Raw genomic sequence first — 56,064 nt, forward strand, 5'->3', positions numbered from 1 at the left:
CCGAGCAGAACGAAAATCTGGATGCCGTTTCCATCATGACGCTGCATTCCGCCAAGGGTCTGGAATTCGACACCGTCTTTCTGCCCGGCTGGGAAGAAGGCCTGTTCCCGCACCAGCGGGCGCTGGATGAAGGCGGCCGCTCCGGTCTGGAGGAGGAACGCCGTCTGGCCTATGTCGGCATCACCCGCGCCAAGAAGCTCTGCCATATCTGGTTCGTCTCGAACCGACGCATTCACGGGCTGTGGCAATCCACCCTGCCCTCGCGTTTCCTCGACGAACTGCCGCCCGCCCATGTAGATGTCGCGGCTTCTGACAGCAATTACGGTGGTTATGGCGGACGCGGCGGTTATGGCCAGTCCCGTTTCGACAAGGCCGACCCCTTTACCAACAATTACTCTACCCCCGGCTGGAAGCGCGCCCAGCAGAACCGCAGCGACGCGACCCGCGACAATTGGGGCACGCGCTCCGGCCATGCGGTGGAACGCATCGGTTACGGCGAAAGCGGACCACGCACCCGCACCATCGACGGCGAGCTGGTGGCGAAATCCGTGGCCGACAAGCCGTCGAAATTCTTCGTCGGTGACCGCGTTTTCCATCTCAAATTCGGCAATGGCAATATTTCCGCCATCGAAGGCAATAAATTGACCATCGACTTCGACCGCGCCGGCCAGAAGCGCGTGCTGGATGGATTTGTGGAAAAGGCTTGATTCGGCAACTGGGAGTGCCTGAAGACCGCTTTTCCCATAGCCCACGTCACGCCATTGCAATAAAGGAGTTGCAATGGCGGACTAAAAACCGGGACGGGGACTGCTTTGCACATATTGCCGAAAAGCCAGCGCAAGCTTGCCATTTTCCTGATCAACATGGACAGCGCCACAAAGCGCCTGACCGACATGAACGCCCGCCTCGATGCCATGGGGCTGAAGGCGGAGCGCGTTGCCGGCGTCAATGGCAGGGAGCTGAAATATCCGATCCCGGAATTCAGCGAAATTTCCAATATGCTCATGCATGGCCGCCGCACCTCGCCGCCGGAAATCGGCTGTTATCTCAGCCATGTCACCTGCGCCAATAAATTCACTGATAGCGATGCCGATATCGCGCTCATCCTTGAGGACGACGTGGTCTTCGAGGATGATTTTCTTGATGCCATTGATGAAGCGGTTTTGAACGGCGGTGATTGGGATATTCTGCGGCTGACGACGGTCAGCAACGGCCGCAAATTTGCATTCCGCCCATTGTCCAATGGCCGATCGCTGGCAGTCGCGCTTACCCGGGAAAAAGGATCGGGCGCCTATCTCGTTAACCGCCGCGCCGGAAAATGGATATCGAAACTCATCCCCATGCGGCTCGCCTACGACATCGCCTTCGATCTCGAATATCTTTCCGGCCTGAAGGCCGCCTTCATCTATCCGCTCTGCGCCACACAGGATGCGGATGGCGAAAGCCAGATCCAGAACAATCTGCGCATCTATCGCCTGCCGCGCTGGCGTTATTTCACCGTTCTGCCCTATCGCGCCTATCTGGAAACCAGCCGGTTTCTGCTGCGCGGCATCCGCTTCTTGATGGCAAAGGCGAAGGTGGCAATGGAAGGCGGCAAGACCAAAGCCGTTCCAGCCGGCAAATGAACGTCCGGCTCACACCTCACCGGGCGTGAAGCCAACGAGATAGACAGCCACAATCACGGCGGCGAGAATGAAAATCGAAATGACGAAAATCGTCATCCGGTTCAATGGTTTGCGGGTCGTTTTCTTCATGGGGGAATAATGCAGCGCACGCAAACTGGTTCCCTGCGAAACGACGCTACGGCTTCACGAAGCCGGTAACCTGTGGGCTAGATAGTCCCGCATCTGCTCCATCGCCTCTTCCCGTGTCAAACCGCCCGACTGCAATCCGGAGCGTAGCCAGAGCCCGTCGATAAGCGTCGTGATCCCGAGCGCAACTGTTTCGGCTTCCTCCTTCGGCACGAGATGCGTCAGCGCGGAGAGAAGATTGGACCGCATACGCGCATGGATCACCTTCTGGATACGGGCCAGTTGCGGCTCTCGCGGAACCTCGGCGCAAAGCGAGAGCCAGGCGTGACAGATCGAAGGCTGAAAGAAATCTTCGTCAAAATTCCCGTCAATGATGGCATCGAGCCGGCCCCTCGGCGTCTTGGCTCGATTGAGACGCGTTACCACGGCTTCTTTCAGCCTGGCATTGGCTTCCCGCATGGCATGTTCAAACAGTTCCTGCTTGCTGGCGAAGTAATGCAGCACGATCCCCTTGGAGGCTCCGGCTTGCGCAGCGACTTTTTCAAGCGTCGAACCCGCCATGCCTTCCCGCTGCAGCACGTCGAAAGCCGCCCGCCTGAGTTCCGCCCTGCGAATATCGCTTATTCTGGTCAGTCGCATCGTTGTCTCCGAAAATATGACACCACATTGACAATTTTTCCGGAAAGATCAATTATTGTCCCAATGGTCAACTTAATGACCGATTGGATAAAAGGTGGAACGATGAAACGATCAATGACAGCCGTTGCGGCTGCGGTCATTTTTTTTGCTGCCCCCATGCCCGGATTTGCAGGAGAAGCGGAAAGCTGCAGACAGGTGCGGCTGGCGGAACCGGGCTGGAACGATCTAGCCTTCACGACCGGCATTGCCATGTCGCTTCTGAAGGCGCTGCATTACGAACCGCAAAGCCAGCTTCTAGGCATCGACGTCATCTATATGAGCTTGAAGGGCAAGGACCTCGACGTCTTCATGGGCTATTGGGACCCGGCAATGGTCAACTATTACAAGCCTTACAAGGAGGATGGTTCGGTCGAAAACGTCAGGATCAATCTCGAGGGTGCCAAATACACCTTTGCCGTTCCCACCTATGTCTGGGACGCCGGGGTCAAGGACTTTTCGGATCTGCAGAAATTCGCTGATCGGTTCGACAAAAAACTCTACGGGATAGAGCCTGGCTCCAATCAACTGATGCTCGATGCCATCAAGGATCCCGCCCTCGGCATGACGGACTGGGAAGTGGTGGAATCGAGCGAGCAGGGCATGCTCTCGCAGGTCGCGTGTTCGGCTCGCAACAAGTCTTTCATCGTGTTCCAGGGGTGGGCTCCGCACCCGATGAACAGCAAGTTCGACATAAAATATCTGACCGGTGGCGACAAATTTTACGGGCCAGATTTTGGCGCAGCCACAGTGACCACGCAGGTACGCAAAGATTACCTGCAGGAATGCCCCAACGTGACGAAACTCCTGGAAAATCTGACTTTCGATATTGAATACGAGAACAAGGGAATGGACGACATCATGAACGGCGGCATGGCTCCGGAAGATGCGGCCATGCAAGCTCTGGCAAGAGAACCGCAACGTCTGGATGCCTGGCTGGATGGCGTCACGACATTCGACGGGCAGGATGGTCTAGCGGTGGTCAGGCGGAGGCTCGGCCTATGACATCTGTCTTCTCTGACGATTGGGAAAAGCGCAAGCAGTATATCGAACTGCCCCGCGGCCGTCGGATGGGGTTTATTGACAGCGGCGGTCCGGGGCCAAACCTTCTGATGCTGCACGGGTTTTCGGATACGAGCCGCAGTTTCTGCATGCTGGAGCCGTATTTCCGCGAATACAGACTTATCGTTCCTGATCTGCCTGGCCATGGCGTTTCGTCCGCGGGTCAAGGTATGCATGTCGCGGATTTCGCTGAAACGATCGACCACCTTCTGGCATTGCTCGGCGTTTCAAGGCTGTTTGTGCTCGGCCATTCGATGGGGGCTATGACCGCCATCGAATTGGGCGTCAGGCGAGGTGATTCCATTCGGGCGCTTGCGCTGATATCGGCAACGCTCGAGCCGAATTTCGGTGCGGAGAGCCAGTTGACCAAAGATATCCTCGCCCTTAGCGATCCGATCCGGCCCACCGGACGTTTTCTGCATGAGTGGTATACCTGCAGCCACCCTGTCGACGATGATTTTCTGTCGAAAATGAAACAGGATGCGGCCAAAATGCCCGCCGCAATCTGGCATGGCATTCTCAGAGGCTTTGCCGAAACGAACCTTCACCACAGCGCAGCAAGCGTGAAGAAGCCGGTTCTGTGCCTTGCTGGTTCCGACGATCCTCTTTTCGACGCCTCGCATCGCGATCGACTTTTCGAGGCTTTCCCGGAAGCTCGAACCGTCACCCTTGCCGGGCATGGCCATAATCCACATTGGGAAGATCCGCAGGGCGTATCCATGGTGATTGTGGATTTTTTTGCCGATGTGATGTCTGACATTCTCCATTGACGACGGAGCGTGGCGGAAAATAAAGGCGCGGCCGGCAAACGAATTTAGAAAGGCCTGATAAATCGATTTCGCTTTCAGGGCCGATATTGTAACGCTTCGCTGCGCAATGAGATTTCGGCCCGCCATGACAGATACGACGCATCCCCGCCTGAACCCGATACATCTCGCCGCCGCCTTCGCGAGCGGCTGCCTTTTGACGCTGATGGTGCATTTCAACGGTCAGCCCATTACGGCAATGCGCTGTTTTCCTCATGGACGGCGCATGGAACCGGCACGGTTGCGGCCCTGGTCTACCTCGCCATCATGCGCCCGAAGAAAGACATGGGCAAGGCAGAAAAACCGAAGGCGCCGCTTTGGGCCTATTGCGGCGGGGTCGTGGGTGCCGCCATCGTCATCCTCACCTCCACGGCCGTCAATTCGCCGCTGGCGCTCTCCGGCACCATTGCGCTTGGGCTTGGCGGACAGGTGATCTTCAGTCTTCTGGCCGATCTTTTCGGCCTCTTCGGCCTGCCAAAACGGCGACCGGATGTGCAGGACATGGCGGCGGTGGCCCTCATTCTCTGCGGCAGTGCGCTCATCATTCTTGTCGGGAGAGCGGCATGATCGTCTGGATCGCCATGGCCTTTGCAGGCGGCGTCTTCGTGTCGCTGAGCCGGCAGATCAATGGCCGCCTCAGCCTGTCCAACTCACCGCTGATCGCTTCCTTGTGGAACCACATTGTCGGTTTTGCGGTACTGACCGTCATCGGTCTCATTGTCGGCGGCCTCATTCCGCCCGGTGCTGCCGACGCGCCCTGGCTTGCCTTTATCGGCGGTCCCATCGGCGTCGTTTTCATCGCTTCGGGAAGCTGGCTCATTCCCCGCATCGGTGCGGTCAACACCGCCCTTCTCGTCATCAGCGGCCAGATGGTGTCGGGCGTCGTGCTCGATCTTTTCAGCGATCACCCCCCAAAGATCTGGGCAAGCGCGCTCGGCATCCTGCTCATCCTTGCGGGCATGGTGCTGACACAGCGCCGCCGCCGCTAGGGCATTCCGCTAGAATCAAAGACGGTCAGGAATCGCTGCCGCGCGAGAACATGCCGAGCAGCGTCTTGCCGCCGTTTTTGCCGCCACTGCTCGCAAGCGTCGGGCGGTTGCCATTCAGCTTCGGCACCACCACCATGCGCTTGATCTCGCCGCGCTTGAAGGCCGCGAGGAAGCGCGGATAGTCGCGGAACACGACGCAGCCATTCGATTCGCCGCGTTTCGCCAGCATGTAGGTGTGGGCGAGAAGGCCGTCACGGCCATGCGGGTTGACGCCGCTCTCCGGTGTCAGGCGAATGGCTTCGACGCCATGGAACCGGGCCTCGCGCATCGTCAGGCGGTAGCTGGAAGGCGGCGTCGAGCCGCGCATCCTCACATGCACATAGTCAGGATTGTCGCGCATCTTGCCGATGCCGGAATGCGCTTCCAGCTTCTCGCCATTCGGCATATGCACCACGCCGGAGGAAATATCGTAGATCGCCGTGCCATTGCCGCGATCCGGCCACGGAACCGCATCCATCTTGCTCGGCTCACGCATCGGATTGTCAGGCTTCGCAAAGGCGAGCATGGCACCGGTGCTCTGCTTCGGCGGCGCAGGTGCGCGCAGCGGAACCGGCGCATCAAAAGCGGGCGCGGAAGCAACCTCGGTCTTGGCAGGTGCGGCAGGACGCGGCGACGGCTCGACCGCCTCAGCGCTCGCGATTTCAGGCCGGAAGCTCGGCAGTGGCACGTCATCGGGAAGCAGGCTGCTTGCCTCTTCTTCGATCTGCGGCCGTGCCAGCGCCACTTCAAATGCCGGATGCTGCGGAACCGCGCTCTGATAGGCAACCTCGGAGGTGCGACCCAACGCCGAATCGACGATTGCCGAGGGCTTCAACGCGGCAAGTTCCTTCACCGTCGCCTGCCCTTTGGCATTGGCGGCCGCGCCGAAGCGCTCGCGGAATTCCTTCGCGCCGATTTCAGGCATGATGCCGGCAAGGCGAACGGCCTTCTGTTGGCCGTGGCTATGGTCGCCCAGGCGGGAAAACTTGCGAACGTGAATATCCCGCGCAGCCGCATGACCGATCGCCGTCCCGGCGGAATCCAGCCTTGCCACCAGTGTCTTCTCAAATTGCCCGACGCCATGCGATGCGGCCGCCATGCTGTGCAGCGAGGCAAAGGCGGCAAAGGCGAAAAGGCCGGCAAAGGCGCCGCCGCCGAGAAGCGCGGACATCCGGCCGAGCGAAGAGGATTTGCCTCTCTTGGCGGAAGACGAACCGGCAAAGCCGGCACCATTATAGGCCGCAGCAGAAAACGCCATGATACTCGTTACTCGAACCGTTCACGCATACCCGGCCAACGCCGGAGGGATTTTGGGACATCCGAAGAGCGGGCGGACACCACGCCGGTTTCGGAATTGACTGGTTCGAAGCATGACGAATTATGGTAACCAAAGTGTTTACGAGTCCCTGCAAAAATATTTCGTTAAGGTCTGCGCATCGTAAGGCGAAGGCAAAACAATGACTTGCGCGGGTACTGCGTGCGTCCGCACTGCATCATCCCGGGAAATGCCCCTTTAAAGGAGCGTCATCGGCCTAAAAAATTCCGTCGCCGCATTGTCAGGTAAATTCTGACTTGGCCGGAAATTTGCTGCAAATGCGGCAGGACTGCGACAAGGTCAGCCCCGCCGGAAACACCCGTGCCTGCCGGACAGGTCGAAAGGGGCTTGATCCATCAAAGCCGGCTTGGCATCCTGAGAGAAAAGGGAGGCACATCATGAAGGCGCTGCTGCTCATCGATATCCAGAACGGGTTTTGCCCGGGCGGCAATCTGGCCGTTGCCGATGGAGACGGGGTCGTGCCCATCGCCAATGCCCTGATCGACAATGGCGGCTACGATCTCATTGTCGCCTCGCAGGACTGGCACCCGGAAAATCACGGCAGCTTCGCCTCGCAGCATCCCGGCAAAAAGCCCTTCGATATGGGCGAACTTTCCGGCAAGCCGCAGATGATGTGGCCGGACCATTGCGTGCAGGGTACGCCAGATGCGGAGTTTCACCCAGACCTGAAGACGGAAGCCTTCGATTACATCCAGCAGAAGGGCGAAAACCCCGCCATCGACAGCTATTCCGCCTTTCGCGACAATGACCAGGTGGCCACGACAGGACTGGCCGACTATCTGGCCCGCCAGGGAGTGAGGCAACTCGACGTCTGCGGCCTTGCGACCGATTATTGCGTCAGTTTTTCGGTGCTTGACGCCCTCGACATGCTGCCCGGCGTCAAGGTTCGCTTCATCGAGGATGCCAGCCGCGGCATCGACCCACAGGGCATCAAAGCGGCGGTGGCGACCATGCGGGAAAAAGGCGCGGTTATTCTCAAGAGCCGCGATATATTGCGGGACTAGAGCCACGCCCTTAACGCGGTTTCGGCTTCTCCAGCACGTCGATATCAGCCGCCGCATCGTCAAGACGCCTCAGGATCGCCGCATGGGAATCCCTAAGCCCCTGATTGTAAAACACATATCCCATTTCCTCGGCCAGAAAATCCACGAAGATTTCCGCCTGCAGAAGGCCGATCTCGGTTTCGGTCTCGCGGGCGAGATAGTCCCGGATGCGTTTGGCCAGAGCCGCCTTTTCCTGCTTTTCCAGCATTGGTCCTCCACCATCTGACCATGAGGGCACGCGCGACGAAAGCCGCGGCGCGGGCCGCATGAGGCGTTACCGTAACGGAAGCTTCAAGGGAATCAATCGATCCATTCATGCAATTCGTTTGCCAGCCGGGCGGGACGGCGATAGAGCGGCGGCAAGGAGTTTCCAGACATGTTCAATGCAGATTTTCGCGAGGGATTGAAGAGCGGTTTCCCGATCGCCCTCTCCGCCGCCCCCTTCGGTGCGCTGTTCGGCGCGGTCGCCGTCGATAATGGCCTTAGTATCACCGAAGCCACGATCATGAGCGGCACCGTCTATGCCGGTGCCAGCCAGCTCGTCGGTATCGAGTTGTTTGGCCAGAAGGTGGCCCCCTGGCTGATCGTTCTTTCCGTTTTCGCGGTCAATTTCCGCCATATCCTCTATTCGGCCGCCATTGCCCGGATGATCTCTAACTGGTCGCTGCTGCAGAAGGCTGCGGGCTTCTTCGTGCTGGTCGATCCCCAATTTGCCGAATCGGTGAGGAAATATGAGAACACCGGTACGGTCGGGTTCTCTTGGTACATGGGCTTTGCCGCACCGGTTTATGTGCTGTGGCTTGCCATGACCATTCTCGGCGCCTCGCTCGGCAATCTCGTCGGCGATCCGAAAGCCATCGGGCTTGATGTGCTTTTGCCGATCTATTTCATGGGCATGGTCCTCAGCTTCCGTCAGCGGGAGAATTTCTACCCTGTCATGCTGGCAAGCGCTGCCGGCGCGACGGTCGCCTATCATTTCGTCGGTTCGCCCTGGCATGTCAGCCTCGGCGCGATAGCCGGAATTGTCGTCGCGGTCCTCTATCCGCCGAAACCGAATGGTGAAGCGGCCAATCCCGAAAGCAAGGCGGAAACACCATGAGCGACATGCTGCACGCCGATACGCTGATCCTGATCGCACTCGCCGCCATCGCCACCTATCTCACCCGCATCGGCGGTTATGTGCTGATGACGCGGATGAAATCCATTCCGCCGCGCATGGAGGCCGGGCTGAACGCCGTGCCCGTTGCGGTTCTGACCACGCTCGTCGCACCCGCTTTTTTTGAAGGCGGATACGAGGTGAAGATCGGCATGGTGGCAGCCCTTCTGGTCTGCCTGCGCTTTCCCGGCCTGACGATGCTCGCCATCGGCTGGGCCATCGTCATCGCCATCAGGCACTTCCCGCTGTTTTAGGCGGCCCGCTCCAACGGCTTCGTCGCGGCAACGAGCCACGCCTTCACCTCTTCATCAGTGATGAGGGGAGAGAGCTTCTCCAGAACGCCAGCGTGGTAGGCGTTCAGCCAGTTGAGTTCCTCGTCGGTCAGGAACTCAGTGACGACAAGCCTGTTATCGATGGGGCACCAGGTCAGCGTCTCGAAGGAGAACATCGGCTGGTCGCCGCCGGCGACCTCTTCCACGTCGCGCACAAAGATCAGGTTCTCGATACGGATGCCGAAGGCGCCGGGGCGGTAATACCCCGGCTCGTTCGACAGGATCATGCCCGGCAAAAGCTCCTGCGTCGAAAGCCTTGCAATACGTTGCGGCCCCTCATGCACGGAGAGATAGGAGCCAACACCGTGGCCGGTGCCATGGGCATAATCCGCCCCCGCCTTCCACAGTGCGATGCGCGCCAGCGGATCGAGGTCGCAGCCTCGCGTTCCCTTCGGAAACCGTGCAGCACTGATGGCAATCACGCCCTTCAGCACCAGCGTGAAGAAACGCCTCTGCTCTTCCGGCACCGTGCCGATCGCAACGGTACGGGTGATGTCGGTGGTGCCGTTGACATATTGTGCCCCGGAATCGACGAGAAACATCTCGCCATCGGCTAGTGTGCGGTCCGTGTCCGTCGTGACCCGGTAATGGATGATGGCGGCATGTTCGCCAGCGCCGGAAATCGTGTCGAACGACACATCCTTCAGCGGGTTCTGCATCGCCTGCCCCACTCTGGCGCGCGCGGCCTCCAGCGCCTTGACCGCAGCGATTTCGGTGACGCTGCCCGGCTGCTGGCGATCCAGCCAGCAGAGATATTCGACCATGGCCGCACCATCCTGCACATGCGCGGCAGCCGAGCCGGCAAGCTCCGCCTTGTTCTTTCGCGCCCGCGGCAAGCGGACAGGATCGGCCTCTTCAACCAGAGAGCCACCCGCCGCCGTGACCGCGCCCGTCAACGCCACCGGCGTCAGATCCGCATCGACCATCACCCGGCCCTTGGCGCTGGCAATGGCATGCAAACGGTCGGCAATCTTCGACGGCGGCATTTGAGTGGCCAGCTGCGCCAGATAGGCCTCGGTCTCGATGCCGGTCTTGCGCTTGTCGAGAAAAATATCCGCCTTGCCGTCAGCATAAATGATGCCGCGGGCGAGCGGGTGCGGCGTGTGGGGCACGTCATTGCCGCGAATATTGAAAATCCAGGCGATGGATGACGGGTCGGTGACCAGCAGGGCATCCGCACCCTTGGCAGAGACCGTTTCGGCGAGCGACGCGATCTTTTCCTTCGCCAGTGTCCCGGTAAACGCTTCCGGCTGGATGACAACGGGCTCCAGCGGTTCGGCGGGACGGTCCTGCCAGAGAGCATCAAGCGGGTTCTTTTCCAGAAGAACGACCGAGCCGCCCTTGCCATCAAGCGCCTTTTCCAGCCGCTTCAACTCGGCGCCGGTATGCAGCCAGGGATCGATACCGAGCCGGAAACCCTGTGGAGCATGTTCGGCAAGCCAGACGGAAGGCGGCGCGCTGACCAGATCACCGCCGGTAAACACCGACTGATCGACCTGCGACTTGAGCTGCGTCGTATATCGGCCATCGACGAACACCACCGCTTGCGCGCGCGTCACCAGCGCAATGCCGGCCGAGCCGGTAAAACCGGTCAGCCAGGACAGCCGCTCGGCGCACTCAGGCACATATTCCCCCTGATACTCATCGGCGCGTGGCACGAGAAATCCGTCGATACCGAGGGCATCGAAACCGGCGCGCAGCGCCTCGACACGGGCCTTGCCGAATTGCGGTGCGGATTTGTTGTCGAAGGTCTGGAACATGGATATCTTTCAGGAACTGTCATGAGAAAAGCTGTCGCCTGCGCGGTCAGACCGGTGGCCAAGGACGACAATGCCATGCCGGTGAAGCCGGTTTCAAGCCATATATGACAGAGCAGATTACGACGATAAATTGTGCAGTTTGCATGGAATAAGTAGTACTCAAAACAGATTGATATGCGATTTACGCATGTCTACCGTGAGCTTTCCCACCTAACCAAACAAAAACACATCGCTTATCTCTAAGTCAACACAGCGAGAGAGACACTCTCCTGGCAAACAAGGATTTGAAGCAATGGCAAAGTCTTTCCTCCGCACCGCCTTCGATCGCGTCGTTGAAGCACGCGAGCGTCAGGTTAGCCGTCATGTCAACGCCGCCCTTCTGAACCTCGACGACAAGTCGCTCGAAGCGCTGGGCATGAACCGCGCCGATCTCCGTCGCAAGGCGAAGTCCAGCTACGTATTCTGATCACGTCAGGCGCGGCGATCCTCCCTCCACCGCGTCTGAACAGGAATACGTCGACCCGCTTGAGCAAGCTCCTCCCATGCTCGCGGGTTTCCAGGCGGCGCGAAAGCGCCGCCTTTTCTTTTGTTCGAAATAGCTGTTGCGAGAACTTCAGTCCTTGCGCAGATGCAGCGTCACCCAGCCATTGCGCCAGATGGTGCGGACATGGGAAAGCCTTGCACCATTATAGGCGGAAAGCACCTTCCAGCGCTGCGATGCGAGAATGCCCGACAGGATAACGGTGCCGCCGGGCGCCAGATGCGTGACGAGCTGCGGCGCCATCTTGATGAGCGGCCGCGCCAGAATATTGGCGATGATGAGATCGAACGGACCATGCTTGCGGAAGGCATCCGAGTGGAAACCCGGTGCGGTCTCCAGCGCCATCCCGGAAACAATGCCGTTCAGCCGCACATTTTCCTTCGCCACCTTGACGGCAATGGGATCGATGTCAGTCGCAAGCACGGGAATAGGACGCATCTTGCGCACGGCAATAGCGAGAACACCGCTGCCGGTGCCGAGATCGAGCGCGTTGCGCACCGTCCGTGCACGTAGCACTTCCTCAATCATTTCGAGGCAACCGGCCGTGGTGCCGTGATGGCCGGTGCCGAAAGCCTGCCCCGCCTCGATCTCGATCGCCAGATCGTGGGGTTGCACCTTGTCGCGGTCATGCGCGCCATGGACGATGAAGCGCCCTGCCCGCACCGGCTTCAGCCCCTCGAGCGACTTGGCGATCCAATCGACATCGGGAACGATTTCCTTCTCAATGACGACACCGGGAAATGCGGGAGCAAGCAAAGCGCTGACGCGCTCGCGGAACTCCTCCTCCTGCTCGGCCATCAGATAGACGGAGGCTTCCCAGATGTCGCGCTTTTCGTCCACCTCGGTCGTGGCGATCGCGACATCCTCCTCACCGAAATAGTCCGACATGAGATCGAGGATTTCACCGGCCTTGATTTCGGTCGTGGTGACATAGAGGCGGATTTCGCTCACGGCGGCTGCTTTCTCTGGCTAGGGCTACTCAATCTGCCTTTGCCACAAAACCTTCATCAGTCCAATAAGCCCGGCGCAATTATGCCTTCGCGCCTTTAAGAAGATTCTGGAGCTTCTGCTCGGCGACGTCAGGGTTTTCGCCATAGGCGATCGTCCCTGCGAAGCGGCCGTTGGCATCGAGCAGGATCACGGATGCCGTGTGATCCATGGTGTAATCGCCATTCGGATTCTTCTCGTCCACCGGTACCTTCTTGGCATAGATACGGTAGCCCTTCAGCGTCTCGGCAATCTTGTCGGCCGGGCCGGTGATGCCGGTGATCCGCTTCGAGACGTTGGAGACATATTGCTGCATGATCTCAGGCGTATCGCGCTCGGGATCGACGGACACGAAATAGGCCTGCAGCTTGTCGCCGGCCGGATCGACCTTTTCCATCCAGCCATTCAGCTCGAACAGCGTGGTCGGGCAGACTTCCGGGCAATGGGTGAAACCGAAGAACAGCGCCGTGGGCTTGCCCTGAAACGCCTTTTCGGTGATCGGCTGGCCATTTTGCGCGGTCAGCGCGAAAGGCACGCCATAGGCCGTCTCCACCATTTCCTCGCGGGTCTTCGTCATCTCGATCGTCAGCCAGCTGACGACACCGGCGAGAACGACCACCACGGCCCACAATACGATGCGAATATTTCTCATTGTCCAATCCTACCCCGAAAGCCGGCGGCATATCGCAGGCCCTGCCCGACTGATAGCGAACGGCAGCAGCGACGGCAAATCAACTGGCCGTATTTGGGCTGACCGCGCTGATTTGTCACAAAGCCGCAATTGGCATTGGGATCACAGGCACCAGGCAATGCCGCTCTGCACGGCGGAAAGGAAGATATCCGTGCCGTGTCGCACCCAGCCGTCAAAGGCAAGAAGCACGATGGCAAGCGAAGCCACCGCGGCAAGACTTGCCAGAATAAACTTCAGCGGATGGGACGTCAGTGCCTTCATATCCCTGTTATAACCTGTTTGCGCGGACGCGAAAACCGCCAAAATACTGGGTTTTCGCCGTCTGGTGGCGGCAATTGTTAGGGAAAGTTTAAAATCTTGCTGCGCATGATGACCACAGCGGTTTTTCAAGCCTCGACATGATGTCTCCCGGTCCATTCCGGCCACCGCATAAAGCTCAATCCTGCGCGGGCCTGTTAGAGAGCCATCAGAGGAAACCTGCCGTCATGTCCAACGCCATCAAGCAATCCGGCGCATATCTTGAAATCGTTTCCTTCCATCTGAGCGATCAGGAATTCTGCATCGACATCATGGCGATCCGCGAAATCCGCGGCTGGGCGCCGGTTACACCGATGCCGCATACCCCGCCTTATGTTCTCGGCCTCATCAACCTGCGCGGCGCCGTCATTCCCGTCATCGACATGGCTGGCCGCCTCGGCATGAAGATGACCGAACCGTCCGAACGCTCCGCCATCATCGTCACCGATATCGGCGGCAAGCTGGTCGGACTTCTCGTGGAACAGGTCTCCGACATGATGACCATCCGCTCCGAAGACCTGCAGCCTGCACCGGATATCATTCCGGAAGAGCAGCGCAGCTTCTGCCGCGGCATCGTGGCGCTGGAAAAGAGCATGGTCTGCTTCCTCAACCTCGACACCGTCATTGCGGACGAGTTGGCGCGCGAAGCGGCCTGATTAGGCCGGTTCGCCTGATACTTTAACGATTCCGAAACATCCACACTCCGTCATTCCGGCCTTGAGCCGGAATCCAGTTCGATCAAGTCCTTGATCGAGAAAGAGTTTTTTCACGGCGCAGACGCGCCGTGGCTGGATGCCGGATCAAGTCCGGCACGACGGTTGAGGTCTTGGCGGGCAACGCAGCCCCGACGGCACCCTTACGGCTTGCCCTTTTCCCACGTCACCTGCTGGTTATAGAGCGGCACCGTCGATATCGCCATTTTGGCCGAGCCGTCCGTCAACTCCCGCGCATGCACCAGATAGATCAGCGTGTCATTCGCCTTGTCATAAACGCGGCTGACGACGAGCTTTTTCCAGACCAGCGACATGCCCTGCCGGAACACCTCTTCTCCACCCTTGGAGAGATCGATGTCGCCGATTTCCACCGGCCCCGTCTGGCTGCAGGAAATGGCGTTGTTGGAAGGGTCTTCGAACCAGTTGCCGTTCTTCAGCCGGTCGATCACGCCGCGGTCGAAATAGGTAACGTGGCAGGTGACGCCCTTGATCTTCGGATCGGCGATCGCCTCGATGACGATGTCATTGCCGATCCAGTCGACGCCGACTTCACCCACCACCTGCGAATGCGCTGCTGTTACCGGCAGCAATGCCAGAAGGCCCGCAAACAAACCCGACAGAGTTTTCATCCTCATCGCATCTTCTCCGTTACGCTGCTTCAAACATAAGTGGACGAAGCCGTTACGCAACCCGCGAGACAGCGCGTTTTTTCATGCTGCAGGGCTGGTAACCTGTAGACGTGAGACGACCGGCCACCATGCCGATCTTTTCCGGCAGATCGCGGACATGGGCGACCCGCAGCGCCTTGGCAGCGGCGATGGACGCCGCCGCACAGACAACGGCATCTTCCGCGGCATTATGGTGTACGAAACGCAGCTGGAGATGGTGGGCAATGACATTCAGCTTGTGCGACACCAGATGTGGCCAGACATGCCGGGCAATCTTGACGCTGCACAGATAGGAAAGGTCAGGATAGGACTGCCGGTATTTGTCGAACGACGCCCGCATCACGCTGAAATCGAATGCGGCATTATGGGCAATCATGGTCGCGCCCGCGAAGTCGTCGATAAACTCTTCCATCACCTCAGGGAATTCCGGCGCATCTTCGACGTCGGCTGGGCGAATTCCGTGCACGGCAATGTTGAAGGGCGAAAACCGCATATCCTTCGGGCGGATGAGACGTTCCTCGACGCGAACGATCGCGCCCTCTTCTATCCACGCAAGCCCGACGGAGCAGGCGCTGCCCCGTTCCTCATTGGCGGTCTCGAAATCGATGGCAATGGTTTTCAAGAGTGATTCCCGTTGTTTCATTCCGGCATAAACCGGATTGGCCTCAAAGAGAACCGGCCTCAGTGGAACCCGCCTGCGAAAGCATCCAGTCGATGAGCGTCACAAGATCGGGATTATCCAACATGCGCCGTGGATAAACCAGGAAATAGGCAAGCGTGCTGGCCATGTCCTTGCCGAAGGGCGCAATCAGTGCACCCTCCGCAAGTTCACGGGAAACAAGCGAGCGTCGGGTCAGTGCAATGCCGTGTCCGGCCTTGGCCGCATCCAGCGCGCCATTGCTGTCGATGAAGACGGTGCCGCCGGAAGCGTCGACGTCAGATGCGCCCGCCGCCTCCAGCCAGCGCCGCCATTCGTTGCGGTTTTCGTCATGCAACAGCGGCACGGATTTCAGGTCTCCCGCCTCCAGAAGCGGGCCGCATTTTTCCAGAAGCTGCGGTGCGCAGACCGGCAAGGTGCTGTCATCGATGAAGCGGATGCTCTCCAGCCCTTCATAACGCCCGAAACCATGCCGCACCGCCATATCGACATCGTCCCGCGAAAAATCCACCAGCCGGTTGGTCACGCTGATGCGGACATCCACATGCGGGTGCTGCTGCTGGAAAGAGGGCAATCGCGGCATCAGCCATTGTATGGCGAAGGTCGGCGTGCAGCTAAGTGTCAGAACCGTAATCTCGGAGCGTGCCGTCAGTTCCGCCGTCGCCTCGCGCATCATCCGGAAGGCGGTTCGAAGCGCGCCGTAATAGCGCTCCCCCTCCCGCGTCAGCTGGATGCTGCGCGGTTTGCGAAAGAACAGCTGCACGCCAAGTCGCGCCTCCAGCTCCCTAATCTGCAGGCTGACCGCACCAGGGGTGACGTTTAATTCGTTGGAGGCAAGTGTGACACTGCGATAGCGCGCCGCAGCCTCGAAGGCCTGCAGCCCCTTGAGTGATGGAAGTTCCGCTGCCATGATTTAGCCTAACTCAATTATCCAACGAGAAACAATCGTTTGAAAACACCATAAAACAGGGTGTAAATACACGCAATGGGACATTCATGGCAGCGGAAAGCCGACGAGCTGAGCTTCAGTTAAGCTCAACCGATATCGGGTGGATGGCGATGCGCCTGTCTGCAATCATGTCGATATTCATACCCCGTGGGAGACGAAAATGGCGATACAGAAACAGATGGATTCCAGCGAATGGGCGATGCTGGTGGCACTTTCGCTGCTCTGGGGCGGATCATTCTTTTTCATTGGTGTCGCAGTGAAGGAGCTGCCGCCTGTCACCATCGTCACCTTGCGCGTCAGCCTTGCGGCCATGGCGCTGCTGGTCGTCTGCCGCATCATGGGGCTTCGCCTGCCGCGCGAATGGGCGGTGTGGCGCGCCTTTTTCGGCATGGGCCTGCTCAATAACATCATTCCTTTCTGCCTGATTGTCTGGGGCCAGACCCAGATCGCCAGCGGGCTTGCCTCGATCCTCAACGCCACGACGCCGCTCTTCACCGTCATCGTCGCCCATTTTCTGACCGCCGACGAGAAGATGACCGGCAACAAGCTCGCGGGCGTCCTGATCGGCTTTGCCGGTGTGGCGACCATGATCGGCCCGGCAGCCTTTGGCGGATCATCCGGTCTGTGGGGCCAGATCGCCATTCTCGGCGCGGCCATCTCCTATTCCTTCGCGGGCATATTCGGCCGCCGCTTCAAGGCCATGGGCGTGCCGCCGCTGATGACCGCCACCGGGCAAATATCCTCATCGACACTGATGCTGATCCCCGCCGCGCTCCTCATTGACAAGCCATGGATGCTCGCCATGCCGAGCCTTGGCACCTGGGGCGCGCTGATCGGCATCGCGCTCCTGTCCACCGCGCTCGCCTATCTCATCTTCTTCCGCATCCTCGCCAGCGCCGGCGCTACCAATCTCGCACTCGTCACCTTCCTCATCCCCGTCAGCGCCATTTTGCTCGGTTCGCTCATTCTCGGCGAGCAACTGGAACTCAAGCATTTCGCCGGCATGGCGATGATCGCCGCCGGGCTTGCGGCGATCGATGGCAGACTGCCGGCGAAACTCCGAAGCCTGCTGCGCAACGCGCCCGCTTGACAGGGACACGGGGCAAAAGCATTCTGCGCGCCATGATCGCAACGACACAGAACATCACCCGTCGCCATACCACTACCGGCCAACCGGCAGGGAAAGGTATGGCGTCGCGTTAAGCGATCCATTTCCACCCTGCCAGCCAGAGCAGGGTTCGGACACCTGCTCCGCACACCCCCAATACGCCCAAGGAGACAGGCATGCAGACTGTAAAAATTGCCGACAATGAAGATAAACAGTTCCAGTTAAGCGACGTTGTCCTGCGTGCCGCGCGTCTGGAGGATGCCGAGGCTTTGACAGACCTGTTCAATCTGCCGGGAGTCCGTTACGGCACGCTTCGGCAACCGTTTCAGTCGGTGGAAAAGACCCGAAAAGCGATGGAAAATCGCAGTCCGAACGATATTGCCATCGTCGGCGAATGGCGTGGAAAGATCATTGCCAATGGTGGGCTTTATCGCAGGGCTGGACGGCAGGCCCACATAGCCGATCTCGTGATCAGCGTTCATGACGATTTCGCAGGAAAGGGCGTTGGATCACATCTACTTGGGATTCTGATCGACACCGCCGATAACTGGCACGATATCCGCCGCATCGAGCTCAACGTCTTCACCGACAATTTTCCTGCTATCAGGCTCTACGAAAAATTCGGCTTTGAACGCGAGGGCACCCTGCGCAACGATGCCTATCGTGATGGAAAATACGTTGACGCCCATGTGATGGCGCGACTTCGATAGGCGGTCAGTTTTCCAGATGATCCGCAAACACTTCCCGAATGGTCCGCCGCGACCATTCGGCCATTTTTTTGTTCCGCCCGCGCTCGGCATCCAGCACGATCAGCGCCTTCCATAGCGCCCAGCCGCGCCCGCGCTGCCATGTGGCCTCATCCAGGCCAAGGGCCCGGCGAAAAACATCCCGGCCTTGCGCATCAAACACGTTCCACGCCAGAATGAGATCGGACGACGGATCGCCGACGCCGGAACTGCCGAAATCGATGACGGCAGACAGGCGGCCGTCCTTCACCAGCAGATTGCCCTCGGCAATATCGCCATGCACCCAGACGCCCTGCCCCTGCCAGCGGCTTGAAAGCGCAAGCTGCCATATCTCCATGGCCAGCGGCTGATCCACCTCACCGGCAAGCCGCGCCGCAGAAGCCCTCGCCTCCCCATCATAGACAGCCAGCGATCCGCCACGATGGAAATTTTGCGCGCCAGCAAGCGGACCATCGGAGGCATCGATGTTATGCAAGGCCTTTAAAAATACCGCGACGTCAACAGCGATGGCCGAAAGATCGATGTTGTCCAAATGCCTGACGAGAGGTTCGCCATCGAGCCAGCGATAAACGGACCAGCAGAACGGATAATCCTCTCCCGATTGCCCCAGCGCCAATGGCACAGGGATCGGAACCGGTAGCAGCGGCGCAAGCACCGGCAACCACCGGTGCTCCTTCTCCACCTGCGCCACATAACGGGCAGCACTTGGCATGCGGATCAGCATGTCTCCGCCAAGGCGAAAGCTGCGATTGTCCCAGCCGCTCAGTTCGACCGGCCGTATATCGAGCGCCGCCCACTGCGGAAATTGGCTGGTGATCAGCCCCCGAGCCTGCTCAAGGGTGACGACAATGCGATCATCCATGCTGTCCTCCTACTCAGGCGTAAAGCTCCAGCTGTGCAGAACAACACGGCCATGACGGCCCATCAGCCGCCGATCAACGCCAGCCACTCATCCTCATCCATGGTCTGCACACCCAGTTCCGTCGCCTTGGCCAGCTTGGAACCGGCTCCCGGCCCGGCTACGAGGATATCGGTCTTTTTCGAGACGGAACCGGCCACTTTTGCGCCGAGGCTTTCGGCGCGGGCCTTGGCCTCGTCACGGGTGAATTTTTCCAGCGAGCCGGTGAAAACCACGGTCTTGCCCGCCACCGGGCTGCCTTCAGTCGAGGGCTTTTCAGCCTCCTTCGGCTGCAATTCACGTATCAGCCGATCGATGACATCGAGATTGCGCGGTTCCTTGTAGAACTCGATGATGGCGCGGGCCAAGACCTCACCAATACCGTCGATACTATTGAGCTCAGCCCAGGCATCGCTCGCCGGATCCGCCGCCGCCTTCATGCTTTCTTCGAAATGCTCGTAAGTGCCATAGGAGCGTGCCAGAAGCTTCGCCGTCGTCTCGCCCACATGACGGATGCCGAGCGCGAAGATCAGCCGGTGCAGATCGATCTCGCGGCGGGCATCGATGGCGTCGAACAGCTTCTTGACGCTGACCTTGCCGAAGCCGTCGATATTCTCGAGCCTGGTCAGATGGGATGCTTCCTGACGCGCCTTCAGCGTGAAAATGTCAGGCGCGGTCTTGATAGAAAGTGCCGGATCCTCGCTTTCGAAGAAGAAATCGATCTGTTTGGTGCCGAGCCCTTCGATATCGAAGGCATTGCGCGAGACGAAATGTTTCAGATGCTCCACCGCCTGCGCCCGGCAGACGAAACCGCCGGTGCAGCGCGTGACCGAATCGAGCTTGCCGGTCTTTTCATTGCGCTCCCGCACCGCATGGCTGCCGCAGACCGGGCATTTCTCCGGGAACGGATATTTTACCGCCTCGGCCGGGCGCTTTTCCAGAAGCACGTCTAGTACCTGCGGAATGACATCCCCCGCGCGCTGCACGATGACCGTGTCGCCGATGCGGATATCGTGATCCTCCGGACGGATGCGCTCACCGCTATTGCCGATGCCTTCGATGTAATCGGCATTGTGCAATGTCGCGTTGGTGACGACGACACCACCAACGGTAATTGGTGTAAGACGCGCCACCGGCGTCAAGGCGCCGGTGCGTCCAACCTGGATTTCGATATTCTCGACGGTGGTAAAGGCCTGCTCGGCGGGAAACTTGTGCGCGGTGGCCCAGCGCGGGCTGCGCGAGCGGAAACCCAGACGTTCCTGAAGATCGAGGCGATCGACCTTGTAGACCACGCCATCGATATCATAATCAAGGTCAGGCCGTGCGACGCCTATTTCGTTATAATGCTCAAGCAATTGCTGGGCGGAGGTGAATCGCTTCATCAGCGGATTGACCGGGAAACCCCACTCCCGAAACTTCTCGACGATGCCATATTGCGTATCGGCGAGCCGCGCCGGCTGGCCGGCATTCGAGACCTCGCCCAGCGCATAGGCAAAGAACCGCAGCTTACGTTTCGCCGTCACATTCGGGTCTAGCTGGCGTAGCGAACCAGACGCCGTATTGCGCGGGTTGACATAGGTCTGTTTGCCTTCGGCCTCCATCTGGGCGTTGAGCGCCAGAAAGTCGCTCTTGGCCATATAGACTTCGCCGCGCACCTCCACCACGTCGGGCGCGCCCGAAGGCAGTTCATTCGGAATTTCCTTGATGGTCCTGATATTGGCCGTGACGTTTTCGCCCGTGGTGCCATCGCCGCGCGTCGCTGCGGTCTTCAGCCTGCCATTCTCGTAGCGGATCGACATGGAAAGCCCGTCGATCTTCGGCTCGGCGGTGAAGGCAATCGAATCGTCAGGCAGATGACCGAGGAAGCGATAGACCGAACTCACGAAATCCCGCAGGTCCTCTTCCGAAAACGTATTGTCGAGCGACAGCATCGGCCGTGCATGCACGATGGGCGCGAAGGTGGGGAGCGGCGCAAAGCCGACTTTCTTCGATGGACTGTCGGCCCGCACCAGCGCCGGAAAAGCCGCTTCGATGGCGTCGTTTCGCCGCTTCAGCGCATCGTAGTCCGCATCCGAAATCTCCGGCGCATCCTTGCCATGATAAAGCGCATCGTGGCGGGCAAGCTCGGCTGCCAGAAATGCCAGCTCAGAAGAGGCCTCAAGCTCGGTCAGGTTTTCGACGGAAATCTGGTCTTTCGACATGGCGGCCTCTATCACAAGTGAATCGGCAAATTCCTAACCTAATTGCGCGAAGAGAAAAATTATAAAAATTAATGACCGGTAGAATATTGAAAAAATACAACCCGCTATTTTCTTCACACGTCAGCTTTGATATGCCCGCTAATAGATAAGGTAACAACGCGTGCAGATATATTATGGACGAAGATTTCGGATCGATCAGATCACCTGAAAAAGTCGATGCTTGGGAGAAGGGACGAAAACCCGAATCTATTTCTAAGCTCGATGCGATGCTCGGAGCAAAGCTTGCGGAGCTGAAAAACCTTGCACAGTGCCAATTGTTCAGATTTTCTGCCCGTGCAAAAAATTACATTTGGGCAATGAATGAAACGGGAGAAATCATCATTGCCGTAGAAGAATTGGCATTGGTGCAACCAGAAGCCAGTTACTCGGGTTATCCAAGGCGGCGGGGATATCGTCATCCATCAGAAGAAAAGAAGCTTGGTCACCCAACCCTTCTAAACGGTGGAAAAGCGCGAATTGCAGGCGAATTAGCTTTCGATGATGACGACGACAATGGCCTCATCTGGATTTTGAATGCGAACTCAGGCAGGTACTGTAAACAAAAGCCGCCAACACCGGATCAGTTGGATAAAGTGGCTGAAATTTTTAAAGACCGTGGTGTTGACGTAAAAGTTGATTACGATTAACGAACACAATCCGCTATGGTGCGTTAATCCACGCGCAAGAAAATAATGGTATAGTTTAACGGTATTGGGATATAGGAGAAGAAAATGAACGCTCCTTTAAAAATTGAATTGATGTCGCGCCTAGGCACTTTTCGCCCAAGTGACCGCACACATATAGAAAATGCGCTAAAATCCGTTCAAAGTAGACAGGTCGCCGTCGAAGCGATAACTGAGTTCGTCATCGGCTGGGAAAATGCCGACTGGCTTGAAGCTTATTCGATTGAGCGAATTGGAAAATGGCTTGCGAAAAACCAGTCTGCTGATGTTGTTGAAATTCTAAATGAATGGTCGCAAAAACCGCCGGTAAATGCGCGACAGGAAGCTCGCGCTGCGTTGTGTCGCGGCATCGAAATCGGCAAACAGCAAAAAGCGAACGAATTCGCCTGATACGTGTCAATATGGAATTTTTAGAGGCCTCGCTTGAAAAAGCGGGGCCTTTATTCTTCAGCCGCCAACAATTTGATTGCCGCAGCCCGCGCCTCATCCGTCACAGAAGCCCCGGCCAGCATGCGGGCGATTTCTTCGGTGCGGTGTTTGGGTTCCATCGTCGCCACACGCGTGGCGATGCGCTCGGTGCCGTCGCCGGAGGGGCCTTTGGAAATGAGAAGATGGGTCGCCGCCCGTGCCGCTACCTGTGGTGCATGGGTGACGGACAGGACCTGTACGGTCTTCGACAGGCGGCGCAGCCGCTGGCCGATGGCATCTGCCACCGCGCCGCCGACGCCCGTATCGATTTCATCGAACACCAGGGTCGGTGCCGAACCGCGATCCGCCAGCGCCACTTTCAGGGCCAGCAGGAAGCGGGACAATTCGCCGCCCGACGCCACTTTCATGATCGGCCCCGGCCGTGTGCCCGGATTGGTCTGGACGTGGAATTCCACCGTATCGATACCGTCAGCCGTCGCCTGCTCGGGATCGGACGTCACTTCGACGGTAAACCGCGCCCGCTCCAGCTTCAGCGCCGGAAGTTCGGCCATGACAGCCCCCGATAGCGCCTCCGCCGCATTGCGGCGCTTTTCGGAAAGCGATTGGGCGGCCCGGTCGAAATCGGCCTTCACCACACCGAGATTGGCCTCGAGCTTGCCGAGCTTTTCTTCACCGGCATCGAGATCGGCGAGATCGGCCACCATTTTTTCGGCAAGCGCCGGCAGGTCAGGCACGGCAACATTATATTTGCGGCCGGCAGCGCGCAGGGCGAACAACCGTTCTTCCACGCGCTCCAGCTCACGCGGATCGAATTCGGTGCGGCGCAGCGCCGCCTCCACTTCCATCTGCGCATTGGAAAGGTTCTCAAGCGCAGCATCCAGCAATTGTACGGTATCTTCCAGAAGACCGGGCGCTTCGTGGCTTTTGCGCTCCAGCCGGCGCATCATTGAGGCAATGACAGGCACGGGCGAAGCATTGCCATTCAGGAATTCGCTGGCTTCGGCAATATCGCCGGCAATGCGTTCGGATTTCTGCATCACCGCCCGGCGCTCGGCCAGCTCATCCTCCTCACCGTCGCGCGGTGAGAGGGTTTCCAGCTCCTCGACGGAAGACCGCAGGTAATCCGCCTCGCGCGCCGCCGCCTCCACCTTGGCCCGGTGGGTCTTCAGGGCACGGTCGGCATCCTTCCAGGTGCGGTAGAGATCCTGAACGGTGCGCGCCTCATCGCTCAACCCGGCAAAGGCATCAAGCAGGGTGCGATGGGCGTCGGTATCGACAAGCGCGCGGTCGTCATGCTGGCCGTGAATTTCAACCAGCATCTGCCCGAGCTGGCGCATCATCTGCACGCTCACGGCCTGATCGTTGACGTACGCCTTGGTTCGCCCGTCAGCGGATTGTACCCGGCGGAAAATAAGGTCGCCATCGTCATCAAGGCCGTTTTCGCGCAGGAGAAGCCGGGTGGGATGATCGTTTGGGACTTCGAAAGTGGCGGTCACCTGCCCCTTGTCTTCGCCATGGCGCACAAGGCCGCCATCACCACGACCGCCGAGCGCGAGTGAGAGACTGTCAAGCAGGATGGATTTGCCGGCGCCCGTTTCACCCGTCAATACGGAAAGGCCCGCCTCGAAACTGAGGTCGAGCCTTTCAATCAGGACGATGTCGCGTATCGAGAGCTGGACCAGCATGGCCTATGCCCCGTCTCAGGCGCCGATGAGCTTCTTGCCGGCGCGCGAAATCCAGGACCCCTTGTTTTCACGCGGCTCCAGGCCTTGGCCCTTCAGCAGCTTGTAGGAATCTGCATACCATTGGCTATCGGGATAGTTGTTGCCGAGAACGGCAGCCGCGGTCTGCGCTTCGTCCACCAGACCCATGGCGTAGTAGGCTTCGGTGAGACGCGCCAGCGCTTCCTCGATCTGGTTGGTATTCTGGTACTGCTCGATGACGATGCGGAAACGCGAAACGGCAGCGAGATATTCCTTGCGCTCAAGGTAATAACGGCCGACCTGCATTTCACGGCCGGCGAGCTGGTCGCGCGCGAAACGAATCTTGGCCTGCGCATCGGCGACATATTCCGACGACGGATAGTCGTTGACAACCTTGTTCATCGCTTCGATCGTCCGCTGCGCGGCGCGCTGGTCCTGCGTGACGTCGGAAATCTGCTTCGAATAGGCAAGTCCGATCATGTACTGAACGTAAGCTGCATCCTTGGAGCGCGGATACTGCCGCAGGAAACGGCTGCCGGACGTGATGGCCACATCGTTCTTGTTGGTGCGCGTGGCAATGAAGGTCTGCATGACAAGCGCCTTCTGGCCCCATTCGGTGAAGGGGTACTGCTTGTCGATAGCCTCGAACTTGCGTGAGGCTTCCGTCATGTTGCCGGCGTTCATGTTGGCAAGACCTTGCTTGTACAGAACATCAGGCGGATCGGTCTCGACGCCGAGCTTGGTAATGTCGATATCCGGATCGGACTGGCAGGCCGTGACGGCGACACTTGCGCCGACCAACATCAACGAAACGGCGATCCCCCGCATCGTACCCTTCATTGCACCAGACCCTACATGCTTCATTCGACAGTTCCCACTTCCCGCGCAAATACATAAGCATCGGCTTTGCACTGGCGTTCTAGCCATAAAAGCATCCGCAGGGCAACGCAATGATGACGCATTAACGCATTTTTATGGCATCGGCCCATGCAATCGCACGATTATCGGGCGATAATATGCAACTTCCTGCCCCGCCTCACAAAAAAGCCGCCCCAAAGGAGCGGCTTTTCCTGTCAATTGATAGCCTGCAAACAACCTTACGCAGACCAGGGTGCAAATTCCGGCATGTTAACCGCAACGAATTCGCGCGCACGTACCTGATTGCGGGCAGCCGGCGCTTCGACGATCTCATAGGCCGAACGATCGCTCAGCAGTGCCTTCAGCGCATTCGCATTGACCTTGTGGCCGCCGCGATAGGAGCGGTAGCAGCCGATGAACTGCGCGCCGGCAAGCGCCAGGTCGCCCACGGCGTCCAGCGTCTTGTGACGGACGAATTCGTCCTTGGCGTAACGCAGGCCTTCCATGTTGATGACGCTGTTGTCGTCGGAGATGACGACCGAATTCTCAAGCGAGGAACCGAGTGCATAACCGGCCGCCCACAGACGCTCCACGTCACGCATGAAGCCGAAAGTGCGGGCGCGCGACAGTTCATTCTTGAACGTCTCTGCCGTCAGATCGCCCTTCCAGGACTGTCTGCCGATCAGCGGCGTGTCGAAATCGATATCGACCTCGAAGCGCGTACCGTCATAGGGGCGAAACTCCGCCCAGGAAGCACCCGAATCGATGCGCACCGGCTTGGTGACGCGGATGTAACGGCGCTTCACACCGAGATTCTTGATGCCAACCGATTCGATCGCTTCGATGAAGGGAGCGGAGCTGCCGTCCATAATCGGCGCTTCAGGACCGTCAACCTCAACGATGAGGTTGTCGAGGCCCATGGCGTAGATGGCGGCCATGACGTGCTCGATCGTCGCCACTGACTGGGATAGCGAACGGCCGAGCACGGTGCACAGATCGGTATTGCCGACATTGGCAGAAACCGCCTTCAACTCAGTGACGCTGCCATTTTCATGAAGGCGCTGAAACAAAATGCCCGTTCCGGCTTCCGCGGGCTGGAACGTCATCGACACAGGATTGCCGGAATGCACGCCAATGCCTTTAAGCTGAACAGCATGTGCGATAGTTGTCTGAAATCCGAGCAGTCCGATGGTCATGCGTCTATGCCTTGTTTTGCAAACCGCGCCGTTTGAGCCAGCGCCGTTCAAGTTTTCAAGCCGGTTTTGGCAACCGGCCAAGTCCGTATTTTCCCTTACCCAGCCTCATACATACGCACATGTAGGTGCCACGACAAATCACTGTTCGTTTCGGATTGTTACATGCACAAACCATTGAAAACGCAAATTAATTTAGTGTTAATAACGTAAAATAAACAAAACGCCCGGATCGTGAGATCCGGGCGTTTCGAAGGACGTATGGAATCGCCTTTAGTTGGACTGGCGGCGCAGGAAGGCCGGGATTTCCAGCTGGTCGTCGTCGTGATGGCTGGACGAGGAAGGCGTTGCGCGGCCGTGGTCGTCAAGCTGTCCGCGACGCGGTGCGTAGAGGCTTGCTTCGGGCGAAAGCGGCGCGCGGCGCTGCTGCGGAGCCATGCTCGGCGCATCCATCATGTCGGATGGAACTTCTTCTTCTTCGCGGCGACCAAGCGAGTTGGTGATGCGCTTCAGAAGACCCATCGGGCCACGCTCTTCCTGTGCGACAGGCGTAGCGCGATCACGGTGATCCATCTCGGCCTTCACGACCGGCGGGAAGTCTTCAACCTTCGGCATGCGCACCGGCTCGGGCTGGCGGGCAACCGGGGCCGGCTCCTGATAGACCGGAGCCTGCGGCTGCTGCATGCGCGGCGCCGGAGCGGCAACCTGTTCCGGAGCATGGTAGACCGGCGCCTGAGCAACCGGGGCCGGAGCGGCCTGCTGAACCGGCTGGGCCGGACGAAGAGCCGCCGGCGCTTCAGCCGGAGCGGATGCGAACAGCTTGCTCTGCGGACGGAAGTCCTGAGACGGCTGCTGGTGTGCGGCAAAACCGAGTTCGCGTTCCATCTCAGCTTCCGCCGAACGGATGGTCTGGGCGATCTGGTCTACGGTCTTTGGTGCCTGCGATACTGCATGTGCAGGCTGAACTGCGGCCGGAGCGGGAGCAACGGCCGCGGAAGGACGGATAAGCGGCTTGGCGGCAGCTGCGCGCATTTCGGCAACGTTCTGTTCGCCGATGCCCGCGACGCGGTCAATGCCGGTCGCCACGACGGAAACGCGGATGAGACCTTCCAGAGCCTCGTCGAAGGTTGCGCCGAGGATGATGTTGGCATCGGGATCGACTTCTTCGCGGATACGGGTGGCAGCTTCGTCGACTTCGAACAGGGTAAGGTCGCGACCGCCGGTGATGGAGATCAGCAGGCCCTGTGCGCCCTTCATCGAGGTTTCGTCGAGCAGCGGGTTGGCGATTGCCGCTTCCGCAGCCTGCATTGCGCGGCCCGGACCGGAAGCCTCACCGGTGCCCATCATTGCGCGGCCCATTTCACGCATGACCGAGCGAACGTCGGCGAAGTCAAGGTTGATGAGACCTTCCTTCACCATCAGATCGGTGATGCAGGCAACGCCGGAGTAGAGAACCTGGTCAGCCATGGCGAAGGCGTCAGCGAAGGTCGTCTTGTCGTTGGCAATGCGGAAGAGGTTCTGGTTGGGAATGACGATCAGCGTATCGACGGACTTCTGCAGTTCCTCGATGCCCTGCTCGGCCAGACGCATGCGGCGGCCGCCTTCGAAATGGAAAGGCTTGGTTACGACGCCAACCGTCAGGATGCCCTTATTGCGGGCCGCCTGTGCGACCACCGGGGCAGCGCCGGTGCCGGTGCCGCCGCCCATGCCGGCGGTGACGAAGCACATGTGGGTGCCGTTCAGGTGGTCGATGATCTCATCGATGCATTCTTCAGCGGCGGCGCGGCCGACTTCCGGCTGCGAACCGGCGCCGAGACCCTCGGTGACGTTGACGCCGAGCTGGATGACCCGGTCTGCCTTCGTCATGGTCAGCGCCTGCGCATCCGTGTTGGCGACGACGAAGTCGACGCCCTGGAGGCCGGCCGTGATCATGTTGTTGACAGCGTTACCGCCGCCGCCGCCCACACCAAAAACAGTGATGCGTGGCTTCAGCTCGGTGATATCAGGCTTTTGCAGCTGTATCGTCATTTTACCATTCCTTCTTTCTCTGGCCGCATCGCCCCGCTGGCCGATTCTTGAAAACTCAACTCGGAAACCTCCGGCTTACGCCACGAGGCCACTCAAAAACTCTCTTTCAGCCATTGCCCCACTCGGGCTATCCGGCCGCTACCCGTACCAAACGGCGAGAACATTCCGCCTTGCGCCGCATGAATTTCGATGTCCGCCACCTGTGGATAGATCATCAGTCCGCAGGCGGTTGAAAATGCCGGTCCCTTGGCCGCCACCGGAAGACCGGCTACGCCCATGGGGCGGCCGATACGAACGTTGCGGGCGAGAATGCGCCGTGCCGTTTCCGGCAGCCCCGTCAGCTGGCTTGCGCCGCCGGTCAGGACAACGCGCTTGCCGACGATGGGGCTGAAGCCGGACTTCTGGATACGATCACGGATCAATTCCAGCGTCTCTTCGATACGCGCCCGCACGATGCGGGTTACAAGTGCTCTTGAAACTTGCGATGGCTGATCGCGATCGTCTTCGCCAATCGGCGGGATCGAAATCATGTCGCGCTCATCCGCGCCATTCAGCAAAGCCGAACCATGCACCACCTTCAGTCTCTCCGCATCTTCGATTCGTGTCGAGAGGCCTCGTGCAAGATCTGTCGTAACGTGATGGCCGCCAAGGCCAATCGCGTCGGTGTGAATGAGCCGGCCTTCGGCAAAAACCGAGATCGTCGTGGTACCGCCGCCCATGTCGATGGCAGCACAACCAAGTTCGACTTCGTCATCCACCAGCGCTGCAAGACCGCTGGCATAGGGCGTCGCCACCATGCCTTCGACGGACAGATGCGCGCGGTTGACGCAAAGCTCGAGGTTCTTCAGCGCCGTGCGCTCGACGGTCACCACATGCATGTCAACGCCAAGAAGATCGCCATACATGGAGAGCGGATCGCGAATACCGCGCTCGCCATCCAGCGAATAACCTGTTGGCAGCGAATGCAGGATCGCCCGGTCCTGGCGCATGGACTGCTGGCTTGCGGCCACCAGAACCTTGCGCAGGTCGCTTGCTTCCACTTCCTGTCCGCCGAGATCGATGCTCGCAGTGTAGATATCGCTCGCCAGCCGTCCGGCCGAAACATTGACGATCAGGCTATCGACGGTCAGGCCCGCCATGCGCTCGGCCGCATCGACCGAAAGACGGATCACGCCTTCGAGCGCGTCAAGATCGGCGATCACGCCGGATTTTACGCCGCGCGACCGCTGATGGCCGATGCCGATGATTTCCACCTTGTGGGTGCGGCCGGGCAGAATTTCGCTTTCCTGGCGCGGCGTCAGCCGGCCGATCATGCACACGACCTTGGTCGAGCCGATGTCCAGCACCGAAACGATGTGACTGCGCTTGGAGGAAAGCGGCTTCAGACGAGGCAGGCCGAAATGGGAAGAACCGAAAAAGCTCATGTGTTCTTCTCCGCTTTCTTGAGCGCCTTCGTGCGTGCATCGACTGCCGTCTGGCGGCGTTCGGCTGCACCTTCGGTCAACTGGATCGTGGTGCGGTCCGTCAGACGCAGGTCCACAGCTGCGACATCGCGCGACAGGACCTTTTCCTCGAGATCGAGCCGCGCCAGCAATTGCAGCGCCTGCGGCAAGTTTTCTTCCGGCAGCTTGACGACGATGCCGTTATCGAGATGCAGATCCCAGCGGCGGCCGGCAATGCGCACATAGGCGCGGACGCGGTTGCGGATTTCCGGCCAATCGGCCAGTTGTTCGACGAAACCAGCGGCACCCGTTTCCGCGTCACGTCCGACAAAGAGCGGCAGGGCAGCGAATTTATTGTCACGCAGCGGCGCGATGACACTGCCGCTCTTTTCGATCAGCGACAGTTCCGTGCCGTGCTGCCAGATACCGAAGGCCTGGCGTTCCTTCAGGCGAACCTCGACCGTCTTCGGATAGACCTTGCGGATATCGACGTCTTCCACCCAGGGAAGCTGGACGAGTTTGCGGCGCGCCGCGTCAATATCAAGCGCAATCAGGGAGGTGCTGCCGTCGAGGCCGAGAAGCTGGAAGACATCGATTTCCGAGGTCTGCAAATTGCCGGAGACCTTCACGTCCTCGACCGCAAAGCCCGCAGCCGACGTCGTGGTCTGGGTGACGATGTTGGTGTGGCCGCCGAGCGACATGCCGTAAAGCCCGATCATCGCGTAAAAGGCGACGGCCGAAATCGTGCCGGTATGGGCGGGAATGTGGATGCGTCCGGTCGCAAGGCTGACACCGAAACGCACGAAGCGACGCAGCGGACGCGGCAGCACCCTGCGATCGTCGGCATTGGCCGTCGCCGCATATTGCTCGCGCTTTTTTGCCGTCGACTTTTTGCCGGTCACCGCAAACACGAAGCGTCCTCCACCATCCAGCTGACAAGGTCACCAAAGGAGCGGCCAGCATGGGCCGCCATTTCCGGCACCAGGGAGGTCGGCGTCATGCCCGGCTGCGTATTCACTTCAAGCCAGATAACTTCGCCATCTTCTGAGAAGCGGTCGTCGTAACGAAAGTCTGAACGGCTTACGCCACGGCACCCGATCGCCTGATGCGCCATAACCGCCAATGTTTGAATCTTTTGGTAAATTTTCGGTGAAATTTCTGCGGGAATGACATGTTTCGAGCCACCGGCCGCGTATTTCGCATCGTAATCATAGAAATTGTGACCTAGCGGCACCACTTCGGTGACGCCCAGCGCCTCACCATCGAGCACGCCGCAGGTCAGTTCGCGACCATGGATATAGCGCTCGACCATGACTTGATCGCCATAACGCCATTCAGACGAGGTGAGGATTTGCGGCGGATGCGACTGGTCTTCCTTGACGATGACCACACCGAAACTCGAACCTTCACGCACCGGCTTCACCACATAGGGCGGCGCAAGAGGGTGTTCGCTGGTGAAATCGAAGCGGTTCATGACGCGCTCTGCAGCAACCGGGACGCCTGCTGCCGCGGCAACCTTCTTGGCCTGCGCCTTGTCCATGGCAAGGGCGGAAGCCAGCACGCCGGAATGCGTATAGGGAATGGCCAGATATTCGAGAATGCCCTGAATGGTGCCGTCTTCACCGAAAGGGCCGTGCAGCGCATTGAAGGCGACATCCGGGCGCAACTCATCGAGCACGGCAGCGACATCGCGCCCTACATCGACCCGGGTGACCTTGTAGCCCTCGCCCTCAAGTGCAAGCGCGCAAGCGTTGCCCGACGACAGGCTGACCGGCCGCTCCGACGAAAACCCACCCAAAAGAACAGCTACGTGCTTGCCGCCCATCGAACCCTCTGACACCAACTCTCCGTTACGAACCAAGCCCGAACCGACCGAATTTGACGGACGGTGATTCTGGCACATGACCCTTGAGATCAGTTAAACGCCATTAAGGTTAATGAATCGTTTACTTTCGTTAACCGCCGCGTCCAACATGCCGAGTTCCGTTAAAGAATCAGCATCGATCCGGATTCCCTCCTTGGAATCAGAGAGTTGCGCGGATTGCAACATGCAGGTTTTCAATGATCGGAAATAAAACCGTCCTGGCGGGTTCGCCACTTCGCGACGAAGGCAAGGTCGAAACGTTAACAGGCGAGCTTATTCCCCAGACAAAATTATCTGGCGTTTCAGCGTTTTAAATCCACGGCCTGAATCAGTCTCTCAATCGCAGCGCAGTGACCGGCAGTGCACTGTGAGGCCCGCCGTGTTCAACAATCACATTATTTGCATTATTTCTTTTTTAGCATTCCATAGGAACAAAAATTGCGTTAACGCAGACATGCCTTCCTAAGGCATGACATTCCAATCATCTGAAATGGAACCCAAACCATGACTGACGCGGTATCTCGGGTATCGTCGACAGCTGGCAATTCGAACGTTGTAAAGACAAATTCGCCTGCACGAGTTCTCACTGCCAGCCTGGTCGGCACGACCATCGAGTTTTTCGATTTTTACGTTTACGCCACGGCCGCAGTGCTCGTGTTTCCGACATTGTTCTTCCCGAACAGCGACCCGACGACGGCGCTTCTGGCGTCCTTCGCCACCTTCTCCATCGCCTTTTTCGCCCGCCCGCTCGGCGCGGTCGTTTTCGGCCATTATGGTGACCGCGTCGGCCGCAAGGCAACGCTTGTCGCCGCTCTTCTGACCATGGGCGTATCGACGGTCGTGATCGGCCTTCTGCCGACCTATGAGACCGCCGGCGTTCTGGCGCCGCTATTGCTGGCGCTTTGCCGTTTCGGCCAGGGTTTCGGCCTTGGCGGAGAGTGGGGCGGCGCTGTCCTGCTCGCCACGGAAAACGCTCCTCCCGGCAAACGCAGCTGGTACGGCATGTTCCCGCAGCTGGGCGCGCCCGTCGGCCTGTTCCTCTCCTCCGGCGTATTCTGGATTCTGCTGCATTTCATGTCGCAGGAAGCGCTCTTGAGCTGGGGCTGGCGCATTCCCTTTGTCGCCTCGATCATCCTGATCGCTGTTGGCATGTGGGTTCGCCTGTCGATCACCGAAACGCCTGACTTCCAGAAGGCGATCGAAAAGGAAGACCGTGTGGCCGTGCCGATTGCGGAGCTGTTCCGCAACCACAAGCGCAGCCTCCTCCTCGGCACCTTCGTGGCGCTGGCCACGTTCGTGCTGTTCTATATCGGCACCGCCTATCTATTGTCCTACAACGTCAAGGTTCTGAAAATTCCGTTCCTCGACGCGCTGGAAGTGCAGATCCTCGGCTCCATCGTCTTCGGCATCTTCATCCCCATCGCCGGCAAGCTTGCCGAGAAATTCGGCCGTCGTGAAGTCCTGATCGTGACGACGATACTTATCGGCCTGTTCTCGTTCCTGCTGCCCAGCCTGATGACCGGCGGCGAAGGTTCGATCTTCGTCTTCGCGGCTCTGGCCATGATGCTGATGGGCATGACCTACGGTCTGATCGGAACGGCGCTCGCCGCCCCCTTCCCGACCCGCGTGCGCTACACCGGCTCGTCCATCACCTTCAACATGGCCGGCATCTTCGGCGCGTCTCTGGCGCCTTACATCGCCACATGGCTGCAGGTGAATTACGGCATGGGTTATGTCGGTTATTACCTCTGCGTATCGGCCCTCGTCACGCTGGCCTGCATTCTTCTGTCCCGCAAGGACGAAGTCTGATCTGAGACCATCGACAAAAAGAAGCCCGCGAAACCTTCGTTTCGCGGGCTTTTCCTTGTCTATTTCTGCTTAAGCCACCGCCTGGCGCCGCTCGACATGACCGCTCATACAGACGCGATTGCGTCCTCCGCCCTTGGCCTGATAAAGCGCAAGATCGGCATTGTGCATGACCTTGTCGAAGATTTCGGCGTCGCCGCGAAAGGCGACACCAATCGAAATCGTCACCGCAATGCGCAGATCCTGGTACTCCACCGGCGTCGCCGCAACGGCCGCGCGAACCCTCTCGCACATCTGCAGAAAAGCCAGCCGGCTGGTCTCCTGGACGACCACAAATTCCTCGCCCCCCAAGCGGGCGACATGCGCGGAAGGATCGGAATTCTCCCTTATCCGGCGGGCAACGCTTGAGATGACGAGATCACCGACGAGATGGCTGTACCTGTCATTCACTGATTTGAAATGATCGATATCGAGAAACGCGACACAATAGTCGCTGCCGAGTTTATCGCATGCCGCATAAAGGCCGAGCCGGTTGCTGAGGCCAGTCAGGGCGTCCGTATGGCTCAGATGCAGGAAGCGCTCGTGAGATTGCACGAGAATTTGTACTTCCCTGGCATTCAGCCAGCAGACCAGCAACGTCACCGTAAACGCCACAGCCCCGCCGAGCGTCACACCCAGCATGATGCCGTTGGCGAGATCGGTCACGAGCCCGAACTGCGCGAGAAGCGTCAGGCCACCCGTGCACATCAGGATGACAATGAGCGTCACGAGACAGGCGATACGAATGGAGAATTCCAGCGGTCCCAGCCGCCGCCGCCCCTCGAGCGTAGCGACCGAAAAACTCATCATCTCGATCGGTTTTTTCCAAAGACCCAACATCATGCTCAAAAGCACCTAGATCACGTATTTCCGTTAGTATTTCCTAATAAAAAACAATATAAAACTCAGAAACGGGACCTCATCCCGGCCGATCAAGTATCTACCTCGAAGATACAGCAAAAAACATTGATCGACCGTTACGATACACGAAACGGCCTGATCAACAGCAGAATTTTCTTGCAGCACGCAGCATTCACCGGGGCTTACGCCCCGAGGAACGGCTCTACTTCACGGCCCGGCATGAAAAGGCCAAGGCGCTTGATTTCCCATTCCAGCCGGATGCCCGATTTCTCGAACACACGCCTGCGGATGGTTTCGCCCAGATATTCCAGATCGTAGCCGGTCGCATGGCCGGTATTGATCATGAAATTGCAATGCAGCGACGACATCTGCGCGCCGCCGATGACCAGACCACGGCCGCCGGCCTCGTCTATCAGTTCCCAGGCGGAATGACCTTCGGGATTCTTGAAGGTGGACCCACCGGTCTGTTCGCGGATCGGCTGCACGGTTTCGCGGTGATGACGCACGGCGTCCATATCGGCGCGGATTTTCGTCTTGTCTTCCGGATAACCCTCAAACAGTGCACCGGTGAAGATCAGGCCCGCATCGGCGCCGGAATGGCGGTAGCTGTAGCCCATATCCGCGTTGGAAAGCACATGCTGGTTGCCTTGACGGTCGACCGCATAGACTTCCACGACCCGTTCACGCGTCTCGCCGCCATTGGCGCCGGCATTCATGCGCAGCGCGCCGCCGATGGAGCCGGGAATGCCGTAATAGAAATGGAAGCCGCCGATGCCATTATCCATGGCCATGGCCGCAATGTGCTTGTCCGGGCAGATCGCGCCGGCCTTGATGCGGTTTTCGCCCGCAAGTTCCACCGAGCCGAAGCCCTTGGCGGACAGGCGCACGACCACGCCCGGAATGCCGCCATCACGCACCAAAAGGTTCGAGCCGACGCCGACCACGGTCAACGGCACATCTTCAGGCAGAATTTTCAGGAAGGCGACCAGATCATCGGTATCGTGCGGCTGGAACATCACCTCCGCAAGACCGCCGGCTCTGAACCACGTCACCCGGTCCATGGGCGCATCCGGTGTCAGACGTCCCCTCAGTTCATTTACCCCGTCGCCGAGCCTCCCCAGCAATTTAACCCCATCGACCTGTCTCATTCAGACTTTCCTGATATGCTCTTCAATTCCGAAGGCAGCGCGGCTGCCCATTGCGTGATATTTCCAGCCCCCAAGAGAACCACAAAATCACCCGGATTCGCAATGGCTGCGACCTGCGACGCAAGGTCCTCCCGTTTTTCGAGGAAACGGGCATCGCGGTGGCCGGCGGCCTTGATGGCCGAAACCAGCGCTTCGGAGCTTGCGCCTTCGATTGGATCTTCGCCCGCAGCATAGACCGGAGCAAGGATAATCGTGTCGGCATCGTTAAAACAATGCGCAAAATCGTCAAACAGGCTGGAAAGGCGGCTGTAGCGGTGCGGCTGGTGCACGGCGATGATGCGGCCCTTGCAGGCTTCGCGCGCGGCCGCCAGCACAGCCTTGATCTCGACCGGGTGGTGACCGTAATCGTCGAAGACCTGCACGCCGTTGGCTTCGCCCGTCAGCGTGAAGCGACGCTTGACGCCGGCAAAGGAGGCAAGGCCCTTCTTGATGTCGGCTTCCGATATGCCGAGACGATTGGCCACAGCAATCGCCGCCGTCGCATTCGACACATTGTGGCGTCCGGGCATCGGCAGGACGAGATCCTTGAAGGAGAATATCTTGCCGGTGCGGCGGCGGCGGATTTCCACGTCGAAGATCGACCGCGTGCCATCAATGCGGACGTTCGAAAAACGCACATCCGCCTGCGGGTTCTCACCGTATGTGATGACCTTGCGGTCTTCGATCCGGCCGACCAGCGCCTGCACTTCGGGGTGGTCGAGGCACATCACGCCGAAACCGTAGAACGGTACGTTCTCAACAAACTGCCGGAAAGCGGCGCGCACGGCGTCGAAATTACCGTAATGATCAAGATGTTCCGGGTCGATATTGGTGATGACGGCCACATCGGCGGGCAGCTTCAGGAAGGTGCCGTCGGATTCGTCGGCCTCCACCACCATCCACTCGCCCTCGCCCATACGGGCATTGGTGCCATAGGCATTGATGATACCGCCATTGATCACGGTCGGGTCGAGATTGCCGGCTTCGAGAAGCGTCGCGACCATGGAGGTGGTCGTGGTCTTGCCGTGCGTACCGCCGATGGCGATGGCATTACGGAAACGCATCAGTTCGGCCAGCATTTCGGCACGGCGAACGATCGGCAGATGCTTTTCGCGCGCGGCGATGAGTTCCGGGTTGTTCTTCTTGATGGCGGTGGAAACGACCACGACCTCGGCATCACCGATATTGTCAGCGGTGTGGCCGACAAACACTTCGATGCCCTTGTCACGCAGGCGCTGCACATTGGCGCTATCGGACTGATCCGACCCCTGAACGCGATGGCCGAGATTGTGAAGCACTTCGGCAATGCCGCTCATGCCGATCCCGCCTATGCCGATGAAATGCACAAGGCCTATGGCTTTCGGCATCTTCATGCCCCAACTCCTTCACTATTCTTCTTGAATTCCTGTACGGACCGGCCGGAAGCAATCGCCTCCACCAGATCGGCCAGCACATCCGCCGCATGCGGTTTTCCGGTCGCCTTGGCCGCTGCTGCCGTTGCCGAAAGACGATCCGGCTCCGTAAGCGCCGATGACAACAGGCTGGAAAGCTTCTGCGGCGACAGTTCCGCCTGCTTGATGACGCTTGCCCCGCCCGCTGCCGAAAGTGCGGCCGCATTCGCCGCCTGATCATGGTCCAGCGCATGCGGATAGGGCACGAGGATCGACGGACGGCCGATCACAGAAAGCTCCGATACGGTCGATGCGCCCGAGCGGCTGATGACGAGATCGGCCTCACCGATGCGCGAGGCCATGTCGCCGAAGAAGGGCGAAACGTCAGCCTTCACGCCGAGCTTCTGGTAGGAGGCGATAACGCTGTCCTTGTCTTCGGGCCGGGCCTGCTGGGTCACGACGATGCGCTTGCGCTGCTCGTCCTTCATCAGGCAGATCGCCGCCGGAACGGCGCTGGAAAAGAACTGCGCGCCCTGGCTGCCACCAAAAACCACGAGCTGGAAGGTCTCACCCGTCTGCGAGGGCGTATAGGGAATTTCAGATGCCGACAGCACCGCTGGGCGCACCGGATTGCCCGTTGCAACCGTCTTGTCGGAATATTGGCCGTTGGCGGGCGGCAGGAAGCCGCCGGCAATCGCCTTCACGCGGGCAGCCAGCGCCTTGTTGGCGCGACCCATCACCGCATTCTGCTCGTGAATGATCGAGGGGACGCCAAGTCCGGTCGAAGCCAGCAGCGGCGGCACCGTGGGATAACCGCCGAAACCGACAACCGCAACCGGTTTCAGTTTCGTCACCAGCCGGCGCGCGGCGCGCAGGCCCACCCACAGCTTCCAGAGCGAACGCACGACCGAAATCGGGTTCTTCGAGCCGATGGTGGCTGATGGCACGACGTGAATTTCATCGGCCGGGAACTTGCCGGCATAACGCTCGGCGCGACTGTCGGTGACGAGATGCACCTGATAACCGCGTGCTTTCAGCGTATGCGCAAGCGCTTCCGCCGGAAACACATGGCCGCCGGTTCCACCGGCGGCAAGAAGAACAATACCCTTGCTCATGATCGTTTACTCCGCTGGAACGCCGGAACCGACGCGGAAGAAGCTGCGCTCCTGCGCCCGCTTTTCAGGTCTGTGGCGTGTCAGCGCCAGAAGGAAGCCAGCCGTGACGCAGATCGCCATCATCGACGAACCGCCATAGGAAATCAGCGGCAGCGTCATGCCCTTTGCGGGCATCAGCTCCAGATTAACGCCGATATTGATCATCGACTGCATGCCGATTTGAAGGACCAGACCGGCCACGGCAAAACGGCAGAAATCGTCTTTTTCCTTGAAAGCATGCGAAAGCCCGCGCAGCACGATGAAGGCGAAGATGGCGACGAGGAACATGCAGAAGACGATGCCGAATTCTTCCGCCGCCACCGAGAAGATGAAGTCCGTATGGCTGTCGGGAATGATGCGCTTGACGATGCCCTCGCCCGGTCCGCGACCGAACCAGTCACCACGAATGATCGCCTCGCGTGCGGTATCCACCTGAAACGTATCGCCCTCACCCGTCCAGAACCGGTCGATACGGCCTGCGACGTGCGGCAACATGAGATAGGCGGTCACAATACCACCGACGCCGAGGCCACCCAGCATGATGATCCAGAACCACGGCACGCCGGCCATGAAGAACATGCCGCCCCAGACGACCGATGTCAGGATCGTCTGACCAAAGTCCGGCTGGGCGATCAGAAGTGCGGCCACGATGCCGAAGGTGATGATGGCGAAGAGATTGCCCGGAATTTCAGGATGGCGCGCCCGCTCCGCAAAGAGCCAAGCGCAAACGATGACGAAGGCCGGTTTCATGAATTCCGAAGGCTGGATCGAGAAGCTGCCGATGGAAATCCAGCGCCGCGCGCCCTTGACCTCGATGCCGAAGAACAGCGCGAAGATCATCATCAGCAGTGCGGCAATCAGCATGATGACCGCCACACGCCTGACCTGCCGGGGTGACAGGAAGGAAAGGCCGACCATGATCGCCAGTGACGGCACCATGAACATCGCCTGACGTTCCACAAAGAAGAAGCTGTTGAGACCGATGCGCTCGGCAACCGCAGGCGACGCCGCAAAGGACAACATCAGGCCAATGCCCATCAGCGCGACGAACGCCGCCAGAAAGAAACGGTCGATGGTCCAGAACCACTCCGCGACCGGACCGCGATCAATTCGGCTTACCATGGCCTCAGCCCCCTTTTCCAGAGTGAACGAGCATCGTCATGCCATCGAGCGCCGCGACCTGCGCGACGAACGAATCACCTCTGATTTCAAAGTTCTTATATTGATCGAAGCTTGCGCAAGCCGGGGATAACATCACGATATTGCCCGCCGTTGCGTCTTTTTCCGCATCCGCTGCCGCGTGCTGCACGGCTTTGTCCAGCGTGCCGGATATTTCGTAGGGCACCGCCTCGCCAAGCGTCGCTGCGAATTCGGCCGCCGCCTCGCCGATCAGATAGGCCTTGGCGATACGCGGGAAGAGCGGCGAAAGGCTGGTGATGCCGCCTGCCTTGGGCAGACCACCGGCGATCCAGTAGATGCGGTCAAAACTCGAAAGTGCCGGTGCTGCCGCATCGGCATTGGTGGCCTTGCTGTCATTGACGAAGGTGACGTTGCCACGACGGCCCACCGGCTGCATGCGATGCTTGAGGCCGGGGAACGATTTGAGACCGGCGCGAATTTCCTCTTCAGAAACTCCAACGGCAAGACAGGCCGCAATCGCCGCCGCAGCATTCTGCGCATTATGGCTGCCGCGCAGGGTCTGGATACCATCGAGATCGACAAGCAGCGAAGACGTGCCGCCATGCGCCATGAGGATCCGGCTGCCTTCGGCATAGAGACCTTCTGAAACGACATTGCGCTTGGAGATGCGCTCCACCTTCACGCCGGCGCGCTCGATGCGATCGGCAATCAGTGTCGAATGGCTGTCATCCACGCCGACAATCGCAGTGCCGCTGCCGGCCACTAGCCGTTCCTTGACGTCGGCATAGTGCTGCATCGTGCCGTGCCGGTCGAGATGGTCAGGCGTCAGATTGAGCAGAATACCGGCAGTCGGATTGATCGTCGGAGCCAGATCGATCTGGTAGGACGAGCATTCCACCACGTAGAAACGTTGTGCCTTCGGCGGATCAAGGCTCAGCACCGCCGTGCCAATATTGCCGCCGAGCTGCGTATCACGGCCCGAAGCGTTGAGGATATGCGCGATCAGCGCCGTCGTCGTGGATTTGCCATTCGTGCCGGTGATGGCGATGAAGGGGCAATCCGGCGCATGCGCCCGCCGCTCACGGATGAAAAGCTCGATATCGCCGATCACTTCGACGCCCGCCGCCTTCGCAAGGTCCACCGACCAGTGCGGCTTCGGATGAGTAAGGGGAACACCCGGCGCCAGCACGAAGGAGGAAAAGGAAGACCAGTCGATCGTGTGGAGGTCCGCAGTCGCAATGCCCTCAGCCTCGGCCTTGGCGACGCTGTCGGGATTGTCGTCGAAAGCCACGACGTCAGCACCGCCGGCAACCAGCGCCCGGGCGGTAACGAGACCGGAACCGCCGAGCCCGAAGAGAGCGACTTTCTTACCCTTGAACGACGTGACCGGAATCATCGCTCACCTCAGCTTCAGGGTGGCGAGGCCGAGCAGTGCGAGGCCTACGGAGATGATCCAGAAACGGATCACCACCTGGCTCTCCGTCCAGCCCTTTTTCTCGAAATGGTGATGGATCGGCGCCATCAGGAACACACGGCGGCCGGTGCGTTTGAACCAGAAGACCTGGATGATGACCGAGAGCGTTTCCATGACGAAGAGACCGCCGACGATGACCATGACGATCTCGTGTTTGGTGGCAACCGCGATGGAGCCGATGAGGCCGCCGAGCGCCAGTGAACCCGTATCGCCCATGAAGATCGCTGCGGGCGGCGCGTTGAACCACAGGAAGCCGAGGCCAGCCCCGACCACCGCGCCGACGATGACGGCGAGCTCACCCGTGCCGGGCACGAAATTGATCTGCAGATAATTGGCGAAAACCGCGTTACCGGCGAGATAGGCGATCACCCCGAAGGTGGCGGCGGCAATCATGACCGGCACGATGGCGAGACCATCGAGACCATCCGTCAGGTTCACCGCATTGCCGGCACCAACGATGACGAAAGCGCCGAACAGCACGAAGAAATAACCGAGATTGATCACTAGCTCCTTGAAGAAAGGAAATGCGATGGAACTTCCGAGCGTGCCGCCATGCGGGGACGACGCAAGCGCCATCTTCATCATGAAAAACACGGCGATCGCCGCGATCAGGAATTCGATGCCGAGGCGGGCCTTGCCGGAAAAACCCTTGTCGCTCTGCTTCGTCACCTTCAGATAATCATCGTAAAAGCCGATGGCTCCAAAACCAAGCGTCACCATCAGAACGGCGACGACATAGACATTCGACAGGTCGCCCCAGAGCAGCGAACCGCCGAGGATGCCGGCAAGGATCATCAGCCCGCCCATGGTCGGCGTACCGGCCTTCTTGAAATGCGTCTGCGGTCCGTCAGCGCGGATCGGCTGGCCCTTGCCCTGGCGCACGCGCAGCGAGTTGATGATCGCCGGTCCGAACAGGAACACGATCAACGCAGAGGTGAACATTGCAGCACCCGCCCGGAAGGTGATGTACCGGAAGAGGTTGAACAGTTGAACTTTGTCCGACAGTTCGACGAGCCAGATCAGCATAATTGCCCTTTCAAAAGGCTATTTCAGACTTGGCGTTCCGTCTCGGGGAATGCCGGATACTTGTCAAGCAGGGCGGCGACAATCTTGCCGAAACCAAGCCCAAGTGACGATTTTACCATCAGCGCGTCTCCCGGTTGCACCCATTGCAGGGCAAAATCGGTGAGTTCCGCCGTCGTCGGAAACCAGATGACGGTGACGCTGTCCGGCAGCGCATCGCGAAGCGCGGCCATGGCCTCGCCCGCGAGCCAGACATGTTCGATACCGGCGGCGAGCAGCGGCCCGGCCAGCTCTTCGTGCAACTGCGCCGAAAACTCGCCCATCTCCAGCATGTCGCCGAGAACGGCGACGCGCCGGCCGTGACCCTGCGTTTCCGTCTCCGCCAGCACGGCAATCGCCGCGCGCATGGAGGCCGGATTGGCATTGTAGCTTTCATCGATCAGCAGGAAGGAGCCGCCATTAATCGTCAGGTGGTGGCGCTGGCCACGTCCCTTCACCGCCTCGAGCATTCCGAGCGCTTCGAAGGCGCGGTCGAGATTGGCGCCGGTGATGGCAACGGCACCAAGGACCGCCATGGCATTATCGGCAATGTGCCGGCCGGGAATGTTGATGTGCAGTTCGCTGGTTTCGCCGTTCAGGATCGCCCAGATCGTCGAACCCGTCGTCGTGCTCTCGAAATCCGCAAGGCGGAAATCGGCCTTGGCGTGCTGGCCGAAGGTAAGGATATGCTCGATACCTTCCTCCTGCGCCGCCTCTTCAAGCTGCTCGAACTGGGCATTGTCGCGGTTGAGGATGACCGAACCGCCATCTTCCACGCCTTCGAAGATTTCCGCCTTGGCGCTCGCGATCTCTTCGATATTCTGGAAATTGCCGAGATGGGCAGGCGCGATGGTGGTGATGATCGCTACATGCGGGCGGACCATCTTTACCAGCGGCCGGATTTCGCCGGAATGGTTCATGCCGATTTCGAATACGCCGAATTCCGTGTCCGCCGGCATGCGTGCGAGCGTCAGCGGCACCCCCCAATGGTTGTTGAAGGACGCGACCGCCGCATGCACCCGGCCCGAAGGGGCCAAAGCCTGCCGCAGCATCTCCTTGGTCGTCGTCTTGCCGACCGAACCGGTCACCGCGATGATGCGCGCCGACGTTCTTTCGCGCGCCGCAAGGGCAAGCTTGCCAAGGGCCGCGAGCACGTCTTCGACCACGATCATCGGCACGGTCAGGCGACCTAGCGCCGGCAGCTTGGCTTCGGCAACCACCAGGAGACCGGCGCCGTTGGCAACAGCGAAGCTGGTATAGTCATGACCGTCCACCCGATCACCCTTGATCGCGAAGAAGGCCTCACCCTGTTTGACCGTCCGGCTGTCGATGGAAATGCCGGTGATACCGGTCGGCAGGTTGCCCACGGGGCGTCCTGCCGTGATGGCGATCATGTCGGCGACTGTCCATAACCAGCTCAAATCTTCGATCCTTCCAGCCCCGCCAGTGCAGAGCGCACCTGTTCATGATCGGAAAACGGCAGCGTCACGGAGCCGACGATCTGCCCTTCTTCGTGCCCCTTGCCCGCAACGATCAGCGTATCGCCATGCGAAAGCATCGACACCGCGTGACGGATCGCCTCTGCCCTGTCGCCGATTTCCAACGCGCCGGCTGCTGCCGCCATGATCTCGGAACGGATCGTTGCGGCATCTTCCGAACGCGGATTATCATCAGTGACGATGACGATGTCGGAAAGCCGCGTCGCGACCTCGCCCATAATCGGACGCTTGCCCTTGTCGCGGTCGCCACCGCAACCGAAAACGGTGATGATGCGGCCGGAGGTGAAAGGCCGGACCGAGGTCAGCACGTTTTCCAGCGCATCCGGCTTGTGCGCATAATCCACATAGGCAAGCGCGCCGTTTTTCGTCTGGCCGACAAGTTCCAGACGACCGGCAGCGCCAATCAGCTTTTCAAGCGCCTTGAGCGCGGTTGCCGCGGCAACGCCGGTGGACATGGCAAGACCCGCGGCAACAAGCGCATTCGCAACCTGGAAATCACCCGCCAGGGGAATATCGACTTCAAAGATCACGCCGTCATGATGCACTTCGATCATCTGCTTGTGACGGAAATGCTCGACACGCTTCAGCGTTAGATATTGGCCCTTGCGGCCGACGGTACGCACTTCGAGACCTGCTTCGCGCGCCGCCTGGATTGCCTTGTCCGACCATGGATCGTCGGCGAAGATCACGGCGGGAGCGCCTTTTTCCATCAGCGTATCGAACAGCCGCATCTTCGCAGCCATATAGTCTTCGATGGTCGGATGATAGTCCATATGGTCGCGGCCAAGATTGGTGAAGCCGGCGGCGGAAAGCCTGACGCCATCGAGACGGCGCTGGTCGAGACCGTGGCTGGACGCCTCCATCGCCGCATGTGTGACGCCTTCGGCAGCAAGTTCGGCCAGAAGTGCGTGCAGCGTCACCGGATCGGGCGTCGTCAGCGCGCCATAATCCTCACGGCCGGGCGCGATGACGCCCGTGGTGCCGATCTGCGCGGCGGCATGGCCGGCAAAAGCCCAGATTTGCCGCACGAAGGAGGCGACGGATGTCTTGCCCGCGGTGCCGGTGACGGCAACCATGATATCAGGTTGTTTTCCGTAAAAGCGGGAAGCGGCGAGCGAGAGATAAAGCCGCGGGTCTGGAACGACCAGCACCGGCACGTCGACTTCCACGGCGTGCCCGGAAACAATGGCGACCGCACCTTTGGCAACCGCGTCCTTCACATAGGTCGCACCATCAGCCTTGGTGCCCGCAACCGCCACGAACAGACTGCCGGGCGCAGCCTTGCGGCTGTCTGCGGTGATCCCCCCGATTTCGATCGCCCCTGTTTCAGACAGGAGCAATTCATTCAATTCCGGAAACGCATTTCCGGATATATCTCGCAAATTCATCGACTGTGTCCGTCTTGTCCCCCCGGCGCGAATCGCCGGAACATCATAAGCTAACAATCAATAAGACACGAGCAAGGCCGAGCCATCCTTGCCGAACTTCGGCTTCACGCCCAGCACCGCCGCCGTGCGGGTGATGATATCGTGCACCATCGGTGCCGCGGACGTGCCGGCAAGCGCTGCGCCGTTGCCCTTGTCGGTCTTCGGCTCGTCGATAAAGGACAGCACCACATATTGCGGGTCGTCCATCGGGAAGGCCGACAGGAAGGCGTTGAAGTTCTTGTCGTGCACGTAACGTCCGTTGACGACCTTGTCGGCCGTGCCGGTCTTGCCGCCGACGTTGAAACCATCGACGCGCGCGTTGCGGCCGGAACCGTTGACACCATTCCACTCGAACAGGAAACGCATGTCCTTGCTGGCGCCCGGCTTCAGAACCTGCTTCGCCACCTGATCCGCCTGTTCGCGGGTACGCGGCAGGAATGTCGGCTCGATCAGCTTGCCGCCATTGACGAGCGCGGCACCGGCAACCGCCGTCTGCAGCGGTGTCGTGGAAACGCCGTGACCGAAGGAAATGGTGATGGAGTTGATCTTCTTCCATTCGCGCGGCTGGGACGGCAACGCCACTTCCGGCAGTTCGGTCTGCATGCGGGTCAGGAGGCCAAGCCTTGTGAGGAATTCCTTGTGGCCCTCGGTGCCAACAGTATCGGCGATCTTGGCCGTACCGATATTCGACGAATACTGGAAGATTTCGGGGACCGAGAGCATCCGGCCCTTGCCGTGGAAATCCTTGATGGTGAAGCCGCCGATGCGGATGGGGTAACGCGCATCGAACATATCGCCGAGACGGACACGGCCCGAATCGAGACCCATGGCAATCGTGAAGGACTTGAAGGTGGAGCCCATTTCGAACGTGCCGTTCGACATGCGGTTGAGCCAGCCTTCTTTCGCGCCTTCGGCCGGGTTGTTCGGATCGTAATCCGGCACCGAGGCCATGGCGAGAACTTCACCGGTATGCACATCCAGAACCACGGCACCTGCACCGATCGCCTGGAACTTGGCAATCGCCGCGGTCACGACTTCGCGCACGATGGACTGCACACGCAGATCGATCGAGAGCTTCACCGGCTCCAGCGGCTGATCGCTGGTCATGCCGAGCGCCGTCAGATCGGCAAGGCCCTGGCTGTCAACGTAACGTTCCATGCCGGCAACGCCGCGATTGTCGATATTGACGTGACCGACGACATGGGCGGCGGTCGGCCCGCCGGGATAAAAGCGGCGCTTTTCCGGGCGGAACCCGACGCCGGGAATGCCGAGCGCCAGAATCTGGCTCTGCTGCTTCGGCGTCAGCTGACGGCGCAGCCACTGGAAGCGCGAATTGGAGGTGAGCTTCTGATAGGTGCCACGCTGGTCAAGGTCCGGCAGGACGGTGCGCAGCTTCTCGATGGCCTCATCGATATCGACGATGCGATGTGGCTCGGCAAACAGCGAGACGGTGCGGATATCGGTGGCCAGCACCTCGCCGTTACGGTCGAGGAGATCGGGGCGCGACGCCATCAACCGGTCTGCGGGCGCGATGCTCGAAACCGTTTCCTGTTCCGCCATGCCATATTGCACCAAACGGCCACCGACGACGGCATAAAAGGCAATAAAGCCGAAAATGAGAAGGCCGACGCGGCTTTTCGCCTGGGCGGCGCGTCTTTTGCGGGCGCCCTCAAAAGCCGCATGATCCGTATAGACACCGGTGGTGCTGGCGGAAAAGTGAGCCTTGCTCTTCAGAACCATGACGCGGGAGAGAAAAGACATCAGCGGTTCACCGATCCTGTTATGGTTTCATCCATCTCGCCGGTTTCATCGCCAGCGGTGGCGGAAGCGACCGGTACAGGCGCCGGCGCCGGACGTGAAACGCGTGCGCGGGGCGTGGGCACCGGAACACCGTTCACGGCGATCTGACCGGCGGGCGGCGATTTGGGCTTCGAGGCACCACCCAGCGTAGCGCCCGGCTTGGAACCGTTGACGGCGGCGGCGATGACATCCTCGACGCTCATGCCCTCAGGTTCGGGCGGCTGCGGCAATTGCGAACGCAGCATGGGCAGTTCGCGCGGCTGCGCCAGTTGCGTCGGCAGCGTCGGCGAAAGGCCAAGCTCAGTCTGATAGGCGTTGACGAGGCGGTGCAGGCGGTTCGGCTGCGTCAGAAGCGCCCAGTCGGCCCTCAAAAGATCGATCGTATCCTTTTCAAGCTTGATCTCGGCCTCGAGCTTGCGGACCTCCTCAAGCTTCAGATCGGTCTTGTGCTTGATCGAATAGGTGACGACCGCCGCAGCGACCATCACACCCATCAAGACGACATCGAAAGTGCGCAGCATATCAGCCTCCCATCTTTTCAAGGCTGGCGAGATCGGGAAGCTCGAAGATCGAGAAATCCGCCGCCCGCGCCGATGCGGTGGTGCGCAGGCCGGCGCGCAACTTGGCGGAACGGGCACGCGGATTAAGCTCCGCCTCTTCCTCGCTGGCAGCGATCATGGGCTTGCCGATAGCATCGAAAATGGCGGGCTTGTCCTCCACCATCGGCAGATGCCGGGAACCGGCGGCCTTGCCCGAACGGTCGGAGAAGAATTTCTTGACGATACGGTCTTCCAGCGAATGGAAGGTGACGACGACCAGCCGGCCGCCGGGTTTCAAAACCTGCTCGGCGGCAAACAGGGCCTGCGCCAGCTCGCCCAGCTCGTCATTGACGAAAACACGCAGCGCCTGGAACACCCGCGTTGCCGGGTGAATCTTGTCCTTCGCCTTGCGCGGCGTAACGATTTCGATGAGACCAGCCAGATCGCGGGTGGTTCGGAAGGGCTCTTCCGCCCTCTTCTTCTCGATGGCGCGGGCAATGCGACCCGGCTGTTTTTCTTCACCGAGAAAACCAAAGATGCGAATGAGATCACCAACCTTCGCGCGGTTGACGACATCGGCCGCCGAAACACCGGAAGCGGACATGCGCATATCGAGGGGGCCGTTCTTCTGGAAGGAAAAACCGCGCTCGGCCTCGTCGATCTGCATGGAGGAAACGCCGATATCGAGAACGACGCCATCAAGCCCACCCTCGGGAGCGTGCCTGGCCAGATCGGAAAATTGCGACTGGATGAGGCTCAACCGGCCGCCATTGGCGGCAACCATGGCCTGGCCGCCTGCGATCGCGGTTGGATCGCGATCGAGCGCGATGACATCGGCGCCCTGGTCGAGAATCGCCTGGGTATAACCGCCGGCGCCAAAGGTGCCGTCGAGAATGATCTTGCCGGGTGCAGGTTCCAGCGCGGCAATGACTTCGCGAAGCAGGACCGGGATGTGACGCTGAGGTCCGCCATCGGCATCAGAAGATCGCCCGCCAGAATTCGCCGCCATTCCGTGTCCCCGTCCTATGCGGGGCGAGCAGCCGAAAAACCGCGCCCCGCTCTTGCTTCCGCCTGCGCCGCCAGAAACGCATTCGGTTGCCAAAGCTGAAAATGATCCGCTCGTCCAACGAAGGTGACATCGGTGGATATGCCGGTGAATTCCCGCACAAAATCCGTCACCATCAACCGACCTTCCTGGTCGAGCTTCATGAAAACGCCGCCGCCGTGAACCAGCAGCGACATCGCGTTCGCCTCTGGCGAGAAAGCATCCATGGACGCTATCTGCCGCTCGTAGCGCTCCAGCAGATCCGGACCGCCGACGCTGATTGCCGGAAAGGCGAAATCCTGAAGACAATAAAGCTCCTGAATGTCGCGCTTCGCCAGCACCGAACGAAACGGAGACGGAACCGAAACGCGCCCCTTGGCGTCGATCCTGTTCGTCACGTTCGATAAAAAGCGGTCCATTACTCAACTCGCCAAAACCGCATTCCGCGAAGCGAACCATCCACTTCACAGACGACACCGGTACGCACGACACATCGCCAAGCGCCAGGGCGACATGCCCTGCAGCAGCCCCTCGTAGGCTCCTCACTCGTTTCAGCGATTGCGGGTCAAAAACACGACCCAATGTGGTGTGCATTTGGGATATCATGGGACACTATGGGCGTCAATGGGATGAAGCCGGCACGATACCGACTTCGCATCGGAAATTCATAAGCCGTTAAGTTTAACGAATGGTTTACTTCATCCGCTGGGACGTTTTTTCCCGGCACGCGCAAGCGCGGTGAAATCACCGTTTTTCTTTTGAAAACAAGGAAATGGTTTTTAGGGAGGCCTCCGCGATTGATCCAACCGCAAAGGCCACAGGCCGGACGTCACTTTACCGCAATGACGACCTTCCCCTTTGCACGGCCCGTCTGGACATGGTCCAGTGCCTCGTTGGTCTTCTCGAACGGAAAGACCCGGTCCACCACGGGGCGTATATCGCCCGCCTCGATCAACGAGGTAATCTTTTCGAGCTGGCCGCCATTCGCGGTCATGAAGAGGAAAGAATAGCTGACCCCCAGCCGCTTCGATTTTCTCCTGATGCCGGAACTTAGCAGGCGCATGACCTGTCGAAGCGGCCAACCTAAGCCATTCTGCCGCGCGAAATCCGGATCTGGTGGGCCGGAAATCGAAATCAGCTTCCCGCCAGGCTTCAGCACCGCAAGGGATTTTTCCAGCGTGTCCTTTCCGAGGCTGTTCAGCACCACGTCATAGCCCCGCAGCACTTTTTCGAAGTCATCCTTCTTGTAATCAACCACACTGTCTGCACCGAGACTTTTCACGAGATCAATATTTCCCGTGCTCGTGGTTGTGGCCACATATGCTCCGAGATGTTTGGCAAGCTGGATCGCGACAGTGCCCACGCCGCCCGAGCCGGCATGGATCAAGACCTTCTGTCCCTTTTGCAGGTTGGCTCGCTCGACAAGCACCTGCCATGCTGTCAGGGCGACGAGCGGTATGGATGCCGCCTCTTCCATGGTCAGATTGTTCGGCTTCAACGCCACGTCGGCCTCGTCTATGGCGATGTACTCGGCAAATGTCCCGATCCGCCCCTGAGCCGGGCGTGCATAGACCTCATCACCGGGCTTGAATTTGCGGACATTCGCGCCGACCCGAACCACGACGCCCGCGACATCGTTGCCCAGCACCAGCGGAAGGCGGTATGGCAGGATGAGCTTGAACTCACCGTCCCTGATTTTATTGTCCAGAACATTCACGCTGGCGGCATGAATTTCGACCATGACATCGTTGTCGCGCAATTCCGGTTCGGGGCTATCGCCGAACCGGAGGGGACCGCCTTTGGCGTAGCGATCGATCAGGAATGATTTCATCGGACTGACTTTCGTTTCTGTGGTGAGCCGGCAGCACCGGCACTGCGATGATGAAAACTCAATCGGGCAGCCTGTTGAACTTCCGAAGGTTCTTGTCGACGACGGACTCGGGCAGAAAGCGGCGGATAAAGCGGACCTGCCCCGCAGCTTTTCCGGCAGTATAACGCCTTTTGGGCGATGTCGCGTTGGCGGCCTTGAGGACGGCCTTAGCAACCACTTCGGGTGCATCACCTTTTTCAACGATCTCGCGCATGAATTTTTCCGCATCGGTGCGAACAGTATCGTAAACGGCAAGCGGCCGGTCCGGTCGCGTGAGGTTCTCTTCGAAAGACGTTCGGGTTACACCGGGTTCGACAAGCACGATGCGGATACCCTGCGTTCGCACCTCGTGGTCAAGGGATTCCGAATAGCCTTCGATGGCATGCTTGGTAGCTGCGTAAAGCGCATTATAGGGAGCGGGAATCAGCCCGAGTATGGAGCTGAGATTGACGATCCGGCCTCGACGCTGCCGTCTCATGACGGGCAGGACCGCATTTGTCATTCTTATGACGCCGAATACGTTGACGTCGAACACGGCCTTCGCCTGTTCCGTCGAGGATTCCTCAGCGCCGCCAAGCAGTCCGATCCCGGCATTATTGACGAGAAGATCGATCCGCCCTGCGCGGCTCAGAACCTCGTCGACGGCGCGCTGCACGGATGCATCGTCGCTAACGTCGCAGATCAGCATCGTGATCCCATCCGCCGTATCGGGCATCGGCTTCCGGCTCGTGCCGAAGACACGGTAGCCATCACGCCGCAGCGCCTGCGCCGTCACCAGACCTATGCCCGAGGATGCGCCCGTGACCAGGGCGATGCCGCGTTCTTTATCACTCATTTTCTTCCGCTTTCATTTTATCGTGGAACATTGATGAGCAATCAGTTACTATCAAATCAGTATCAAGTCACTACTAAAAAGATATCGACATGAAAAAACTTTCTGACCAACCCTGCCTGATTGCCCGCAGCCTGGCGATTGTGGGGGACGCATGGAGCATGCTGATCATGCGCGACGCCCATGCGGGACTGACCCGTTTCGATGATTTTCGCAAAAGCCTCGGGATCGCACCGACGATGCTGACGGGGCGGCTTTCATCGCTGACGGAAGAGGGACTGCTGGTAAAACGCCGTTATTCCGAGCGTCCGCCACGAGACGAATACGTGCTGACGGAAGCTGGCCGCGACTTTTTGCCAGTGCTGTTTGCGATCGGCGCCTGGGGGCGCAAACATCGTGGCGGCGGCGAGGTGACCCGGTTCTTCGACGCCGAGACCGGAACGGAGATCGATGCCGTCACCATCGACAGTGCGACCGGCGCGCCGGTCGGAACCCGCCCTATTCGTGTCGCGATGCCTCAATGATTCGCCCGCGAGAGGCGAAAGATGCGGCACCGCGCGGGCAGGAAATTCGCCAGTTGGCCTGTAAGCCGGGTTCTGTATGGCCCCGGTTTGACCCGGAACGTGGCAGCCATTCATCTGGGACGGCATTTGCATGCCGCCTCTCGCAACCCACCCGGATGACGGGCCCGGAAACCGGCTGTGAACGGGCTTTCGCCCGCCCCGTGTCATCCCTATTCGGTCTTGCTCCCGGTGGGGTTTACCTTGCCACCACTGTCACCAGCGGCGCGGTGGGCTCTTACCCCACCCTTTCACCCTTACCATGCAAAGCATGGCGGTTTGCTCTCTGTGGCACTTTCCCTGGGGTCGCCCCCGCCGGACGTTATCCGGCACCGTATTTCCGTGGAGCCCGGACTTTCCTCACCTTACCGTCTTTCGACATTGGTAAAGCGCGGCTGCCCGGCCAACTGGCATGGGCTGCATAACCATGTTCTGGAGTGAAAGCCACCGAAAAGCGACGGCAAAGATCAAAGAAATGCCGGCTTGAAATCCGTAGTGAAGGCATCATCGGCGATTTTTCCGTCCCGCAGCAGCAGAGCACCCAGCCGCCCAATCTCATCGGAACTCTTGGCCGCCGTGCCGTTACCGCCGGTCAGAACCGCAATGCGCGGCGAGGCGGTAAAGCCAATGGCCGGATAGCCGCTCTTCGTCTTGGAGACGATGCAGGCGGCCATCGAGACACGCGAGAGATCAACGGAAGGCACCAGCGTGCCCACGATCTCCGAAAGGTGGTCCCGCACGCTTTCCCGTCCGCCGGAACGGAACCATTCCCGGATTTCCGGGTCACTGCCGACCCTTTTATCATCAGGATCACCGCCGATTTTCAGGTAAAATTTGCCGTCGGGATAACGCACCGGCGGCAGCAGATAGATATGTTTCGTCGTATCGCGCGGCTCATAGATCAGCGACGGCATGCCCGCATATTGCCCAAGGTCACCCTCATCAATCTCGAAGAAAGCGACGGTGCGGGCATAAACATCAAGCCCGACCGGCTGCGGCAGCAAATCCCTGGTGATGGAGAAGCCACCGGCCGCCACCAGTACCTGGTCTGCGGTATAAACCGCGCCCGAAGCCGTCTGCACGCAGGCGCGGCCATCCTCTTCCCGCGTCGAGACGACGATATCGTCGATCAGAGTAACGCCCGCCTTTTCCGCTAATATGGCCTGCGCTTTCACCAGCGCGCGCGGGTTGACGTAACCGGCATTGTCCCTCTCGAACACGCCTTCGCACCCTTGTTCGAAGGAGAAATAGGGAAAGTGGCTTTTCAGGCTCTGATCATCCAGCAGTTCCGTGGAAACGCAGAGCCGAGCCGCCGCCTTGAGAACATCGTCGACAAAGGGATTGGCGTCGCCCCGTTGAGGTCCCACCATCAGGCAACCGACCGGCGCGTAAAATTCGACACCGCTGCGTGTGGCAATATCGGCATAACGCGCGATGGAGCGGTTGGCGAGCAAGGCCCAGTCGGCATCGCCATCGATGGTGCGGGTAATCCGCGCTTCATCGTAATGGCTGGCGAAAACACCTTGATGCGACTTTACATCGGCAGGTTCGCCAGGACCGATCAGCGCCACACCCTCCACAGTTTCCGCCAGATGGCGGGCAGCGGCTGCACCCATCATGCCGCGACCGACGACGATATAATTGAAATGCCCCGACATGCCGCCCTCTTTACCCGTTCCGTTTAGCCGCATTCTTGTAGCTGCTTCCCTCGGGAATGTCAGACGAAAACCGGCGCCATTTCGGCGGCGAATTCATCCTCTGTCAGCTGACCGTTGAGAAGCAGCTGCGCGCCGAGTCGCCCGATCTCGTCCGAAGACTTGGCGGAAACGAAATTGCCACCGGTCAGAACCGCGATATTGGAGGATTGCGTATAGCCGATATAGGGATAACCGCTGCGGGTGATCGAGGCGACACAGGAACCGGACGTGACCGGGCAGCCGGCCAGCTCCGGCATCAGCGACAAGGCTTTTTTCGTCAGGAAATCCACCTCATCAGGCGTGCCGTCCGAGTGGAACCAGTCCACCGCTTGGACAAGCGTTTCAAGCCTGCCCTTTTCGCTTTCGCCGCCAATTTTGAGATAGACCTTGCCGTCGGGATACAGCACCGGCGGCAGGATATAGACGATATCGTCCTCGGTTTCCGCCAGGACGATCGTCGAGGGCATCGCCCTAAACAGCGCCTGCCTTGCCTCATCCAGTTCGAAGAACACGATGGTGCGGCCCGTCGCCGCCATATCGACCGAAGACGGCAGAAGCTCCGCCATATTGGTGAAACCACCTGCCGCGACGATGACCTTATCGGCCGTATAGGTGGCCCCTTCCCGCGTCATGACCTCGACGCCACGGGAAGTATCGCGGACATGCCCTGCCGTCTCGCGCACAAGCCGCGCACCCTGCGCTTCGGCAATCGCGCATTGCGCCTTCACCAACGCCCGCGGATTGATGTGGCCGGCATTGCTGGCCTCGAAATAACCGCCGTGATCGGCAGGCAATGAGAACATTGGAAAGCGGCCTGGGAGCGCTGCATTGCCGAGTGTTTCCACCTCAAGACCGAGGAGATCTGCCGAGTAAAGTGCGCGCGATACATAGTCTCCCGCAAGCCCTTTACCGTTGCCGGTAAACAGGCAGCCCGCTTCGGTGAAGAACCGAATGCCGCTTTTCGCCTCGATCTCGGCATAACGCCGGATCGAGCGCTGCGCGAGTTCGGCCCAGACCGGATCGCCGTCAAACCCGCGAGTGATACGCGCCTCATCGTAATGGCTTGAAAACACACCTTGATGTGTCTTGCGATCGGCGGGTTCGGCCGGCCCGATCAGCGCCACGCCATCCGTTTGCACTGAGAGATGCCGCGCCGCGGCCGCTCCCATCATCCCGGCCCCGACCACGATATATTTGAAATCCGGCATGTCATGCTCCGTATCAGATTTGTTTCTGACTACAGCATGCCGGCCCGAACCGGAATCGCTTTTCGCAATTTCGCAGACGATCGCGGCGGCCTCAGCTCGCCAGCAGCGCCTGCACCTTGCCGCAATAACGCTTGGATACCGGGTTCATGCGTGTGGCGCCGTGGCCGGCATTGTAACGCAGGATGGTGCTGCAAACTTCACCGCCGCCAAGCTGATGCGCCGTCGCCAGATATTGCATGCCCCAGCGAATATTGGTCTCGGGATCATAGAGCGCCTTGGTCGTGCCGCGAAAACCCATCATCCGCGCCGTTGCCGGCTTGATCTGCATCAGCCCGACTTCACCGGCGCTGCCACGGGCCTTGGGGTTGAACTTGCTTTCCACCGAAACCACGGCATGCGCCAGATTGGTGGGAACGCCGTAACGCTTGGCATATTTGACGATCAGCTCGGAATAGCCGTTCTTGAGCGACGAAGGCAGGCTTTTTTCGGGAATGGGATAACCGGGCTTGCGGATGAAGGTCTCCAGCGTCACGGTCTTGGTCTTGACGTCCTCGTCTTTGGCAAAAGCAATCCCCGCCTGCGAGGCGAGCGCAACAACGCCCGCCGCGACAGCAATAACAAACCTGTTCATATGTAGAAAAAGTCTCCAGATCGAACGACGGGAACAATGAAGCGGCACAAATATTCAACGCCCGGAAAGTCGATCGCGACTTTCCGCTGTCCAGTCTCCTTGATTGATATTGACGGTATGTTCCCCTGAAGAACGCCACCGCATACAGTGACGTTCTTAGACTTCCTCAATGCGGATTAACTGTGGCACAACAAAAAAAGCGACTTGAAGACGCCGGAAAAGCGGGAATGCTTTTCCAGAATCGGCGCTCAGCTGGCCGAAAATCTCGGCAGGCTGCCAATCAACCGGTGCAATGTGTCGATGGTGGAGAAATCCGCGATGCCATCCACCAGAGCGGGCCGGAAATGCCGCTGAAAGGCGGCCACGGCGCCTTCGGTTTTTTCGCAATAAGCGCCTGTAATTTCAACGCCATATCCATAGATGGACAGCATCGACTGCAGCGCTTCGACCGGCTGGCCATGGTCACCGCGCTGGAAAAAGCGTCCACCGCGGATCGGCGCGGGCTCCACCCAGTGGCCGACACCGTGCTGCGACAGGATGTCCCACGGGAATTTTTCGCCCGGATCGACCTTGCGGATTGGCGCGACATCCGAATGAGCAAGCACCCTTTCCGGGGCGATAGACCAGCGCTGGCCGCAATCGCGACACAATTCGATGACGGCAGCCACCTGCTCTTTCGGGAATTCCGGCAAGCCGCCGGGATGACCCTGATTGGCGATCTCGATGCCGATGGAGCGGGAATTGATGTCTTGATCCCCCGCCCAGGTGCTTTTACCCGCATGCCAAGCGCGACGGGTTTCCGGAACCATCTGGATCACGCGGCCGTCTTCGAAAACGAAATAATGGCTGGAAACCTGGCTTTCCGGATTGCAGAGCCACGAAAGGGCACCATCCGCAGTGGTCATACCAGTGTAGTGGAGAAGAATGATATCGGGGCCGGCCACATCAAGCCTGTCGCCATGGTTAGGCGAAGGCGCAACGGCTGCGCCCCCGAAATCCGGGGTAAAATCCGGCAGACATTCATTCATGCGACGCGGCGTTCTTTCTCGATGGCCGCATAGGCGGCGTTGAGAGCCGCCATACGCTCATTTGCTGCAGCATGCAATTCCATCGGCACGCCGCGTGCGATAAGCTTGTCCGGATGGTGTTCGGCCACCAGCGAACGGTAACGCTTGCGAATATCCAGGAAGTCGTCCG

General features: G+C 59.5%; 55 protein-coding genes, 1 other RNA gene and 1 pseudogene (2 of these 57 running past the window's edge). 17 read left to right on the forward strand and 40 right to left on the reverse strand.

Going from position 1 to position 56,064, the window contains the following annotated elements; genetic code table 11:
* Together CFBP5499_RS09445 and CFBP5499_RS09450 are read left to right on the forward strand one after the other, a co-directional pair.
* Positions 1-707, forward strand: partial view of an ATP-dependent helicase gene (locus CFBP5499_RS09445; protein WP_080827268.1) — the 3' end only. The gene continues 1,768 nt to the left of window position 1, outside the view; only the last 707 of its 2,475 coding nucleotides appear in the window; its start codon lies beyond the left edge, outside the window; its stop codon occupies positions 705-707.
* Positions 708-812: 105 nt separating this feature from the next.
* Positions 813-1,625, forward strand: coding sequence for a glycosyltransferase family 25 protein (locus tag CFBP5499_RS09450; RefSeq protein WP_080824725.1), 813 nt, complete (start codon positions 813-815; stop codon positions 1,623-1,625).
* 183 nt (positions 1,626-1,808) lie between these two features.
* On the opposite strand, the gene betI is transcribed toward CFBP5499_RS09450, so the two are convergent.
* Positions 1,809-2,390, reverse strand: a complete 582-nt coding sequence (gene betI / locus CFBP5499_RS09455) for a choline-binding transcriptional repressor BetI (RefSeq protein ID WP_080824724.1) — start codon at positions 2,388-2,390, stop codon at positions 1,809-1,811.
* A 114-nt stretch (positions 2,391-2,504) separates the two neighbouring features.
* On the opposite strand from betI, the gene choX reads away from it, so the two are divergent.
* The 4 genes and pseudogenes from choX (at position 2,505) to CFBP5499_RS09475 (ending at position 5,283) form a co-directional block, all read left to right on the forward strand.
* Entirely contained in the window at positions 2,505-3,431 is a 927-nt protein-coding gene (gene choX / locus CFBP5499_RS09460) for a choline ABC transporter substrate-binding protein (protein WP_233284142.1), read from the forward strand.
* Positions 3,428-4,258 (forward strand): alpha/beta fold hydrolase, encoded by an 831-nt coding sequence (locus CFBP5499_RS09465; RefSeq protein ID WP_080824723.1) that lies wholly within the window; start codon positions 3,428-3,430, stop codon positions 4,256-4,258. The genes choX and CFBP5499_RS09465 overlap by 4 nt, the downstream gene beginning before the upstream one ends.
* Positions 4,259-4,382: 124 nt before the next feature.
* Positions 4,383-4,861, forward strand: a pseudogene (locus tag CFBP5499_RS09470) (DMT family transporter).
* Positions 4,858-5,283, forward strand: coding sequence for a DMT family transporter (locus tag CFBP5499_RS09475; protein ID WP_080824722.1), 426 nt, complete (start codon positions 4,858-4,860; stop codon positions 5,281-5,283). The pseudogene CFBP5499_RS09470 and the gene CFBP5499_RS09475 overlap by 4 nt, the downstream one beginning before the upstream one ends.
* 25 nt (positions 5,284-5,308) lie before the next feature.
* On the opposite strand, the gene CFBP5499_RS09480 is transcribed toward CFBP5499_RS09475, so the two are convergent.
* Entirely contained in the window at positions 5,309-6,580 is a 1,272-nt protein-coding gene (locus tag CFBP5499_RS09480; protein WP_080824721.1) for a DUF2778 domain-containing protein, read from the reverse strand.
* A 455-nt stretch (positions 6,581-7,035) separates the two neighbouring features.
* On the opposite strand from CFBP5499_RS09480, the gene pncA reads away from it, so the two are divergent.
* A complete protein-coding gene (gene pncA / locus CFBP5499_RS09485) occupies positions 7,036-7,662 on the forward strand; it encodes a bifunctional nicotinamidase/pyrazinamidase (RefSeq protein WP_080824720.1) in 627 nt (208 codons plus the stop codon).
* 10 nt (positions 7,663-7,672) lie between these two features.
* Here the strand turns inward: pncA and CFBP5499_RS09490 are convergent, their stop codons facing one another.
* Complete coding sequence (locus tag CFBP5499_RS09490; protein WP_080824719.1) at positions 7,673-7,909, reverse strand: DUF2164 domain-containing protein; 237 nt, start codon at positions 7,907-7,909, stop codon at positions 7,673-7,675.
* Positions 7,910-8,077: 168 nt separating this feature from the next.
* Between CFBP5499_RS09490 and CFBP5499_RS09495 the strand changes: the two genes are divergently transcribed.
* Together CFBP5499_RS09495 and CFBP5499_RS09500 are read left to right on the forward strand one after the other, a co-directional pair.
* Positions 8,078-8,800 carry an AzlC family ABC transporter permease gene (locus tag CFBP5499_RS09495; protein WP_080824718.1) on the forward strand — a complete coding sequence of 241 codons (723 nt, stop codon included), beginning with the start codon at positions 8,078-8,080 and terminating at the stop codon, positions 8,798-8,800.
* Positions 8,797-9,111, forward strand: a complete 315-nt coding sequence (locus CFBP5499_RS09500; RefSeq protein WP_080824717.1) for an AzlD family protein — start codon at positions 8,797-8,799, stop codon at positions 9,109-9,111. The genes CFBP5499_RS09495 and CFBP5499_RS09500 overlap by 4 nt, the downstream gene beginning before the upstream one ends.
* Here the strand turns inward: CFBP5499_RS09500 and CFBP5499_RS09505 are convergent.
* Positions 9,108-10,949: an aminopeptidase P family protein gene (locus CFBP5499_RS09505; RefSeq protein ID WP_080824716.1), complete on the reverse strand. Its 1,842-nt coding sequence runs from the start codon at positions 10,947-10,949 to the stop codon at positions 9,108-9,110. The two genes, CFBP5499_RS09500 and CFBP5499_RS09505, sit on opposite strands and share 4 nt — an antisense overlap.
* 292 nt (positions 10,950-11,241) lie before the next feature.
* Between CFBP5499_RS09505 and CFBP5499_RS30005 the strand changes: the two genes are divergently transcribed.
* Positions 11,242-11,415 carry a hypothetical protein gene (locus tag CFBP5499_RS30005; protein ID WP_003522343.1) on the forward strand — a complete coding sequence of 58 codons (174 nt, stop codon included), beginning with the start codon at positions 11,242-11,244 and terminating at the stop codon, positions 11,413-11,415.
* Between the two features lie 147 nt (positions 11,416-11,562).
* On the opposite strand, the gene CFBP5499_RS09515 is transcribed toward CFBP5499_RS30005, so the two are convergent.
* The 3 genes from CFBP5499_RS09515 to CFBP5499_RS30010 all read right to left on the reverse strand — a co-directional run bounded on the left by CFBP5499_RS09515 (position 11,563) and on the right by CFBP5499_RS30010 (position 13,429).
* The gene (locus CFBP5499_RS09515; RefSeq protein WP_080824714.1) at positions 11,563-12,441 is read right to left on the reverse strand and encodes a 50S ribosomal protein L11 methyltransferase; all 879 of its coding nucleotides are present in this window, start codon (positions 12,439-12,441) and stop codon (positions 11,563-11,565) included.
* A 79-nt stretch (positions 12,442-12,520) separates the two neighbouring features.
* Positions 12,521-13,129 (reverse strand): cytochrome oxidase assembly protein Sco, encoded by a 609-nt coding sequence (gene sco, locus CFBP5499_RS09520; protein ID WP_080824713.1) that lies wholly within the window; start codon positions 13,127-13,129, stop codon positions 12,521-12,523.
* A gap of 141 nt (positions 13,130-13,270) precedes the next feature.
* Positions 13,271-13,429 carry a hypothetical protein gene (locus CFBP5499_RS30010; protein WP_233284143.1) on the reverse strand — a complete coding sequence of 53 codons (159 nt, stop codon included), beginning with the start codon at positions 13,427-13,429 and terminating at the stop codon, positions 13,271-13,273.
* Between the two features lie 224 nt (positions 13,430-13,653).
* Here CFBP5499_RS30010 and CFBP5499_RS09530 point away from each other — a divergent pair, with 224 nt between their 5' ends.
* On the forward strand, positions 13,654-14,121 hold the full coding sequence (locus CFBP5499_RS09530; RefSeq protein WP_004430791.1) for a chemotaxis protein CheW: 468 nt from the start codon (positions 13,654-13,656) through the stop codon (positions 14,119-14,121).
* A gap of 200 nt (positions 14,122-14,321) precedes the next feature.
* Here CFBP5499_RS09530 and CFBP5499_RS09535 read toward each other — a convergent pair whose 3' ends face one another.
* The 3 genes from CFBP5499_RS09535 to gcvA are packed head-to-tail and all read right to left on the reverse strand — an operon-like array spanning position 14,322 to position 16,414.
* On the reverse strand, positions 14,322-14,813 hold the full coding sequence (locus CFBP5499_RS09535; RefSeq protein ID WP_080824711.1) for a CreA family protein: 492 nt from the start codon (positions 14,811-14,813) through the stop codon (positions 14,322-14,324).
* 46 nt (positions 14,814-14,859) lie between these two features.
* Positions 14,860-15,468, reverse strand: a complete 609-nt coding sequence (locus tag CFBP5499_RS09540) for a 3'-5' exonuclease (RefSeq protein WP_080824710.1) — start codon at positions 15,466-15,468, stop codon at positions 14,860-14,862.
* A 43-nt stretch (positions 15,469-15,511) separates the two neighbouring features.
* Positions 15,512-16,414 (reverse strand): transcriptional regulator GcvA, encoded by a 903-nt coding sequence (gcvA, locus tag CFBP5499_RS09545; protein WP_080824709.1) that lies wholly within the window; start codon positions 16,412-16,414, stop codon positions 15,512-15,514.
* Positions 16,415-16,613: 199 nt separating this feature from the next.
* On the opposite strand from gcvA, the gene CFBP5499_RS09550 reads away from it, so the two are divergent.
* Positions 16,614-17,543, forward strand: coding sequence for a DMT family transporter (locus CFBP5499_RS09550; protein WP_173987265.1), 930 nt, complete (start codon positions 16,614-16,616; stop codon positions 17,541-17,543).
* A 194-nt stretch (positions 17,544-17,737) separates the two neighbouring features.
* Positions 17,738-18,271: a GNAT family N-acetyltransferase gene (locus tag CFBP5499_RS09555; RefSeq protein WP_080824708.1), complete on the forward strand. Its 534-nt coding sequence runs from the start codon at positions 17,738-17,740 to the stop codon at positions 18,269-18,271.
* Positions 18,272-18,275: 4 nt separating this feature from the next.
* On the opposite strand, the gene CFBP5499_RS09560 is transcribed toward CFBP5499_RS09555, so the two are convergent.
* On the reverse strand, positions 18,276-19,169 hold the full coding sequence (locus tag CFBP5499_RS09560; protein ID WP_137066273.1) for an aminoglycoside phosphotransferase family protein: 894 nt from the start codon (positions 19,167-19,169) through the stop codon (positions 18,276-18,278).
* A 62-nt stretch (positions 19,170-19,231) separates the two neighbouring features.
* A complete protein-coding gene (gene ligA / locus CFBP5499_RS09565; protein WP_080824706.1) occupies positions 19,232-21,406 on the reverse strand; it encodes an NAD-dependent DNA ligase LigA in 2,175 nt (724 codons plus the stop codon).
* A gap of 173 nt (positions 21,407-21,579) precedes the next feature.
* Here ligA and CFBP5499_RS09570 point away from each other — a divergent pair, with 173 nt between their 5' ends.
* Entirely contained in the window at positions 21,580-22,092 is a 513-nt protein-coding gene (locus tag CFBP5499_RS09570) for a hypothetical protein (protein WP_080824705.1), read from the forward strand.
* Positions 22,093-22,176: 84 nt separating this feature from the next.
* Entirely contained in the window at positions 22,177-22,518 is a 342-nt protein-coding gene (locus CFBP5499_RS09575; RefSeq protein WP_130932422.1) for a hypothetical protein, read from the forward strand.
* 50 nt (positions 22,519-22,568) lie between these two features.
* On the opposite strand, the gene recN is transcribed toward CFBP5499_RS09575, so the two are convergent.
* The 7 genes from recN to CFBP5499_RS09610 all read right to left on the reverse strand — a co-directional run bounded on the left by recN (position 22,569) and on the right by CFBP5499_RS09610 (position 31,606).
* Positions 22,569-24,242 carry a DNA repair protein RecN gene (gene recN, locus CFBP5499_RS09580; protein ID WP_080824703.1) on the reverse strand — a complete coding sequence of 558 codons (1,674 nt, stop codon included), beginning with the start codon at positions 24,240-24,242 and terminating at the stop codon, positions 22,569-22,571.
* Positions 24,243-24,257: 15 nt separating this feature from the next.
* Complete coding sequence (locus CFBP5499_RS09585) at positions 24,258-25,124, reverse strand: outer membrane protein assembly factor BamD (protein ID WP_080824702.1); 867 nt, start codon at positions 25,122-25,124, stop codon at positions 24,258-24,260.
* A gap of 233 nt (positions 25,125-25,357) precedes the next feature.
* A complete protein-coding gene (gene lpxC / locus CFBP5499_RS09590) occupies positions 25,358-26,314 on the reverse strand; it encodes a UDP-3-O-acyl-N-acetylglucosamine deacetylase (RefSeq protein WP_080824701.1) in 957 nt (318 codons plus the stop codon).
* Positions 26,315-26,584: 270 nt separating this feature from the next.
* Entirely contained in the window at positions 26,585-28,339 is a 1,755-nt protein-coding gene (gene ftsZ / locus CFBP5499_RS09595) for a cell division protein FtsZ (RefSeq protein ID WP_080824700.1), read from the reverse strand.
* Positions 28,340-28,431: 92 nt separating this feature from the next.
* Entirely contained in the window at positions 28,432-29,763 is a 1,332-nt protein-coding gene (gene ftsA, locus CFBP5499_RS09600; protein ID WP_003513208.1) for a cell division protein FtsA, read from the reverse strand.
* Positions 29,760-30,692, reverse strand: a complete 933-nt coding sequence (locus tag CFBP5499_RS09605) for a cell division protein FtsQ/DivIB (protein ID WP_173987271.1) — start codon at positions 30,690-30,692, stop codon at positions 29,760-29,762. Before CFBP5499_RS09605 ends, ftsA begins: the two co-directional genes overlap by 4 nt.
* Positions 30,680-31,606 (reverse strand): D-alanine--D-alanine ligase, encoded by a 927-nt coding sequence (locus tag CFBP5499_RS09610; RefSeq protein WP_080824698.1) that lies wholly within the window; start codon positions 31,604-31,606, stop codon positions 30,680-30,682. The genes CFBP5499_RS09605 and CFBP5499_RS09610 overlap by 13 nt, the downstream gene beginning before the upstream one ends.
* Before the next feature lie 543 nt (positions 31,607-32,149).
* Between CFBP5499_RS09610 and CFBP5499_RS09615 the strand changes: the two genes are divergently transcribed.
* On the forward strand, positions 32,150-33,454 hold the full coding sequence (locus tag CFBP5499_RS09615) for an MFS transporter (RefSeq protein WP_080824697.1): 1,305 nt from the start codon (positions 32,150-32,152) through the stop codon (positions 33,452-33,454).
* Positions 33,455-33,523: 69 nt separating this feature from the next.
* Here CFBP5499_RS09615 and CFBP5499_RS09620 read toward each other — a convergent pair whose 3' ends face one another.
* The 15 genes from CFBP5499_RS09620 to CFBP5499_RS09690 form a co-directional block, all read right to left on the reverse strand.
* On the reverse strand, positions 33,524-34,333 hold the full coding sequence (locus tag CFBP5499_RS09620) for a GGDEF domain-containing protein (RefSeq protein ID WP_080824696.1): 810 nt from the start codon (positions 34,331-34,333) through the stop codon (positions 33,524-33,526).
* A 200-nt stretch (positions 34,334-34,533) separates the two neighbouring features.
* Entirely contained in the window at positions 34,534-35,499 is a 966-nt protein-coding gene (murB, locus tag CFBP5499_RS09625) for a UDP-N-acetylmuramate dehydrogenase (protein ID WP_080824695.1), read from the reverse strand.
* Positions 35,496-36,911: a UDP-N-acetylmuramate--L-alanine ligase gene (gene murC, locus CFBP5499_RS09630; RefSeq protein WP_080824694.1), complete on the reverse strand. Its 1,416-nt coding sequence runs from the start codon at positions 36,909-36,911 to the stop codon at positions 35,496-35,498. The genes murB and murC overlap by 4 nt, the downstream gene beginning before the upstream one ends.
* Entirely contained in the window at positions 36,908-38,044 is a 1,137-nt protein-coding gene (gene murG / locus CFBP5499_RS09635) for an undecaprenyldiphospho-muramoylpentapeptide beta-N-acetylglucosaminyltransferase (RefSeq protein ID WP_080824693.1), read from the reverse strand. The genes murC and murG overlap by 4 nt, the downstream gene beginning before the upstream one ends.
* Before the next feature lie 6 nt (positions 38,045-38,050).
* Entirely contained in the window at positions 38,051-39,205 is a 1,155-nt protein-coding gene (ftsW, locus tag CFBP5499_RS09640; protein WP_080824692.1) for a putative lipid II flippase FtsW, read from the reverse strand.
* A 4-nt stretch (positions 39,206-39,209) separates the two neighbouring features.
* The gene (gene murD / locus CFBP5499_RS09645; RefSeq protein ID WP_080824691.1) at positions 39,210-40,619 is read right to left on the reverse strand and encodes a UDP-N-acetylmuramoyl-L-alanine--D-glutamate ligase; all 1,410 of its coding nucleotides are present in this window, start codon (positions 40,617-40,619) and stop codon (positions 39,210-39,212) included.
* Between the two features lie 3 nt (positions 40,620-40,622).
* Positions 40,623-41,723 carry a phospho-N-acetylmuramoyl-pentapeptide-transferase gene (mraY, locus tag CFBP5499_RS09650; RefSeq protein ID WP_080824690.1) on the reverse strand — a complete coding sequence of 367 codons (1,101 nt, stop codon included), beginning with the start codon at positions 41,721-41,723 and terminating at the stop codon, positions 40,623-40,625.
* Positions 41,724-41,746: 23 nt separating this feature from the next.
* Positions 41,747-43,180, reverse strand: a complete 1,434-nt coding sequence (locus tag CFBP5499_RS09655; protein ID WP_080824689.1) for a UDP-N-acetylmuramoylalanyl-D-glutamyl-2,6-diaminopimelate--D-alanyl-D-alanine ligase — start codon at positions 43,178-43,180, stop codon at positions 41,747-41,749.
* Complete coding sequence (locus CFBP5499_RS09660) at positions 43,177-44,646, reverse strand: UDP-N-acetylmuramoyl-L-alanyl-D-glutamate--2,6-diaminopimelate ligase (protein ID WP_080824688.1); 1,470 nt, start codon at positions 44,644-44,646, stop codon at positions 43,177-43,179. The genes CFBP5499_RS09655 and CFBP5499_RS09660 overlap by 4 nt, the downstream gene beginning before the upstream one ends.
* A gap of 57 nt (positions 44,647-44,703) precedes the next feature.
* Complete coding sequence (locus CFBP5499_RS09665; protein WP_080824687.1) at positions 44,704-46,446, reverse strand: peptidoglycan D,D-transpeptidase FtsI family protein; 1,743 nt, start codon at positions 46,444-46,446, stop codon at positions 44,704-44,706.
* Complete coding sequence (ftsL, locus tag CFBP5499_RS09670; RefSeq protein WP_080824686.1) at positions 46,446-47,006, reverse strand: cell division protein FtsL; 561 nt, start codon at positions 47,004-47,006, stop codon at positions 46,446-46,448. Before ftsL ends, CFBP5499_RS09665 begins: the two co-directional genes overlap by 1 nt.
* Before the next feature lies 1 nt (position 47,007).
* Positions 47,008-48,033 carry a 16S rRNA (cytosine(1402)-N(4))-methyltransferase RsmH gene (rsmH, locus tag CFBP5499_RS09675; protein WP_080824685.1) on the reverse strand — a complete coding sequence of 342 codons (1,026 nt, stop codon included), beginning with the start codon at positions 48,031-48,033 and terminating at the stop codon, positions 47,008-47,010.
* A 14-nt stretch (positions 48,034-48,047) separates the two neighbouring features.
* On the reverse strand, positions 48,048-48,488 hold the full coding sequence (gene mraZ, locus CFBP5499_RS09680) for a division/cell wall cluster transcriptional repressor MraZ (RefSeq protein WP_080824684.1): 441 nt from the start codon (positions 48,486-48,488) through the stop codon (positions 48,048-48,050).
* A 410-nt stretch (positions 48,489-48,898) separates the two neighbouring features.
* Positions 48,899-49,900 (reverse strand): NADP-dependent oxidoreductase, encoded by a 1,002-nt coding sequence (locus CFBP5499_RS09685; protein ID WP_080824683.1) that lies wholly within the window; start codon positions 49,898-49,900, stop codon positions 48,899-48,901.
* 58 nt (positions 49,901-49,958) lie between these two features.
* Positions 49,959-50,774, reverse strand: a complete 816-nt coding sequence (locus tag CFBP5499_RS09690; RefSeq protein ID WP_080824682.1) for an oxidoreductase — start codon at positions 50,772-50,774, stop codon at positions 49,959-49,961.
* 89 nt (positions 50,775-50,863) lie between these two features.
* Here CFBP5499_RS09690 and CFBP5499_RS09695 point away from each other — a divergent pair, with 89 nt between their 5' ends.
* On the forward strand, positions 50,864-51,295 hold the full coding sequence (locus tag CFBP5499_RS09695; RefSeq protein ID WP_080824681.1) for a winged helix-turn-helix transcriptional regulator: 432 nt from the start codon (positions 50,864-50,866) through the stop codon (positions 51,293-51,295).
* 45 nt (positions 51,296-51,340) lie between these two features.
* On the opposite strand, the gene rnpB is transcribed toward CFBP5499_RS09695, so the two are convergent.
* From rnpB to CFBP5499_RS09725, 6 genes are all read right to left on the reverse strand, one after another.
* Positions 51,341-51,742, reverse strand: an RNA gene (gene rnpB / locus CFBP5499_RS09700) — RNase P RNA component class A.
* A gap of 56 nt (positions 51,743-51,798) precedes the next feature.
* Positions 51,799-52,989, reverse strand: a complete 1,191-nt coding sequence (locus tag CFBP5499_RS09705) for an NAD(P)/FAD-dependent oxidoreductase (protein WP_080824680.1) — start codon at positions 52,987-52,989, stop codon at positions 51,799-51,801.
* Between the two features lie 59 nt (positions 52,990-53,048).
* Complete coding sequence (locus CFBP5499_RS09710; RefSeq protein ID WP_080824679.1) at positions 53,049-54,236, reverse strand: FAD-dependent oxidoreductase; 1,188 nt, start codon at positions 54,234-54,236, stop codon at positions 53,049-53,051.
* Positions 54,237-54,327: 91 nt separating this feature from the next.
* Positions 54,328-54,867 carry a lytic transglycosylase domain-containing protein gene (locus CFBP5499_RS09715; RefSeq protein WP_080824678.1) on the reverse strand — a complete coding sequence of 180 codons (540 nt, stop codon included), beginning with the start codon at positions 54,865-54,867 and terminating at the stop codon, positions 54,328-54,330.
* Positions 54,868-55,115: 248 nt separating this feature from the next.
* Positions 55,116-55,895, reverse strand: a complete 780-nt coding sequence (locus tag CFBP5499_RS09720) for an N-acetylmuramoyl-L-alanine amidase (protein WP_080824677.1) — start codon at positions 55,893-55,895, stop codon at positions 55,116-55,118.
* Positions 55,892-56,064: the final stretch of a J domain-containing protein gene (locus CFBP5499_RS09725; RefSeq protein ID WP_173987289.1), read on the reverse strand. 568 nt of this gene lie beyond the right edge of the window; 173 of the gene's 741 nt are visible here — the last part of the coding sequence; the start codon falls outside the window, past its right edge — the gene reads right to left on this strand; its stop codon occupies positions 55,892-55,894. The genes CFBP5499_RS09720 and CFBP5499_RS09725 overlap by 4 nt, the downstream gene beginning before the upstream one ends.

Source organism: Agrobacterium tumefaciens, assembly GCF_005221325.1.
Classification (GTDB): Bacteria; Pseudomonadota; Alphaproteobacteria; order Rhizobiales; family Rhizobiaceae; genus Agrobacterium.

Excerpts from the sequence above, each read along its gene's own strand:
- betI (WP_080824724.1), bottom strand. The coding sequence starts at position 2,390 with ATGCGACTGACCAGAATAAGCGATATTCGCAGGGCGGAACTCAGGCGG.
- choX (WP_233284142.1), top strand. The coding sequence starts at position 2,505 with ATGACAGCCGTTGCGGCTGCGGTCATTTTTTTTGCTGCCCCCATGCCC.
- CFBP5499_RS09465 (WP_080824723.1), top strand. The coding sequence starts at position 3,428 with ATGACATCTGTCTTCTCTGACGATTGGGAAAAGCGCAAGCAGTATATC.
- CFBP5499_RS09475 (WP_080824722.1), top strand. The coding sequence starts at position 4,858 with ATGATCGTCTGGATCGCCATGGCCTTTGCAGGCGGCGTCTTCGTGTCG.
- CFBP5499_RS09480 (WP_080824721.1), bottom strand. The coding sequence starts at position 6,580 with ATGGCGTTTTCTGCTGCGGCCTATAATGGTGCCGGCTTTGCCGGTTCG.
- pncA (WP_080824720.1), top strand. The coding sequence starts at position 7,036 with ATGAAGGCGCTGCTGCTCATCGATATCCAGAACGGGTTTTGCCCGGGC.
- CFBP5499_RS09490 (WP_080824719.1), bottom strand. The coding sequence starts at position 7,909 with ATGCTGGAAAAGCAGGAAAAGGCGGCTCTGGCCAAACGCATCCGGGAC.
- CFBP5499_RS09495 (WP_080824718.1), top strand. The coding sequence starts at position 8,078 with ATGTTCAATGCAGATTTTCGCGAGGGATTGAAGAGCGGTTTCCCGATC.
- CFBP5499_RS09500 (WP_080824717.1), top strand. The coding sequence starts at position 8,797 with ATGAGCGACATGCTGCACGCCGATACGCTGATCCTGATCGCACTCGCC.
- CFBP5499_RS09505 (WP_080824716.1), bottom strand. The coding sequence starts at position 10,949 with ATGTTCCAGACCTTCGACAACAAATCCGCACCGCAATTCGGCAAGGCC.
- CFBP5499_RS30005 (WP_003522343.1), top strand. The coding sequence starts at position 11,242 with ATGGCAAAGTCTTTCCTCCGCACCGCCTTCGATCGCGTCGTTGAAGCA.
- sco (WP_080824713.1), bottom strand. The coding sequence starts at position 13,129 with ATGAGAAATATTCGCATCGTATTGTGGGCCGTGGTGGTCGTTCTCGCC.
- CFBP5499_RS30010 (WP_233284143.1), bottom strand. The coding sequence starts at position 13,429 with ATGAAGGCACTGACGTCCCATCCGCTGAAGTTTATTCTGGCAAGTCTT.
- CFBP5499_RS09530 (WP_004430791.1), top strand. The coding sequence starts at position 13,654 with ATGTCCAACGCCATCAAGCAATCCGGCGCATATCTTGAAATCGTTTCC.
- CFBP5499_RS09535 (WP_080824711.1), bottom strand. The coding sequence starts at position 14,813 with ATGAGGATGAAAACTCTGTCGGGTTTGTTTGCGGGCCTTCTGGCATTG.
- gcvA (WP_080824709.1), bottom strand. The coding sequence starts at position 16,414 with ATGGCAGCGGAACTTCCATCACTCAAGGGGCTGCAGGCCTTCGAGGCT.
- CFBP5499_RS09550 (WP_173987265.1), top strand. The coding sequence starts at position 16,614 with ATGGCGATACAGAAACAGATGGATTCCAGCGAATGGGCGATGCTGGTG.
- CFBP5499_RS09555 (WP_080824708.1), top strand. The coding sequence starts at position 17,738 with ATGCAGACTGTAAAAATTGCCGACAATGAAGATAAACAGTTCCAGTTA.
- CFBP5499_RS09560 (WP_137066273.1), bottom strand. The coding sequence starts at position 19,169 with ATGGATGATCGCATTGTCGTCACCCTTGAGCAGGCTCGGGGGCTGATC.
- ligA (WP_080824706.1), bottom strand. The coding sequence starts at position 21,406 with ATGTCGAAAGACCAGATTTCCGTCGAAAACCTGACCGAGCTTGAGGCC.
- CFBP5499_RS09570 (WP_080824705.1), top strand. The coding sequence starts at position 21,580 with ATGGACGAAGATTTCGGATCGATCAGATCACCTGAAAAAGTCGATGCT.
- CFBP5499_RS09575 (WP_130932422.1), top strand. The coding sequence starts at position 22,177 with ATGAACGCTCCTTTAAAAATTGAATTGATGTCGCGCCTAGGCACTTTT.
- recN (WP_080824703.1), bottom strand. The coding sequence starts at position 24,242 with ATGCTGGTCCAGCTCTCGATACGCGACATCGTCCTGATTGAAAGGCTC.
- CFBP5499_RS09585 (WP_080824702.1), bottom strand. The coding sequence starts at position 25,124 with ATGAAGCATGTAGGGTCTGGTGCAATGAAGGGTACGATGCGGGGGATC.
- lpxC (WP_080824701.1), bottom strand. The coding sequence starts at position 26,314 with ATGACCATCGGACTGCTCGGATTTCAGACAACTATCGCACATGCTGTT.
- ftsZ (WP_080824700.1), bottom strand. The coding sequence starts at position 28,339 with ATGACGATACAGCTGCAAAAGCCTGATATCACCGAGCTGAAGCCACGC.
- ftsA (WP_003513208.1), bottom strand. The coding sequence starts at position 29,763 with ATGAGCTTTTTCGGTTCTTCCCATTTCGGCCTGCCTCGTCTGAAGCCG.
- CFBP5499_RS09610 (WP_080824698.1), bottom strand. The coding sequence starts at position 31,606 with ATGGGCGGCAAGCACGTAGCTGTTCTTTTGGGTGGGTTTTCGTCGGAG.
- CFBP5499_RS09615 (WP_080824697.1), top strand. The coding sequence starts at position 32,150 with ATGACTGACGCGGTATCTCGGGTATCGTCGACAGCTGGCAATTCGAAC.
- CFBP5499_RS09620 (WP_080824696.1), bottom strand. The coding sequence starts at position 34,333 with ATGATGTTGGGTCTTTGGAAAAAACCGATCGAGATGATGAGTTTTTCG.
- murB (WP_080824695.1), bottom strand. The coding sequence starts at position 35,499 with ATGAGACAGGTCGATGGGGTTAAATTGCTGGGGAGGCTCGGCGACGGG.
- murC (WP_080824694.1), bottom strand. The coding sequence starts at position 36,911 with ATGAAGATGCCGAAAGCCATAGGCCTTGTGCATTTCATCGGCATAGGC.
- murG (WP_080824693.1), bottom strand. The coding sequence starts at position 38,044 with ATGAGCAAGGGTATTGTTCTTCTTGCCGCCGGTGGAACCGGCGGCCAT.
- ftsW (WP_080824692.1), bottom strand. The coding sequence starts at position 39,205 with ATGGTAAGCCGAATTGATCGCGGTCCGGTCGCGGAGTGGTTCTGGACC.
- murD (WP_080824691.1), bottom strand. The coding sequence starts at position 40,619 with ATGATTCCGGTCACGTCGTTCAAGGGTAAGAAAGTCGCTCTCTTCGGG.
- mraY (WP_080824690.1), bottom strand. The coding sequence starts at position 41,723 with ATGCTGATCTGGCTCGTCGAACTGTCGGACAAAGTTCAACTGTTCAAC.
- CFBP5499_RS09660 (WP_080824688.1), bottom strand. The coding sequence starts at position 44,646 with ATGAATTTGCGAGATATATCCGGAAATGCGTTTCCGGAATTGAATGAA.
- CFBP5499_RS09665 (WP_080824687.1), bottom strand. The coding sequence starts at position 46,446 with ATGTCTTTTCTCTCCCGCGTCATGGTTCTGAAGAGCAAGGCTCACTTT.
- ftsL (WP_080824686.1), bottom strand. The coding sequence starts at position 47,006 with ATGCTGCGCACTTTCGATGTCGTCTTGATGGGTGTGATGGTCGCTGCG.
- rsmH (WP_080824685.1), bottom strand. The coding sequence starts at position 48,033 with ATGGCGGCGAATTCTGGCGGGCGATCTTCTGATGCCGATGGCGGACCT.
- mraZ (WP_080824684.1), bottom strand. The coding sequence starts at position 48,488 with ATGGACCGCTTTTTATCGAACGTGACGAACAGGATCGACGCCAAGGGG.
- CFBP5499_RS09685 (WP_080824683.1), bottom strand. The coding sequence starts at position 49,900 with ATGAAATCATTCCTGATCGATCGCTACGCCAAAGGCGGTCCCCTCCGG.
- CFBP5499_RS09690 (WP_080824682.1), bottom strand. The coding sequence starts at position 50,774 with ATGAGTGATAAAGAACGCGGCATCGCCCTGGTCACGGGCGCATCCTCG.
- CFBP5499_RS09695 (WP_080824681.1), top strand. The coding sequence starts at position 50,864 with ATGAAAAAACTTTCTGACCAACCCTGCCTGATTGCCCGCAGCCTGGCG.
- CFBP5499_RS09705 (WP_080824680.1), bottom strand. The coding sequence starts at position 52,989 with ATGTCGGGGCATTTCAATTATATCGTCGTCGGTCGCGGCATGATGGGT.
- CFBP5499_RS09710 (WP_080824679.1), bottom strand. The coding sequence starts at position 54,236 with ATGCCGGATTTCAAATATATCGTGGTCGGGGCCGGGATGATGGGAGCG.
- CFBP5499_RS09715 (WP_080824678.1), bottom strand. The coding sequence starts at position 54,867 with ATGAACAGGTTTGTTATTGCTGTCGCGGCGGGCGTTGTTGCGCTCGCC.
- CFBP5499_RS09720 (WP_080824677.1), bottom strand. The coding sequence starts at position 55,895 with ATGAATGAATGTCTGCCGGATTTTACCCCGGATTTCGGGGGCGCAGCC.